A 48767-nucleotide genomic window follows, 5' to 3' on the forward strand; every position below is an offset into this window, starting at 1 on the left:
CTGTGAGTGTCCGGTCTGGGTGGTCTGCACGGTTTCATAAGGGGGTCGTGAGTGGCAAAGAGGGTTCTAACCCTCATTGCCACTCACGACCTCGGTCAGGATCGTACAAATAGATATAAAGCGGACACCGCGCAGTCGACAAGTGTCCCTTGTGGACTCTTAACGGCGCTTGGCGTTAACGAAGAGGGCCCACGCCACCTTTGCCTTACCCGTCCTAGAACGCACCGATCAGTTTTTCGTGCCCCGCCCGTCTGTACGTGTGAGATCGACTCACGGAAAGGCTGACGCCATGCGAAAACTGACCTTCGGCATGAATGTGACCCTGGACGGCTACATCGCCGCGCCCGGCGACGACCTCGGCTGGAGCGGAGGTGAGGGACCGGACTCGTCGCCGGGCGACGAGCTGTTCCAGTGGTGGTCCGACCGCGTGGCGGCGACGGATTTGGCGCTGTACGGGCGCAAGCTGTGGGAGACGATGAGTTCCCACTGGCCGACCGCCGACCGGCAGCCCGGCGCCACGCCGGCGGTGATCGAGTACGCCCGCCGCTGGCAGGACATGCCGAAGGTGGTGTTCTCCTCGACGATCGACAAGGTCGACGGGAATTCCCGCCTGGTCACCGGCGACGCGGTCACCGAGATCACCCGGCTGAAGGCCGAGGACGGCGGCCCGATGGACATCAGCGGCGCGACGCTCGCCGGGGCGGCCATGCGGGCCGGGCTGATCGACGAGTACGTGCTGGTCACCGTGCCGGTCCTGGTGGGCGGCGGCACGCCGTTCTTCACCGCGCTGGACAGCTGGGTCAAGCTGACCTTGGCGGAGACGCGGACATTCCCCGGCGGCGTGGTGCTGACCCGATACGAGACGCGGCGCTGACCGGACCAGTGCTCACAGTGTCGGGGGCAGGTCCAGCCAGGGGAGGCCGGCGGCGTCGAATCCGGTGAGGTCGGCGATCTTCCCGTCGACGACACGCAGGACCGCGATGGCGAACAGCCGATACTCCGGGTCTCCGGGGGTGCGGAGGTACAACGCGGCGGCCGGCATGCGGTTGACCGTCGTGGTCATACCGCGCCAGTCGTCGTGTCCGGGCGCGAAGAGCCCGCCGGAGACCCAGCCGTCCACCGCCTCCTCGGCCGTCATGAGCACGGCGCCCTGCTCGGGCAGCATCGCGAAGCGCACGTTGTCGCGCAGCAGGGAGGTCAGCCCGTCGAGGTCGTTGCGCTCATGGGCTTCGATGTACGCCTTCACCACACGGCGTTCGTCCTTCGACAGCTCGACGGTGGTGGGGCTCCGCCAGTCGAGACGGCGGCCGGGCAGCTGCTCGCGCATCGTCACGCGAGCCCGCTGCAGCGCGCTGGTCACCGAGGCGACGGTCAGCTCGAGGGCGTCGGCGGCCTTCGACGCCGGCCAGCCGAGGACGTCGCGCAGAATGAACACCGCGCGCTGGCGCGGCGGCAGGTGCTGGACGGCGACGATGAACGCCAGCTCGATCGTCTCCCGCGCCACCGCCGATTCCTGCGGGTCCTCGGGGAGCATCCGGTCGGGGTACGGCTGCAGGTACAGCATCTCGGCGCCGGAGTCCGAAAGCCCGGACGGCACCGGTCTGCGCTTCTCCAGGAAATCGAGGCAGACGTTCGTCGCGATCCGGTACAGCCAGGTCCGCAGCGCGGCGTCGCCCCTGAACGACTCCCGCTTGTTCCACGCGCGCAGGTACGTCTCCTGCGTCATGTCCTGGGCGTCGGCGTAGTTCGCGAGCATCCGGTAGCAATGCACCTGCAGCTCACGACGGTGGCGCTCGGCGATGAGCGCGAACTCGTCGGTCATGGGCGTCGATCCTGCCAGCAGGCACGTGCCGAATCTTTACGCCGAGCTGTGGACAGGAGCCCCGCGGGCATGTTGGGCTGAAACCCGGCCGAACACGACGTGGTCGGCCATTTTCTGCCCTGCGACGTCGAGGAGCGGCGCCCTGAGCCTGTCGGAGTACCTCCGGGAGAACTGGATCGACGTCGTGAACGACGCGATCCTGCATGTGGATCTGACCCTGGCGGCGATGGCGCTGGCCGTGCTGGTCGGCATGACGATCGGCCTGCTCACCTACCGGCGGCGATGGCTCGGCGCGATGGCGACCTCGACGACGGCGGCGTTCCTGACCGTCCCGTCGATCGCGCTGCTGGGCGTCCTGATCGGCCCGTTCGGCCTGGGGCTGACGAATGTCCTGTGCGCACTGGTGCTCTACGCGCTCCTGCCGATCACGCGCAACACGATCGTCGGGCTGCGCGGCGTCGATCCGGCCGTGGTCGACGCGGCGCGCGGGATGGGGTTCGGCCGTGCGAGGCTGCTGTTCCGCGTGCGCCTGCCGCTCGCCTGGCCGGTGATCCTTTCCGGCGTCCGGGTTTCGACGCAGATCACGATCGGTATCGCGGCCATCGGCGCGTATGTCAAGGGTCCAGGCCTCGGCAACGAGATCTTCGACGGACTCGGCCGGTTCGGCTCGGTCAACTCGCTGAACCAGGTGCTCACCGGAACGCTCGGGATCATGGTGCTGGCGCTGCTGTTCGACCTGGCCTTCGTGGTGGTCGGCAAGCTGACCACCAGGCGACGTCCCCTTCCCCACCGAGCGGCGATGTCGGAGGGCACAGCCGGCATGGGTGGCGAGACGATCGAACTGCGGGACGTCAGCAAGCACTACCCCGGAAGAGCGGTTCCGGCGGTCGAAAGCCTGACGATGCGCATCCCCGCGGGCGAAATCGTCGTGCTGACCGGTCCTTCGGGGTGCGGCAAGACGACGACCATGCGGATGATCAACCGGCTCGTCGAGCCCACGGCGGGCGTCGTGACGATCGGCGGCACTGACGTGTCGGAGCTCGACCTCGACGAACACCGGCGCAACACCGGCTACGTCATCCAGCAGATCGGGCTCTTCCCGCATCTGCGAGTGGACGCCAACATCGGCGTGGTGCCGCGGCTGCTCGGCTGGACCCGGCGACGCGTCGCCGACCGCGTGCGCGAGCTGCTCGACGTCGTCGGCCTGACCCGCGAGCACGGAATCCGGTACCCGCGTGAGCTTTCCGGTGGTCAGCAACAGCGCGTCGGTGTGGCGCGGGCGATGGCCGCGGATCCGCCGGTCATGCTGATGGACGAGCCGTTCGGCTCCACCGACCCGATCACGCGCGCCCGGCTGCAGGACGAATTCCTTCGCCTGCAACGGGAAGTGCGGAAAACGATCGTGTTCGTCACGCACGACTTCGACGAGGCGCTGAAGGTCGGCGACCGGATCGCCGTACTGCGGCCGCGGTCGGTGATCGCCCAGTACGACACGCCCCAGGCGATCCTCTCCGCGCCGGCGGACGACTACGTCGCGAGTTTCGTCGGTTCGAAGCGGAACCTGAAGCGGCTCGCATTGATCCGGGTGGGTGACCTGAGCCTCCAGCCGTCGACCGGGCCCGACGGCCTGCCTCCGGTCCGGCCCGACGCCACCCTGCGGGACGTGCTGGACGTGATGGTGCGGACCGGCAGCACCGCGGTCCTGGTCACCGACGACGGCAGGCAGCCGCAGGTGTGCGACGTGCCCAGCCTCGTCGCAGCGCTCCGGCCCATCGACGAGGCACCCGCGCCCGCGATCCCGGACGACGCACCCGAGCCGGCTCCGGACACCACGGTGCCCGCGCGGCCTCGTCGCCGGCGGCTCGGATTGTTGGTGCGCCCGGTCCTGCTGACCCTGGTCTTGCTGACGCTCTACCTGATCGTGCGCGCGCACCCGATCGACTCGATCGAACAGCGTTTTCTCAACGCCGGCGAGATCTTCACCGAACTGGGCGCGCACCTGCGGCTCACCGTGATCTCGACGGCGTGCACCATCGCCATCGCCCTCCCGCTCGGCATCCTGCTCACCCGCGCCGGCGCCCGCTGGGCCCGGCCCATCGGCCTGGGGCTGGGCAACCTCGGCCAGGCGATTCCGTCGATCGGGCTCGTCGTGCTGCTGGCGCTCTGGATCGGCACGGGTACCGCGACGGCGGTGACGGCACTCGTCGTCTACGCGACTTTGCCGGTGCTGCGCAACACGATCGTCGGGCTCGACAACGTCGACCCGACCCTCGTCGACGCCGCGCGCGGGATGGGCATGGGCAAGACGGCCGTCCTGTGGCGGATAGAACTGCCGCTGGCCGTCCCGGTGATCCTCGCCGGGATCCGGACCGCGCTGGTGCTCACCGTCGCGAGCGCGACGCTGGCGACGTTCATCGACGGCGGCGGTCTCGGCGGCGGGCTTGTCGCCGGGATCGGTCTGAACCGCCCGATCCTGAGCCTGACCTTCGGCATCATCGTCGCCGCGCTGGCGCTCTTCATCGACTGGCTGGGGCTGGTGGCCGAGGAGGTCCTGCACCCGCGCGGAATGTAGCTCGACCCACTTCAAGGAGGACCGACCCATGCGGATGCTCCAGCGCACGACCGCCGCCGTGCTCGCGCTCGTCGCGGCAGCGGCGCTCGCGACCGGCTGCACGATCGGCAAGGACGAGACCGGCGCCGACGTGGGCGCCGGATCCATCAAGAAGATCGACGCGCTGACCGGCGCCAAGATCCGGGTCAGCTCCAAGGAATTCGACGAACAGCTGCTGCTCGGCCAGATCGCCGTCGTCGCACTGCAGGCGGCCGGGGCGAGCCCGGAGGACAAGACCAACATCACCGGCTCGAGCAACGTCCGCCGGGCGCTCACCAGCGGCGCGGTCGACCTGTACTGGGAATACACCGGCACCGCCTGGATCAGCTACCTCAACCAGACCAAGCCGATCAGTGATCCGCAGGCGCAGTACGACGCGGTCAAACAGGCCGACAACGCCAACGGTGTCACCTGGTGGGCACGCTCTCCGGCCAACGACACCTACGCCCTCGCCGGAAACCAGGCGACACTGGCCCGAACCGGCGTCAAGACCCTGTCCGACTACGCGGCCCTGGTGAAGCGGGATCCGGCCGCGGCCTCGACCTGTATGGGCCCGGAGTTCAAGAGCCGGGACGACGGCTTCCCCGGCCTGGCGAAGACCTACGGATTCACCCTGCCCGACCCGCAGGTGCACCTGCTCAACGACGCAGTCGTGTACCCGAGCATCGGCAAGGGGGAGCCCTGCGGCTTCGGCTCGGTCGCCTCCACCGACGGGCGGGTGGCCGCGCAGAACCTCACCGTGCTCGACGACGACAAGCACTTCTTCCCGACCTACAACCCCGCGATCACGATCGCCACCCCACTCGCCCAGAAATACCCGCACCTGGAACAGGTCTTCACACCGATCGCCGCGAAGCTCGACACCGCGACGCTCACGGACCTGAACAAGAAGGTCAGCGTCGACGGCCAGAAGCCCGCCACGGTCGCCCGCGACTGGCTCAAGGCGGCGGGCTTCATCAGCTGAAGGCCGGTCTGTGTCAGATGACGCAGACCAGCGGTGCTGTGGGTCGGCATTCTGCACAGGCCCGGAATTCCCGGGTGCGGATCGACCAAAGGGGGAGTTCCTTGTTCTCCAAGCAGTATTCCGCCGCGGCGGCAGGCATGGCCGCGGCAGGACTTGTTCTCGCGGGCGCGCCCGCCGCCACGGCCGCGCCGGCGTCCGTCGTGCGGAGCTTCTACGTCGAGTACGGAGCCAGCTACGCCTCAGGCACCGCCACTTTCACCAACCGGACGGTGCTCCTCGAAGGAACCCTGCACGCCGTCGGATGTGGCCGATCCGTCTACGGCTATTCCTACGCGGGGCCCAACTATCTCGGCACCGCGAGTTCGACTCCGCGCTGTGACGGAAACTGGCCGATCGATATCCCGGTCCCCGCGAACAAGCCGGGCGGTGCCGACAGGGTTCTGATCCAGCTGGACGCTCCGGACGGCGCCAACTCCGAGTGGTTCTACCGCTGACCGGATTTCCCGCGGTAGTCAGCGCGATCGTGTGGGTGGTCTTCCCGCGCGATCGCGCTTCTTTTGAGCGCGTTTCGGTGGCGTGTCCGGCGCGCCGGATCCGGTCGGTCCAGGTCGCCGTGGCTCCGAACGCGTTTCGGCGAAGCCCACCTCGCGGATGGCGTCGGGCAAAGCCGGGTCGCCGGCGGTCAGCAGCCGGACCGGGTCGCCGAGCGCGACCGTGAACGGCGGCACGAAGTACTCGGGCAGGTGGGGAGACCACGGCATCGCGCATCTGTTCGGCGATCCTGCCGCGGTAGCCCAGGGAGACTGGTCCTCCGTGCGCTACTACTGGGACGCCACCTGACTTCGCCGCCGAAACGGCCCTCGAAGCCACTGAGGGTTGTTGCGACGGTGATGGGACCCCACTTGGCGGAGTGGGACAGGTGCTCTCGCCACTCCAATTCTCAAGGAGAGCCGAAACGAAAAACCGCCCTACCTCGGCAAACGTGCCAGGCGGGCGGTTCTTCTGATTGTGGAGCTAAGGGGACTCGAACCCCTGACCCCCTCACTGCCAGTGAGGTGCGCTACCAGCTGCGCCATAGCCCCGGAGCGGATTTGTTCTCCGCATCTCGTGTGTCCATACATTACACCGTCCGCGAGGGTCGTTCACGCGGGGGTCACTCTATGCGGCCATCGGCCTCATGAACGACCGTGACCTGCATGTTTGAGGCTTATTTTTAGCCGTGTATTGACTCTGGGTGTGACCGCCGTTACGTTTTCGACCATTGTGACGCCGAGGTCCCCGCCCGCTACGCCGCGTCTCCACCGGGCTCCGCCTCAGCTCGCCCTGCCCGTATGACGCGGAGGAGATCCTGATGAGGGCCAGAGCAGCCCTGGTAGCCCTATTTTCCCTGGTCGGAGCGCTGTTGGTGGTGGCTCCGGCGGCGCAGGCGGCCATCGTTCCCGATACCTGGTACACGGTGACGACGACCGGCGGGAAATGCGTGGACGCGCGCGCCGCCGGATCGGCGAACGGGACGGTCGTCCAGCAGTACGCCTGCAACCAGACCTTTTCCCAGCAGTGGCAGTTCCAGCCCACTTCGGACGGCTACTACCGGGTCAACACACGCAACAACCCGGCCCAGGTGTGGGACGTGGCCGACGTGTCGACGGCCGACGGTGGGCTGATCCACCTGTGGGCCTACGGCGGCGGGAACAACCAGCAGTGGCAGCCGGTCGAGGAAGCGGATGGGGCGTATCACTTCGTGAGCCGCAACAGTGGCAGGTGCCTGGACATCCCCGGCCTCTCGACCCAGGACAGCACCCAGCTCCAGCAGCACGCCTGCAACGGAACCGGCGCCCAGTCCTTCCGGCTCACCCCGGTCTCCGCCGCCGCGAACCCCGACCTCGGGCCGAACGTGCTCGTCTTCGATCCCGGTATGTCGCAGTCGGCGGTCCAGTCCCAGGTGAACAGCGTGTTCTCGCAGCAGGAGACCAGCCAGTTCGGCTCGAACCGGAAAGCGCTGCTGTTCAAGCCCGGCTCGTACAACGTCGACGTGAACGTCGGGTTCTATACGCAGGTGCTGGGGCTCGGCCTGTCTCCCGACAATGTGACGATCAACGGCGCGGTGCACGCGGAGGCAGACTGGTTCCAGGGCAACGCGACACAGAACTTCTGGCGTGGCGCGGAAAACCTGTCCGTGAATCCCAGTGGAGGCACCGACCGGTGGGCCGTTTCGCAGGCCGCGCCGTATCGCCGCATGCATGTCCGCGGCGACCTCCAGCTCGACGACGGCGGTTGGTCGAGCGGCGGATGGATGTCCGACGTGAAGGTCGACGGTCAGGTCCGGTCCGGCTCGCAGCAGCAGTGGATCTCGCGCAACTCGCAGTTCGGGAGCTGGAGCGGCTCCAACTGGAACATGGTGTTCGCCGGCGTCGGCGGCGCGCCGTCGACCAGTTTCCCGAATCCGCCGTACACCACGGTGAACACGACACCGGTGGTGCGGGAGAAGCCGTTCCTCTACGTCGACGCCGCAGGGGCGTACCAAGTCTTCGTACCTTCCAAGCGCACCAACGCCTCCGGGATCACCTGGGGTGCAGGGCAGCCGGGGTCCTCGCTGCCGATCAGCCGGTTCTTCATCGCGAAGCCCGGCACGACGGCGTCGCAGATCAACGCGGCTCTCGCCGAGGGCAAGGACCTCCTGATCACCCCGGGCGTCTACCACCTCAACGAGACGCTCCGCGTCACCCGGCCGGACACCGTCGTGCTCGGGCTCGGCCTGGCGACGCTGATCCCGGACAACGGCATCACCGCGATGACGGTGGCCGACGTCGATGGCGTCAAAGTGGCGGGTGTCCTGATCGACGCGGGCACCACGAACTCGAACACGCTGATGGAGGTCGGCCCGGCGAACTCCGCGCAGGACCACGCGGCCAACCCGACTTCGCTGCACGACGTGTTCTTCCGCATCGGCGGGGCGGGCGTCGGCAAGGCCACGAACAGCCTGGTGGTCAACAGCGACGACGTCATCGGCGACCACCTGTGGATCTGGCGCGCCGACCACGGCAGCGGGGTCGGGTGGAATACCAACACCGCTGACACGGGCCTGATCGTCAACGGCGACGACGTGACGATGTACGGCCTGTTCGTCGAGCATTACCAGAAATACCAGACGATCTGGAACGGCGAGCGCGGGCGGACGTACTTCTACCAGAACGAAATGCCTTACGACCCACCGAATCAGGCCGCCTGGATGAACGGATCGACGCGGGGTTACGCGGCCTACAAGGTGGCGGACTCGGTGACGAACCACGAGGCTTACGGGCTCGGAAGTTACTGCTACTTCAACGTGAATCCGAGTGTGGTGGCGGATCGCGCGATCGAAGTCCCGAACGGCGCGAACGTCCGGTTCCGCAGCATGGTCGCCGTCTCCCTCGGCGGGAACGGGACCATCGGCCGGGTGATCAACGATCGCGGCGGACCGGCGAACTCGGGATCGACCGTGGCCAACCTGGTCGCCTATCCCTGATGACCCCGGTGCGCGCCGGGATGGCGGTCGCGGCGCGCACCGGCCCGCTCACCCCAACGGGTGGCGTGCCGCGCGCTCCCGCATCGGCGCTCCGATACTCGGGGCATGCCTCTCGTCGGTCTCACCGTCGTCGAACCCCGCCTGGCCTGGCCGCTGGCCGCACTTCGCGGGGTTTTCGCCATCCTGTTCGGCATTCTCGCGTTGGTCTGGCCGGGAACGACCGTCCTCGCCCTCGCGATCCTCTACGGCATTTACGCCATCTTCGACGGCATCGGCGGCATCATGCAGGCCTTCCGGCCGGGCGACGCCGCTCATCGCGCCGCCTACGGTGTCCTCGGCGCGTTCGGGATCATCGCCGGTGTCCTCGTCCTGATCTGGCCGGGGATCACGGTGCTGGTGCTGGCGCTGCTGGTCGGCTTCTGGGCGATCTTCACCGGCATCGTCGAGATCGTCGCGGCGATCCGGCTGCGCAAGCAGATCGAGGGCGAGGCGTTCCTCATCGCGGCGGGCGCGCTCTCCCTGATCGCGGGCATCGTGATCGTGATCAACCCGATCGCCGGCGCGTACGGGATCGCGCTGCTGGTCGGGATCTACGCGCTGCTGTACGGCGTGATGCTGCTCGTTCTGGCCTTCCGGCTGCGGAAGCTCACCCAAGCCTGAACGCCTGCCGCGAATGGACCTGGGCTCCCGCGCGGCGGAGATCGGCACACCGTCCTCGACCAGCAGCGACCGGCGGATCCGCGCGTCGGAGTGCTCGGCGGCCATGAACGCCGTCACCGTGTCTCCGGTCTCGTACCCGTCGAGCAGGACGCGGAGGAAGACATCGAGGTCGGGAGAGTCGTCGACGTCGGCATCCGGCGGCGCGAGTCCGGTGAGCGGGAGGATCGCGATCGGGCGGACACCGGCGGGCACGAGACCGGTGCCGCGGTGGAGGCCCGGCGGCAGGACGAGCGTCGGCGGGTCGCCGTCCCAGCACGACGCCCCGGCCAGCCGGACGGCCTGCGGCAGGTTCTCCTCGGTGATCCCGGAGACCGTGCGCAGGAACCGCAACTCCGGCGCCGTGGCCAGGACCGCCGGCAGCCCGTCTTCACGCCAAGCCTCGAAGCGGCCGGGGAGCCCCGCCGCGGCGGCCGCCTCGCACGCGACGGCGGCACGGGCGTGAATCACTTCTTCGGCTTCGGTCAGCACAGCCCCAACGTAATAGGCTGATCCGGTGAGCCAGCCGATCCTGTTGACCGTCGACGACGATCCCGCCGTGTCCCGTTCGGTCGCCCGTGACCTGCGCAGAAGGTACGGAAAGGACTACCGGATCATCCGGGCCGATTCCGGCGCCGACGCCCTCGACGCGTTGCGCGAGATCAAGCTGCGCGGCGACGCCGTGGCCGCGATCCTCGCCGACTACCGGATGCCGCAGATGGACGGCATCGTCTTCCTCGAGAAGGCGATGGACCTGTTCCCGCACGCGCGCCGCGCGCTGCTGACCGCCTATGCCGACACCGACGCCGCGATCCAGGCGATCAACGTCGTCGACGTCGACCATTACCTCCTCAAGCCGTGGGATCCGCCGGAGGAGAAGCTGTACCCGGTCGTCGACGCGCTGGTGGAGACCTGGCGCGCGGTGGGGGAGCGGCCGGTCGACGAGATCAAGCTGATCGGCCACCGGTACTCCTCGCCGTCGTTCCACCTGCGCGACTTCCTGGCGCGCAACGCCGTGCCGTACCGCTGGTACTCCGTCGACGACGACGAGGGCCGCCGGATCCTCGACGCGGCGGACGCGGCGCCGCAGGACATCCCGGTGCTGGTCACCCCGGACGGCACGGTGCTGCGCCAGCCGTCGGGGCCCGAACTCGCCGACGCGGTCGGCCTCTCCACCCGCCCCGCCCAGGAGTTCTACGACCTGATCGTGATCGGGGGCGGGCCCGCCGGGCTCGGGGCGGCCGTGTACGGCGCGTCGGAGGGGCTGCGTACCGTCATCGTCGAGCGCAAGGCGACCGGCGGGCAGGCGGGCACCAGCTCCCGCATCGAGAACTATCTCGGCTTCCCGGACGGCGTGTCCGGCGCGCAGCTCACCGACCGCGCGCGGCGGCAGGCGCTCAAGTTCGGCGCCGAGGTGCTCACCGCCCGCGACGTCGTCGGCCTGGAGGCCCGCGGTTCCGCGCGAGTGGTCCTGTTCGGCGACGGGACCGAGATCTCCGCGCATTCCGTGGTGCTGGCCAGCGGCGTCACCTACCGGGCGCTGGAGGCCCCCGGCGTCGCCGAGCTCGCCGGCCGCGGCGTGTACTACGGCTCCGCCGCGACCGAAGCGCCCGAGTGCAAGGGCGAGCACGTCTACATCGTCGGCGGCGCGAACTCGGCGGGCCAGGCGGCGGTGTTCTTCTCCAAGCACGCCGCCGACGTCACCATCCTCGTGCGCGGCCAGTCGCTCGAAGCGTCGATGTCGCACTACCTGATCGAGCAGATCGCCGGGATCGGGAACATCCACGTCCGCACCCGGACCACGGTGGTCGAGGCGCACGGCGACGATCACCTCGAACGGCTGACGCTGTGCGAGAACGGCGGCGCGACCGAGACCGTGCCCACCGGGCACCTCTTCATCTTCATCGGCGCGGCACCGCGTACCGACTGGCTCGGCACCGAAATCCAGCGTGACGACCACGGTTTCGTGCGGACCGGGCCCGATCTGCTCACCGACGGCGGTCCGCCGCCGGGCTGGCCGCTGGACCGCGACCCGCACTATCTGGAGTCGTCCATCCCCGGCGTTTTCGTGGCGGGCGACGTCCGGGCCGCGTCGGTGAAACGCGTCGCGTCGGCCGTCGGCGAAGGCGCCATGGCGGTCACCCTGGTCCACCGGTACTTGGAGGAGCAATGAGCGTTCTGCCCAGGGAGGAACTGCGCGGGCTCTTCCTCTTCGAGCACCTCAGCGAGGACCAGCTCGACTGGATCGACGAGCACGCCGTGCTGGAGCACTACACCGGCGGCACCACGGTCATGCGCGAGGGTGAACCGGCCACCTGCTTCTATCTCCTGCTGTCGGGCGCGCTGCGGATGACGCGGCTCGTCGGCGGCACCGAGGTCGAGACGATCCGGTCCGATCAGCGCGGCGCCTACTGCGGCGCGACGCAGTTCTTCGTGCACCAGGAGACCGAACACACCTACGGCGCTTCGGTGCACGCGGTCAGCGACCTCACCTTCCTGACCCTGCCCGCGGCCGAGTTCGCCACCCAGTTCCGCCGCTGGTTCCCGATGGCGACGCATCTGCTGGAGGGCATGTACCTCGGCTGGCGCAACAGCGACACCGTCATCGGTTCGCGGCGCCGGCTGCTGGCGCTCGGCGAGCTTTCCGCCGGGTTGACCCACGAGCTCAACAATCCGGCCGCCGCCGCGGTCCGCGCGACGGCGTCGCTGCGTGAGCGGGTCGCCGGGATGCGGCACAAACTGGCGATGCTGGCGAAGAAGAACGTCGACCCGGCACTGCTGGAGCAACTGCTGGACATCCAGGAGCAGCTGGTCAAACAGGTCGCCTCGGCGCCGAAGCTGACCGCGATGCAGCAGGCCGACCGCGAGGACGAGATCGGCGACTGGTTCGACGGCCACGACATCGACCAGGGCTGGGATCTCGCCGACATCTACGTTCGCGCCGGGCTGACCGTGCCCGACCTCGATCGCCTGCTGGACTCGGTAGGCGAGACCTTCCTCGACGGTGCCGTCCGCTGGCTGGCGTACGCGCTCGAGACCGAGATGCTGATGGGCGAGATCGAGGATTCGACGACCCGGATCTCGGTACTGGTCGGCAAGGCCAAGCAGTACTCGCAGATGGACCGCGCCCCGCACCAGTGGATCGACGTCCACGAAGGACTCGACTCGACCCTCGTCATGCTGGCGGGCAAGATCGCGCAGGGGATCCGCGTCGTGAAGGAGTACGACCACACGATCCCGAGGATCCCGGCGTACGCGGGCGAGCTGAACCAGGTGTGGACGAACATCATCGACAACGCGCTCGGCGCAATGGGAGCCGAGGGCACGCTGACCCTTCGGACGTCCAGGGTGGACGATCACGTGCACGTCGAGATCGGCGACACCGGGCCCGGTATCCCGGCGGAGGTGCGGCAGCGGATCTTCGAGCCGTTCTTCACCACGAAACCGGTCGGGCAGGGGACCGGCCTCGGCCTGGACATCTCCTGGCGCATCGTCGTCGAACGGCATCAGGGCGACCTCCGGGTCGATTCGGCGCCCGGCGATACGCGATTCACCGTGTGCCTGCCGGTCTCGGAGCAGTCCGTGATCTGATTTTCCTTCTGTCCCAACGTTTCGCCAGAAACCGACGACGTCTTACGTTCATCGATCGTTCACTTCGAAATGGCTCGCCCGCGCGTCAAAAGAGTCGAACGGGCTGAAGGATCGAGCCTGTGAACGAGGGGGTGGGCCGGTGAAACGCCGTCTGTCGATCGGCCTGGCAGTGGTACTGCTGCTGGCCGTGGTCGCCGTGATCGTCTGGGGCCGCGGCGGTGACGAGAACACCGCGGACGGTACGGACCTGACCACGGTGCGCGGGGTCATCGGTTCGGAGAAGCTGGCCTTCTTCTCCGACAAGCGGGTGGCGGACGCGTTCGCCGAGCACGGTTTGAAGGTCGAGGTCGACACCGCCGGCTCGCGGCAGATCGCGAGCATGGATCTCGGGAAGTACGAGTTCGCGTTCCCGTCCTCGTCGCCCGCCGCGCAGCGGATCCAGCGCGATCACCAGGTGACCGGCGTGCACACGCCGTTCCAGTCGCCGATGGCGGTCGCGACCTTCGAGCCGATCGTGAACCTCCTGAGCGCCAACGGGATCGTGCGCAAGGGCGCCGGTGAGTATCAGGTGCTCGACATCGCGAAGTACCTCGAACTCGCCCAGAAAGGCACGCGCTGGGACCAGCTCCCCGGCAACACCGCCTTCCCGGCGCGCAAGAACGTGCTGGTCACGACCACGGACCCGCGCGAATCGAATTCGGCGGCGATGTACCTGTCGATCGTTTCCTTCGTCGCCAACGGGAACAACGTGGTCAACACGCCGGAGGCCGAGGCGAAGGTGCTGCCCGGCGTGTCGAAGCTGTTCATCGACCAGGGCTACACGCAGAACAGCACGGAAGGCCCGTTCGAGGACTATCTCGCCGCGGGCATGGGCAAGACGCCGATGGCGCTGATCTACGAGTCGCAGTTCGTCGACAGGCTGGTCCGCGCCGACGGCTCGATCCGGCCGGACATGCGCCTGCTCTACACGGCGCCGACAGTGTATTCGAAGCACACGCTGGTCCCGCTGAAGCCGAACGGCGACCAGGTGGGCAGGCTGCTCGCGACCGACCCGGAGCTGGGGAAACTCGCCGCCACCTTCGGTTTCCGCACCGGCGACCCGCGCTTGTTCGCCGACGTCGTCGCCGCGGCCAAGGCGCCGGTACCCGCGGATCTGGTGGACGCCGTCGAGCCGCCTTCCTTCGAAACGCTGGAGCGTCTGCTCGACGCCGTGAAGAAGCAGTACTGATGGACGATTTCACGCTCACTCCACCCGAACCGGTGGAGGCGATCCCGGCCGAGCGCGCCGCCGGCCTGGTCGCTCTCGGGCCGGAGGTCCACGCCGAGATCGAGAAGCGCGCGGAAGGTTTCGCCCGGCGCCTCGAAGCGCTCGACGTCCGATCGCCGGATTTCACACGCGTGCTGGACGAACTGCTGGCGGTCGGCGAGTCCGACATGCGCGCGGCGTCGACCGTCGCGGGCGCGTTGCTGGACCGGTCGACCCGCGCGCTGGCGGAAATCGGGTCGCCCCAACACCAGGCGACGGTGAGCCTGGCCGGGTTGCGGCGAGCCGTTGCGGAGATCGACCCGGCGAAACTGCCGATCACCGGCCGCAAGCTGATGGGGCTGATCCCGGTCGCGGGCAGTGCGAAGAAGGCGCTGGACCGCTACCGCGCGGCCAACGAGCCGGTGAACTCGCTCGTCCTGGACCTGCGCGCGCGGCAGGACGTCCTGCGGCGTGACAACGCCGCGCTCAAGGGCGAGCGAGAACGTCTATGGACGACACTCGGCAAATTGTCGGAAGCGGCCGCGTTCGCCGAAGCCGTCGACACGGCCGTCGATCGCCAGGCCGGGATCTTCGACTTCACCGATCCCGCGCGGGCCAAGGCTCTGCGGGCCGACGCGCTGCATCCGATCCGGCAGCGGCACCAGGACCTGCTGACCCAGCTCGCCGTCAGTGCTCAGGGTTACTTGGCGCTGGATCTGGTGCGGCGCAACAACGACGAGCTGATCCGCGGCATCGAGCGGGCGGTGTCGACCACGGTCGCGGCACTGCGGGTCGCGCTGGTGGTGAGCGCGGCGCTCGCCGGGCAGCGTGACGTCCTCGACGAGGTTCGGGCCGTGCAGGCCACCACCGACGGGCTGATCAGGGCCAACGCCGAGATGCTGGAACTGCGCAGCGCCGAGATCCAGCGCGCGGGGAGTGATCCGGCGGTGGCGGTGGCGACGATCCGCGAGTCGTTCGAGCGGATCTACCGGAGTATCGACGCGATCGACGATTTCAAGGCGGGAGCCGTCTCGACGATGGCGGCGACCGTGGAGGCGCTGTCGGGGGAGATCCGGCGGGCCGAAGACCATCTGCGCCGGTCTCACGAGACGGCGGCGGCCGAGGGGGCATCGTGAAACGCTGGACTGTGGTCGCGCTGGCGGCGATCTGCGCGCTGTCAGTGGTTTCCTGCGATTCGAGTGAGGGTGAGACGCGGAGCCTGGGGGAGGCCGAACCGGGCACCCTGCGGGTACTCGCGGGCAGCGAACTGGCCGACTTGCAGCCGCTGCTGGAACAGGAGGCGGCGGCGACCGGCGTCAAGGTGAAGTTCCAGTTCACGGGCACGCTGGAGGGCACCGAGTCGCTCGCGAACGGCAAAGTGGACGGCCGGTACGACGCCGTCTGGTTCTCGTCGAACCGGTACCCGGCGGCGGTTCCGGAGGCCGCGAAACGGCTGGGCGAACAGGTGAAGATCATGAGTTCGCCGGTGGTGCTCGGGCTGTCCGCGTCGGCGGCGCAGCGGCTCGGCTGGACCGGACGGCCGGTGGGCTGGGGTGAGATCGCCGAGCAGGCCGGGAAGAAGGCCTTCACCTACGGCATGACCGATCCGTCCGCGTCGAACTCCGGTTTCTCGGCGCTCGTCGGGGTCGCTTCGGCGCTCGCGGGGGCGGGCAACGCCATCGACGCGCAGCAGATCGCCTCTGTCACCCCGAAACTGACCGAATTCTTCAGCGCGCAGGCGATGTCCGCGGGCTCGTCGGGCTGGCTTTCCGAGGCCTACCAACGACGGGCGAGCGGCCAGGATCCCGGCAAGAAGGTCGACGGCCTGATCAACTACGAGTCCGTTCTGCTGTCGATGAACGCGAGCGGGAAACTTCCCGAACCGCTGACGCTGGTGTATCCCTCCGACGGCGTCGTCACCGCGGATTACCCGCTGACGTTGTTGCAGAGCGCGAATCCCGACGCGCGGGACGCGCATCGGAAGCTGGCCGAGCGGCTGCGGACGCCGGACACGCAACGCAAGATCATGGAGACCACGCAGCGCCGCCCCGTCGTGCCCGGCGTCCAGCTAGGACAGCAATTCGCGCGGAAGGACCTCGTCGAGCTGCCGTTCCCGGCGACGCAGCAAGCGGTCGACGCGTTGCTGGGCGCCTACTTCGACAAGATCCGGCGTCCGTCGCGCACGCTGTACGTGCTCGACACCTCCGGTTCCATGGCGGGTGACCGGATCGAGTCGCTGCGCACCGCGCTCATCGGGCTGACCGGTGCCGACGGTTCGCTGACCGGACGGTACCGCCGGTTCCGCAGCCGCGAAGAGGTCACGATGCTGCCGTTCGACACCGTGCCCGGCAGCCCGGAGACGTTCACCGTCCCGGAAGGCGATCCACAACCCGCGTTGGACAAGATCAAACGCTTCGCCGAGGGCCTCGACGCGAACGGCGGCACGGCGATCTACGACAGCCTTCGACGCGCGTACGACATCATGGGCCCCTTGGTCGCGCGCGATCCCGACCGGTTCACCTCGATCGTGCTGATGACCGACGGGCAGAACGCGAGCGGCTCGACGTTCTCGGACTTCCAGCTGCGGTTCCCGTCGCTGCCGGAGGCGATGCGGCAGATCCCGGTGTTCACCGTGATCTTCGGCGAAGGTGACTCCGCCGAACTCGGCGAGGTCGCGAAACGCACCGGTGGCAACGTGTTCGACGCGCGAGGCGACGTACTGCCCAAGGTGTTCCAGGAAATCCGCGGGTACCAGTGAGCGGGTACCTCGGCTCCACGAAGAACCTCGCCGGCTGCGTCGGCGGGCTGATCGGCCTGGCGCTGTACCTGACCGGTGTCGTCGGCGGCTTGTGGCCGCTGGTCGTCGCGGGGTTGTACGCGGTGTTCGCCCTGCTCGCGCCGCCCGAGCGGGTCCGGCTGGTCTCGGCGGACGCCGTCGCCGAGGCGGGGCAGCTTCGGGCGGACCTCGACTCGTTGGTGGACAAGGTGACCGCACGGGCACAGCGGATGCCGGAGTCCTCTGTGGACGGTGTACGGCGGATCGCCGAGGTGCTCGATGACCTGCTTTCGAGGCCGGAGCGGTGGGCGGCGAACCCTGACGTCCAGCACGCCGTCACCCGGCTGGCGCGAACGGATCTGCCGCTTTCCGTGGAGACCTATCTGAATCTGCCGTGGTGGTTCGCCGCCAAACGGCGGGCGGGCGGCGAGCCGAGCGCGGCCGACGAACTCCTCGCGCAACTGGAGCTGCTGGAGACCGAAGCGCACCGCATAGCGGAACGCTTCTATGCCGGCGACGTCCATCAGCAGACCGACCACACGCGATATCTGCGCGAGCGCGGCGAATCGGTCTAGCAATCCCGTTCAGTGGTAAGCGAAAACCAGTCTGCCGGTCGTTCTGCATGGGCAAACCGCTTTTCCCGTGGTGGACTCGGGAAGCCGATCCGATCATGGTCGGTATTCCGTCTTCCCCAGGGAGTTCAGACGTGCACAAGTACAGACTCGGGGCGGCCTTGCTGGCCGCTGTGGTGATGTGTCTCGCCGGCGGTGTCCCGGCGAACGCCGGAGAGCGTGACGAACACTGCGTCGCCGACACGGCGACCGGAGCGTTCCAGTGCTTCGACAGCGTCGGAGAGTCCCTCGCCGCGGCGTCGGCGGGCAAGGTCGGCGCGTCCGCGACGGTCATCAGCGTGCTCTACGAACACGCGAACTTCGGTGGCGCGAGCGTCGCCGTCACCGGATCGCCGTGCGTCGAGGGGACCAACCAGACCATCGGCTTCCTCGGTGACTGGAACGACAAGATCTCCTCGTTCCAGACCTTCAACAACTGCTACATCACGATGTACGAGCACGCCGACTACCAGGGCGGCTCCCAGGAGTGGTACGCCAACGACAGCGCCAACTACGGGTCGAACATGAACGACCGCGGCAGCTCGGTGGTGTACTCGCGTGGGCCGTCCCGCGCCGAACTGCTCAAGGACTGCGGCCGCGCCACCAAGACCTGCAACGCCCACGTCGATCAGCGCGGTCAGGACTTCTACGGCAGCTGGGGTCGCGTGGACACGGTGTTCAACTGCAGTGCCAACAAGATCACCCAGGTGATCGGCAAGCGGGACACCCGCAGCGGGAAGAACACGGTGTCGAACGAGCTCAGTGTGAGCGCGGGCTTCGAGTTCCTCGTCCAGTGGACGGTCGCCTACAAGCGCACGTGGGGCCAGGAATGGGGCTGGGAGACCAGCGAGAGCGTCGAGACCCGCATCGAGGTCAACCCGGGTTACTGGGCGGGCCTGGACCGCTCACCGGTGATGAAGGTGGCCAGCGGCTCGTACGACATGTGGTACGACAGTCGCCGATGGGGTCACCACCAGTGGTACGTCTGGAACTTCAGCGGTGAGGGCCCGGCGCCCGGTGTCGTGGGCCAGACCCGGACCGTCGGCAAGAAGATGACTTCGGACGAGAAGAAGAGGGTGTGCGGGAAGTCGGCCGGTCTCGTGCGGTCGTCCGCCGTGCCGGAGGCGGAAAGTGTTTCGGCGGCTGCCGCCAAGCCTGCCGCGCCCGCGGTGCGCGTCGCGCAGGGACCGCTGCACAGCTAGCCCGGTGGTACGGCTCGGCGGCCGCGAGCGATCAGCGGCCGCCGAGTCGCGGCAGGGTCAGCGTGGTCACCGCGGTCGTCACCCAGCCCAGCAAGTCGCCGAGCGGGATGGTGGACAGCTTCTCCGGCCATTCCTCCGCCAGCGCGTGCAGGACCAAATGACCTTCGTGCGCCTCGACCGCCGTGAGCCGGATCCCTTGCGGGAGTTCGGGTAATGGCAGCACGATCGGTTTGAGCCGGGACGGCGGGCCGAACCGGCGGCGTCCGATGTGGACGGACATCGGCCGGAGGACCACCGCTTCGTCCTCCACAGTGGACTCCAGGGCGAGATGTCCCCAGCGGGGCCGCTTTTCCCAGCGGATGTGGAAATGCCCGTCTTCGCCGGGCGTCACGATGATGCCAGGCCGGACTTCGGCCACGCGCTCTTGGAGGACTTCCGGCGACACCCGGATCGCCATCTTCACCTGTTCGGGGATGGCTGCCGGGGACGGGAGTGAGCGGAGACGGACGTTCGACGCCAGCACGGTGATGCGTTCCAGCGGGGTCTCCGGCCAGTCGACGTCCTCGACGACGATGCGGACGTCGCCGACCCGGCCGGTGGCGGCCAGGCTGAGGCTGTCGGCCTGGTAGTCGAGCCCGGTCAGGGTGAGACCGACGTCATGCCCGTCCACCTTGGCCGTCAGCCGCCGCCCGACCAGCTGTTCGGTCACGGTCTTCAGGATCGCGGCCGGGGTCACGGGCACGTTCGGCAACAGCGCCCGCCCGGCGGCGGCCAGGCCGAACAGCTCGGGAAGCGGGTTCAGGTCGAACCATCTGCCGTCGCTCATCCGTCCAGTGTCGCCGAACGGGACGCCGATCGCCGCCGCAGGGGGTGTCAGCGGGCCGCGAAACGGGCGATCACACCCGTCAGGATCACCCAGAACGCCGCGGCCAGACCGTAGTCGAGGATGACCGCGAGATTCGGGTCACTCACCGGGAAGAGGCCCGGCCAGAACAACGCCAGCGGCCTCGCCAGCGCCTGGATGAAGATGAAGAAACCGTTGCCCGCGTTGGCTCCCGCGAGCACCATCACCATGTACAGCAGCTCGATGAAAGCGAACAGCGCGCCGATGCCGGTGATGACGCGCACGGCGGTGTCGCTCCTACTGGTGGTTCGCCATCTGGACATGCCGGAAAAGTTCCCGGATCCGGCGGTGACAAACGCTTCAGTGCCCAGGTTGCGCCGATCGGCCGTATCTCGCCTACTGCCTGGAGACGGTCCGTGACTCAGCGCTGGCTTGAGGTCACCCTCGTCGATCTCGACCCGGCGATCATGGCCTTGCACTACCTGCCGGCGGACCGATTGACCGCGTTGTGTGGTGACGTCCATGGTCGATGACGGCGAAGGCGGCCTTCAAACCCCGGTGAAGGGCGCTGAGTCGTCCAGAGGTGCGCCGCGCCACTGCCAGTCGGCGCGGGAGGGGCGTCCGGGGAGGCCCGCCCGGTCCGTCGCCCACAGCAACGCGGTCCAGGGATCGACGCCGGTGACGTCCACCTCGGGGAACATCCGCGCGAGCACTCGGGAACAGACGTCGCGTGGCGGGTCGAGGGTGACGTCGAGGCCCCGGGCCATGTCCTCGCCGTGGACCAGGACCTCGACACAGCCCATTCCGGCGAAACCCTCGATGTCGGCGCGACCGCTCGGGTGGTAGGCGCGGACGTCCGGGTCCGTCGTACGGAGCGTGGCGCCCAGGATGCCGCCGGCGACCGTGACGAACTCCAGCATCTCCGACGGCGTCGCGGCCCGGTCGGCGACGGATTCGAAGCAGACGAAACGCGGCGTCGACGGCCGGGCGATCAGCAGTCCCGCATAGGAGATCAGGCAGTCGCCGAGATGCTCGGCCGTGCGCCAGGCACTGAGTTCGCCGGTGCCCGGCGCCGCCGACCAGTCACGGCCCGACGCCTGACGCAGTCCGCCGACCACGCTCGTGATCGCGGCGTCGAGGTCGTCGGGGGTGACTGTCATCGTGCCTCAACTCAAGGGCGTCGGAAACGCGACCGGACCGCGGTGACCGTTCTTCCCGACCGCGCGGACACCGAAGAACACGTTGTCCTTCGACAGATCCACTCTAGCCTCGGTCGTGTCTCCGACCTTGATCACGTGCGTCCAGTCGGACGCCGTCGTCTCCCGCCATACGACCTCGTAACCGGCGAGATCCGGGTCTGTTCCGCGGCGCCACACCAGATCGGTGTCGTTCGTCAGCCGGTTCGTCCGGATTCGGACGTCTTCGGGAGTACCGGGTGCGGTCGCCAGCGACCACATCGTCGCGGCGTTCACCCGCGCGACCCTGGCGGTGAACGGGAAGTCGCAGAACTCGGGCAGATCGCCGAATTGCTTGCCGTTCTCCACCCGGACGTCCTGGTGCTGATGCGCGTAGTCCTCATTCGGTTCGGTGAACCGCGCGGCCGGGAATCCTTGCTCCAGGAACGGGATGTGGTCGCCGCCCCGCAGGTAGCGGTCGCGCCGGTGGATCACCCGGACGGTCATTCCGGTCGCGTCGTTCTCCGCGACCGAGCGTACGAACCGTGCCAGCTGACGGGACGGCGAGTCGTTCTCGCCACCGACCGCGCGCCGGATGTCGGCTTGCGCGGGGGTTTCCGACGTCGGCACACCTTCGGCGAACAACCGGATCGTGCGCGGGTCCCTCGTGCCGTCGTCCGCCCGGCTCGAGCCGACGATGTCGTTGGTGAACATCGCCTGCACGTTCGCGCCCGCCGATTTGTACAGCGTGGCCAGATGCCGCGCGCCGAACAGGCCCTGTTCCTCGCCCGCGACCGCCGCGAACACGATGGTCGCGGCCGGACGGCGGGTGGCCAGCACCCGGGCCAGCTCCATCGCGACGGCGACACCGGAGGCGTCGTCGTCGGCGCCCGGCGCGTCCTTGGTCGCGTCGAGCGGATCCGAACACCGCGAGTCGTAGTGGCCCGACACGACGTAGACCCGCTCAGGAGTGGTGGAGCCGCGCAAGGTGGCGACGACATTGGTGATCGTGGTGGCGACCGGGATCCTGGGCGGAGCGGGCTGTTGCAGGTACGACTGAAGCTCGACCTTCATCCGGCCGCCCGACCGTTCCGCGGATTTCGTCATTTCGGCGAAGATCCAGTCGCGGGCGGCGCCGATGCCGCGGACGGGGTCGGTCTGCGAGGACAACGTGTGCCGGGTTCCGAAGGCGGTGAGTCTGCGGACGGTGGCCTCGATGCGGTGTTCGTCTATCTCTCGGAGGATCGCCCGAAGTTCGGCGTCGGGTCGTTGTGGGTCGAGGCGTTCGCCGGGTTTTCCGGCGTCGGCCGGGACCTCGGCGGCAGCGGTTGATGACAGGGCGGCCGGTGACAGGGCGGTCGGTGACAGAGCGGTTGATGAGAGAGCGGCTGCCGACAGTGCCGCCGATGTGGACAGGAAAACTCGTCTGGACCTTTCCTCAGCCATTCTCCGTTCCTACGCGTGTTGTGTTCGGGCGTCTACCCGCGAAAAGGATGAGCGCGGTGGACGGTGTGTGGGGGAAGATCGCCGGGTGATTTTCGGCAGAAGGAAGCCCGCGACCGAGGCTCTTCAGGAAACTCTGGAGAGCCGGGGTCACCGTGTCGGCGTGCTCGTCGAGGCGCTCGTGCGAGTCGACAAGTCCGGCGATGCCGCGGAAATCGCGGCGGCCTTCGAGGCGATCACTGCGACACCTGCGCTCATCGCGACTCTCGACGGGTACTGGCGGCACGATCGGGCTCTGGATGACGTCGCCCGGTCACTCAGGGCTCGCAGGGCAGGACTGCTGACAACCGCGATCGCGGCTTCGCACCGCGACGGCCGGGTCCGGGAACTGGCGGTCACGAGACTGCTGGCGAGACCGTGCCCGGAGATACTTCCGTTCCTGTTGCTGCGCATGACGGACTGGGCCGCACCGGTCAGGGACGTTGCCCGTGCGGGTGTCGTCCGGCTGCTGCACGACGATCCGGCGACGTATTTGCGGCCTGCCGCCGAAACGATGCTTCACCTCGGACGCCGTCGCCGTGGCGGCTTCGGCATGCGACAGCTGTACGCGGCTGCTTACGACGTCCCCGTGGCGGTGATCGAGCAGCTGATGTGCTCGGCGAACCTCGCGGTGCCGAGATTCGCGTTCGAGGTCAGAACCCGGCGTGGCGATCTCAAAGTCGACGAGCTGACTCGGCTCGCCCTGACGAATTCCGACAAGAACATCCGCGCCCGAGCCGGCGAGGCTGTCGCCCGCGAGGCCGTGTGGACCGGTCGCGTGGACGTCTTGCGCGAGCTGGCCACCTGCCGTCACGGTGAGGTGCGGATCAGTGCGCTGACCGGACTCGCGCGCCTCGGCCACTGGGAGGAAATCGCCGGTCTGCTGGACGACCGTTCCACGCTGATCCGTGCGCTCGCAAGGGATGCTGCTCGGCGTACGGGCGTCGACGCTGTCGGTTGGTATCGCTCCGCTGTTTCCGGAGCGAACCCTTCCCTGGGAGCCATCGCGGGACTTGCCGAATCGGGGCGGGCGGAGGACGGACGGCTGCTTTATCCGTTGCTGAGGCACTCTGCGGCCAGGGTGCGGGCACAAGCCATTGGGGCACTTCGGATTCTGGACGCCGTTCCGGTCGATTCAGTGAGGTCGATGCTCGAGGATCCTTCGCGGCGGGTGGTCAGGGCGGCCTTGAAGGCACTGTAGGGAGCCTCCTCCTTAGCGTCGGTGTGGAGCGTCTGCGGTCATTCGTTTCCACGTTCGGTCTGAGGTTCGTCGTCCTCGGGACCTGTGCGTGGTTCGTGGAACGGCTCTGGTGCTGTCTCGTAGGTATGGCCGCTCGGCGTGGTGATGATCATGCCGCCGTCGCCGGTGGGCACGGCCGACCACCCGGGTTCCTCCCGAAGCAGGTTGTGGTTCTTGCAGTGGATGTGACAGTTGTGATGATTGGTCTTTCCGTTGCGAGCCCGCGCGACGATGTGGTCGATCTCGGAGACCTCGGCCGGCACGTGACAGCCTGGTTGCGTGCACTCGCGATCCCTCGCCTTGATCAACCGGGCCAAGGACGCCGGCGACCGGTACTTGTCGCCGCCCGCCTCGAGCAATTGGCCCGTGGCGGAGTCGGTGATCAGCCGCGACCAGGTGGACTCGGGGTCGGAGGCGATTTCGCGGACCAGCCAGTCGGGGATGGGCCCGTACCCGGCGAGTGTCGCGGGATCATCGCGCGCGCCGACGAGTGTCAAGAAATCGACATAGACATGGATGTGGGCGCGCGGCTTACCGTGTCCGTCCTCGGCCAGCAGGCGTTCGGCGAAGACATCGGCGCGATGCTGGTCGAGGGTCCGGGTTTTGTCCTTGTTCCGCCGGGCTCGCGCGGCTCGGCTCATCGAGGCGTAGATGGAACTGGCGACCTCCGTGGGAAGATGGCCGGAAAGCGTGGACATGGTCTCGTCGTCGTGGTCCAACGAGATATGCCGTAACGCGCGTTTCTTGGCGGCTCTTTCGCGATAGCCGTCGGGGTCGAATTTCTGCACGGCGTGTCTCACCGAGCCCCGGATCGCGCCGGGATCACGATCGGCGAGACGTTTGCGCATCCAGGCGTCGACCTCCGCAGCGACTTCGTCCGACACTTCCCGTGTCAGCTGCATGACCTTGGAAGCCTTGTACAGGTCGATATCGCCGGCCTCCAACGCCGCCAGCGTGTTCGGCAGGCGGGCGACGAGGGCGCGGGAAGTCTCGACGAGCAGGTACGCGTGATTGCGGGTGACCGAGAAGCGCAAAGCGACCTCCTCGGTCACGGATCTTCGTGATCCACCGCGGATGGCGAAGTCGGCTAACGCTCGGACCTGACGCGCCTGTGTCCGACGAAGCGAAAGCTCTTCGTCGAACGCGGCGTCAAGAAAGCGAGCGGCTTTCGGGTTATACGGGAGAGTTGTGGTCATGCCGATAATCATAGTCGAACGCACGTTCGAAATCGAGCTGGATCGTGATCGGATTTACGCGGAGAGTGAACGGGCCAGTCACGACTGTTTGTTCATGCTGAGGTGCGATCGTCGGCGTGGCTGATTGAAGGGGTGAGTGAGGGCTCCTGCGGAAAGCCCCGATCGAGCCGATCCACGCCTGGATCGCAGTCGCATCATGGCGTTCGCGTTCGCGGAATCAGCTCTCCGGAAGATTCCGGAGATACGTGGCGATCAACGACTCCATCACTGCGACGGGGAGTGCCGGGTTGGCGGCCGCGTGCCGGGCCAAGTCAGGGTCGTTCACGAGTTCGATGAGAATGTCGGCCGGCAGGTTCGGGTGTTCCGCGGCCCACCGTCGCGCGGTGTCGTCTCGGAGGCACAGCAGCAGGGTCTCGGCACGGGTGTTCGGATGTTCGGCGACCGCCCGGTACACCCGCCGGGCGGTGGCGTTGCACGCCATGTGGTGCAGCAGTTCGGAATCGCAATGGGGGTTCGTCGCCAACCTGCGGAACAGGCTCGGGCCGTGCCGGGCGGCGAGTGCCCGTATCCGGTTCGCGGGCAGGGCGGGATGTGAGGCGATCCCTTTGGCGACATGGATGTCGTCGTCCGCCACGAGCAGTTCGAAGACATCCGCGGGCAGCGCGGTGCGCTGAGCGACCAGCATCCGGGCTCGTGGAGACGGAGACGCCGCGAGAAGACGCAGCTCCTCATCGGTCGCCGCCATGACGCGGGGCAACAGGACCGGTCCGATCCTGGTCGACTCGACCAGGTGCATGAGCACTTCCAGCGGAACCGACGGGTTGTGCGCCACGCCTCGCCGCACGTCCGCGGACTCGTCGTTCGCCAGCGCGCGCAGGATCGGCTCCGCCACCACGGGGTTGGCGGCCAAACCCGCGCGGACACCGAGGAGGCGATCGGCCGCCAGCCGTTGCTGGGCCTCGAAAGGCAGATCCGGCCGGTCCGCGATCGTGCATCGAATCGCCATGTCGTCGTGGGTCAATAGGGCGGTCACCTCGTCCAGCGAGGTGGTCGGATCGGCTGCCTTCTCGACGTCACTGTCGACATGCCAGGTGGTGTCGCGCGGTGGTACCGCGGGCCGGGCGGGCAGGCGGGCGCGCAGGCGATCGGGCAAAGCCGGGTTCGCCGTCAGACCGGTCACGATGTCTCGGTTTCGTTCGTCCACTCCACACTCCGGTCCGGCAGGTCCGCCTGACGCGGAACAGGCCAGACTACGGCCGTTGTCAGGCGGCGCAAATGGGTTTTGTCCGCCGCGGTTCAGATGAACCAGCGAGCGCGGACGACTCCGTCGAGGTCCGGTCTCACGGCCACGACCAGTGGTTCGTGGCCGTCGGTGGTGTGCGGCAGGAGGATGGCCGCGCGTGCGCCCGCGAACGCTTCGGCCAGGCCCGCTCGGTCTTCGCTGTCGGCGTGGAAGCCGTGGATGCGACCGTCGGCGTGCTCCAGGACGGCCCAGCCGATGAAGTCCGGCGCCATCGTGCCCAGCACTGCCGGAACATCGGTGGCCAGGTCCGGCCACACGTTCAGCAGCGCGCGCGGACGCAAGGCCAGCACGGCGTCGGCGGTGAGCCGATGCCAACGGGAGTGGTTGCCGACGACCTGCTCCTCCAACAGGACCGCGCCGCGCTGTGCCACAAGTGCCGCCACTTCGGCCCAGAACGCCGCGTCCTCCGGTCGCGATACGTACGGCCCGTCGTCCGGCTCGTAGGGCGAGCCATCCAGCGGTTCGACGAACAAACCGCTCGCGGCCGTCAACGCGACCGCGTGTCCGCACGGCTGGTCGCTTCCGATGTACAGGTATTGGTCGTAGCCGACGTGGACGAAGAACCGGTCGTCGGCCTCGAGCCGGCACCACGCGCCGTTGTCGCGCACCAGTTCACGTCCGACGTCAAGGGTGACCTGTGCGCCGTCGTGGTAGCCGGTGAGGTCGGAGGGGAACAGACCGTGCAGCCCGTGGCCGTCGATGGGCGGCTCTGCTCCGAAGTGGACGAATCCACTGACCTCGGGGTCGCGGATGGTCAGCAGGGTCACGCCGATGTCCTCGGCGAAGGCCGTCACGGCGGCGAGGTAGGCAGCCTCCACCGGTCCGTGGTCGCTCGTCACGTCCTCGGATCCGCGGTACGTGCCCCGGTCGTCGCGATCGGCAGGGTCGTACTTGGTGATCCGGTGGACGTACGAGGTGCTCATGATCGGCTGGGCCGTCCTTCGGAAGCGTGGATGATCGATGCGGTCACGTTAGACGTGCCGCCACCAACGTATTGACCTCGCGGTGGGGCGTTGGCCGCGCGATGATGCCGTGATGCGGACAGGTGCGACGTTTCGGCTCTCCGGTGATCACGGTGGAAGCGCGGCGCTGGTGACTCGGTTACTCGACTTGGAACCATCGTGCGCGTTCGAGGTCGGGGATCCGGTAGGGCGCCGTTCGGGAGCCGTCCGTCGGGTATCGCTGTGGCTGCTGTCGCCGGACTTACCGCCGGGCAGTGAGCTTTCCGATCATCTTCACTGGCTTCTCGACAAGCTCGAGCCCAAAGCCGACACGGTGTGGCGGTTGACCGGTCAGGGGTATGTGGCCGACTGGTTTTGTTTGGCGGCGTCGCGGGTGACCGAGCACGCGATCGTGCTCGACCGGCCGCTCCTTCGGAGGATTTTGGCGCTGCCGGGTGACCTGCTCCTGGACGTCATGGGCGACGACGACTGACATCGACCTGCGAGCGCGGATTCTCGATCGGCTACTTTGCGGTGGTGGATATCCAGGTGCGGCAGGGTGCGCTGACCGAGGTGCCGACGGACACGGTGACGGGAATGGACCGGCGTGTGTTCGGGGAGTTCGTCGGGCCGCAGGGTGAGTTGGCGTCGTACGCGTTCGGTTGGACGACCGGGTCGGACCCGCATGTCGCTCGCTTGTCGGTCGGGATCGGCGCGGGCAATCCTGGCGGCGGAACCTTCCACGCGGTCATCTTCGAACACGAGGACGGCCATGCGTTCTCGCTGACGGACGACCCGTTCGAGCGGGTGCCGCAGGGCGGGCCGGACCTGACCGCGGACGAGGCACGTGCCCATGAGGACTTGCCGTTCATCTGGTGGGTCGCCGACCAGGTCATGCAACGCGATCGGCGGGCTTGGTGGATGAAGCACTGGCTTCTGCGCACCACCTGTGTCCAGACCCTTGAGGTCTTCGAGCGCGGCGAGCCGATTCTGCTTGTCCGGCACGACGCCGAGGACGGCATGTGGCAGCTGATCGGTGCTTCCGACGCGGACGGCGCAGCCGGCAAGATCGGGCACCTGCACCACGCCGTCGACGAAGACCAGACCCTGATCGACACCCTCGACCTGCCGCCTGGAGGCAGCGCGACACGAACAGGCGTCGGAAGTCCCTGGAGCCGTCACTTCCAGAGTTGTGACTGATCCGGGCATATCCGTGATCGATACCCTGCACAGGTGTCGACAGATGAGAGCGCACCGCAGGTATTCCCCAATCGGTTCGCCGACGCCGTCGGATCCCGACGGGGTGGATCCGACCGGGATCACTGCCGGTGTGTCGGCCATTCGAAGGCGACCCGACCGGTGACCGTCTCCTTCCACGAGGACATACAAGACCACGAGGCAGAAGGCTGGCAGCACCTACTGGCGCTGATCGACGAGGCGGCCGCGGACGGCCGGACCGAGTTCGTCCCGTTCAGGGAGATGAGCGCTGCGGAACGGCGGCAGATCATCACGTTGCCGCCCACGATCGCGAAGCTGACCGCGGTCACGCACCTGGTCCTCTACGGCACGAATCTGGTGCGCCTGCCACCCGAGATCGGAGCGATGACCAACCTCGAGGTGTTCGAGCCCTACACATCGCACCGGCTGCATTGGTACCCGTACGAACTCACCAGATGCAGGGGAGTCATCGACAGCACGGTGAGCACTCGCGTCCTTTACGGCAACTTCAAGTTCCGGCCACCGTTTCCGGCACTGCGATCAACGTCCCGCGCCGACCAGGTGGACTTCGCCGAGCTCGATCCTGGCGTGTGGGGAACCACGGCCGTCCGGACTTGCAGCGTCTGCGACACGCCGGTCGACCAGGAACTGCACCAGGTGTGGATCTCCCGCCGGGTCGGCACCGATGTGCTGCCGCTGCTGGTGAACGCGTGCTCCGCGAACTGTGTGGCGTCGCTTCCGAAGCCGGAACAAGGTTACGTCCCAACGCCGCATACCGGCGGCCCGGACATCGTCCAGCCTGTTGGCCGCTAGCGGAATGACGGCGGACGACTTGTCAGCGCTGTGGCGGCGGCAGTGGCCCGGGTGCTCGACGAACACGAAATCGTCGCCGATGTGATGATCACCAGTCTGTCCTTCGATCGGATACACGCTCCCTACGACGGAGGTGCCGACGTCCTGCTGTCCACGACCACCGAACGCGACACCATGAAGCGTCGATACGCCGACTGGCTGTCCGTTCATCCGCACGGCTACTGACCGGTCGTGCTCCGGTGCTGTCGCCGAACGCGAGAAGCCCATGGTGAATGGCGCGAAAAGGGCGTAGAACCGTCTCGTGGCGAATACGCATGACCCACTCCGCGGCTCCCGCGAGCCGGAGCCGCGAGATCTGCCGCGGCTCCCCGGCGTGAGCCATGCGTTCCTGACGCTCTCCACCGGTCTGCGGATGCACGTCGCCGAGGCGGGCCGACCAGATGCCCCGACAGTCCTGCTCTTGCACGGTTTCCCGCAGCACTGGTGGGAGTGGCGCAAGGTCATCCTTCCGCTCGCGCGGCACTACCGGGTGATCGCGCCGGACCTGCGTGGCGCGGGCTGGACGGACGCACCGGCTCACGGATACTCCGCGAAGGAAATACTCGCCGACGTGCTCGCGCTGCTGGACCAGCTCGGTCTGCGCCGGGTCGGTCTCGTCGCGCATGACTTCAGTGCATTCGTCGGGTTCAGGCTCTGCTTCGATCACCCGGAACGGATCGCGGCTTTCCTTTGCCTCGGCCCGCATCCGTACCTCCGTTTCAAGCCGCACATGCTGGCCGGTATCCCGCAGTTGTGGTTCCAGCCGGTTGTCGCCACTCCTCGCCTGGGGCCGTGGGCCTTGGCGACCGACCGGCTTGCCCGCCACCTGCTGCGCGGGGGTTTCACCACGGCCGAGTCGATCACCGACGAAGATCTGGCGATCTTCACCGCGCGCCTGCACGAACCGGGGCATCCCGAGGCAGGCTCGGCGCTGTATCGAAAACTGATCCTCCCCGAGATGGGTCGTTTCTCCTCGGGCGCCTACCGCAAGCGGCGGCTCACGGTGCCTACCGTGGCGCTCGTGGGCGGCGCCGACGCAGGGGTCCGGCCAGGGATGCTCGACGTCCACGGCGACCCGGCGGGCGACCTGGCCGGTCATGTCGTCGACGGTGCGGGTCATTACCTCGCGGACGATCGGCCCGATGTCGTCACGACTCACGCACTGGAACTGTTCGCGCGCGTCCTCTGACAACCGGTTCCAGCTGGATGGGAAGAAGAAACCCGCCGACGGCGAAGTGGTGGTGAAAGCTGACCGTCGACGGGAAGGACCCACATGTCAGAGGCGGACATATGACGGCGGGAACGGGCGAGCAGGTGACCGACGCCGACCTGGCCGCCCGGTTGCCGCGGGACCCGGAACTGTTCACCGAAGTGCACGATCGCTACTTCGCGGCCATCTACCGGTATGTGGCCGGTCGTCTGGACGCGCAGACCGCGGAGGACATCGCCGCGGAGACGTTCCTCGTCGCGTTCGACCGGCGCGGCACGTTCGACGCCGAACGCGGCGAGGTGCGGGTCTGGCTGTTCGGTATCGCCACGAATCTGGTGGCCAGGCACCGCCGCCGGGAGGCTCGCCACTATCGGGCGCTGGCACGGGCGAGCGTCGCACCGGTGGTCGAGGGGCACGAGAGCAGGGTGGTCGCGTCGGTGGCCGCCCGGCGGCTGCTGCCTCAACTCGCGAACGCGCTGTCCCGGCTGTCCGCCGGGGAACGCGACGTGCTGCTCCTCGTGGCGCTCGGCCAGCTCGGGTACGAGGAAGTGGCCGCGGCGCTCGGTATCTCCTCCGGCACGGTCGGTTCCCGGCTCAGCCGTGCACGCAAGAAGCTCAACTCCATCCTCACCCCGGAGGCACTCGATGAATGACCTGCAGACACTGCGCGCCGCGCTGGCCATCGACGAGCCGTCTCAGGACGTGGTCGACCGCAGCAGGCACCGGCTCCAGAACCGGATCCGCGGCGGCAGGGTCTCCCGGCGGCGGACCGGCTGGCTGGTCGCGGGGGCCGGACTCACGGCGGCCGCCGCCGCAGCCGTGGCGATCGCGGCCATGCCCGCCGCACCGGTCGACGGTCCGCCGTCGCGAACGGTCAGCGGGCAGGAGGTCCTGCTCGTGGCCGCCACCGCCGCCGAGCGTTCCCCCGAGGGATCAGGCACCTACTGGCACGTGAAGGTGGCCGAGGTGGGCGGCGCCGCGGGGTATGAGTACTGGACCAAGCCGGACGGTCAGATGTGGACGAAGGGACCGAAGACAGGCGGCAAGGTCATGCCGATGAAAACGCATTCGGCCACCCCGTTCTCGCTGGTCGGCGTCGATCTGACCCTCGGTCAGTTGCGTGCCCTGCCGCGGGACCCGGAAGCGTTGAAGGCCTGGATCGCCGGGGCCATCGAGCGTGGCGACGCCAGGACGAGCGCGGGCACGTTCACCCCGAGCGACCGGGAACAGGCCGGCTTGCAGTCGTTGATCTCACTGGTGTCCACCCTGCCGGCCACACCGGAGGTCCGGGCCACGGCCTTCCGCGCGATCGCTGGCTATCCAGGTGTCGAGAACCTCGGCACGGTACCGGGCGGGCTTGGCCTGGTGCTGCCCAACGGCGAGCGGCTCGTCGTCGATCCGGCGACCGGACGGGTGAACCGGACGTCGGTCTTCGTCACCATCGACGGGGCGGTGTACAAGGTGGCCGGACCCGCCGGCGCCAGGATCAACGCCGAGTGGACCGACACCCTGCCCGAGTAGCTGAAGTGGCGGCGCGGCCTAGGCCACACCGAGAGTGCGGGTGAGGTCCTCGGTCGCCTGTCCGATATCCCGGACGACGAAGCACAGGTGGTAGAAGGCGTTCACCCGTCCTGTCTGCCTTCGGCCGCGGGGAGCAGCTCCCGCAGCATCGCCAGCAGTTCCCGGCGGTCCCCGGCCCCGAGTTTCCCCCGGATCCGTGCCATGTGGTGTTCCACGGTCTTCCCCGAGATGAACAGTTCGCTCCCGGCCTGCTTGTACGTCAGCCCGTCGACGACGAGGCGGGCGACCTCAAGTTCCCGTTCGCTCAAGGCGTTCAGCCCGGTGGCCGCGACGGGTTCCGGTGCCCGGCCTTGGAACTGCCGGGCCGCTTCGAGCAGCTGGACCATCGCCTTCCGGTCCGAAGTCCGGATCGCCGCTTGCCCGGCCAGCCGGGAGGCGTCCCAGCAGAGCCCGAGTTCGTGCAGTTCCGACGCGGACGCGGTGATCGCTTCGGGGTCGAAGCTTCCGGTCAAGACCGCGAGCCAGCCGGTCGCGGCGGCGGCGAGGGCCGCCGGATAGCGGCCGCAGGGCGCGAAGTCGTTCAACGCGGCCAGATGTTCGCCCGCCGACGCGTGGTCTTCGACGGTGATGGCGGCGTGCAGTTCGTGCCAGCGCAAAGTGGCTGTCCACAGTGGAGGGTTGCCGAGCGCGTCGAGTACGGCGTGTGCCCGTTCCAGCTGTCCGGCCAGTTTGGCGCTCGCGCCGCCCCGTGCGGCCGCGATCGCGAGTTCTCCCAGTGGTAGCAACGAATACAGGTCCGGCTGTTGCCGCATCGAAGCCTGATACGCCCGGTCCCACGAGCGTTGCAGGCCGGGGAGATCGCTCGCCCGCCGCGCCAGCCCCAGCTGCAGGGTGGCGGCGAAGAGTTCGTCGCGCGCTTCGAGGCCGTCCGGCGGCATCAAGGCCTCGGCGGCCGTCTTGAGGTCGCCCGCGGTCATCGCGACCCAGCCGAGCAGCAGCCGGTGCCGCTTCGCGAGCAGGTCGCCGCCGATCCGGCCGTTCGCCGCGCGGGTCAACACCGACTCGGCCAGCGCGAGTTCGCCGGAATGCAGGCCCACCAACGCCGCGAGGGCCGCCGGGCTGTCCGGGAGTGGCGCCGGCGCGCCCGCCGATTCCAGCATCGAAGCCGCGCCCAGCAGGGCGGACAGGGTTTCGGCGCCGCAACCCGACACCGAGCCGGTGATCGCCCGCGCCATCCGCGAGGCGGCACCGGCGAACAGGGTCGGGACTTCGGGAGTCTCCAGCACGCCTCGGGCGGCCTCGAGATTTCCCGTGCCCAGCAACGCGATCGCGGCGAACGCCTTCGACCCGGCCCGCCCGGACCATTGGTACAGCTCCGCGCTGTGCGCCAGTTCGCCGCGATGCGCCAGCACGGTCGCGGCCACCTCGGCACCCGCGGCCCTCGCGTCGGTATCCGAGGTGCTGCCGAGCATGCCGTCGCCGAGCCGGAGCGCGGTGTCGAGATCCCCGGCCAGCGCCGCGGCGTGCGCCCAGCCGACGGTGAGCGCCGCGCCGCGCCCACCGGCCTCGGACGCCGCCTCGTAGAACCGCGCCGCGAGTTTCGTGTCGTCGGGCATCGCCTCACGTGCCGCCGCTTCGAAGGCGGCCGCCGCGCTCGCGCCCGAACTTCCCGTTCCCAGCAAGGATCTGGCGAGGTCCAGCACCGGAAGCCCGTCCCGCAACTGGAGTTCCACCAGCCGCTGCAGCACGGTCAGCCGTCGCCCCGGCGAACTCCAGGTGCGGATGGCTTCGGCCGCGATCGGCAGCAGGATGTCGTCCTCGCCGAGGAGACCGGTCGCCCTGGCATCGTCGAAAACCTCGGGCAGCCCTTCCCGATCACGGTTCAGGAGCGCGGCGAGGAGATCGAGATTCCGGCCCGCGCCCGCCTCCGCCGCGATCAGGTAGCGGTGCACGTCTTCGTCCAGCTGCTCCAGTTCGCCGCGGAAGTCCGCGAGCCGTCCGGTGACCGCGCGCACCACGAGTCCCGGCACACCACCGGTTCTGGTGTGGACCTCCGCCGCGGTGGCCGCGTCGCCGCCGGAGTGCTCGACGAGCCGCCGGACGTCGTCGACGCCGAAAGCGCCCAAGGCCACCGACCTGCCGAAGGAATCGGCGAGCGCGCGCAGCGCTTTCGTGCGCGCCGCAGTCCGGAAGGCCAGGACGACGGGCGCCGTCGTTTCCTCCGCCCGCGCCCTGATCTTGGCGATCTCGTCGTCGTCGAGCTGGTCGGCGTCGTCGACCAGCAGCGCCTCGACGCCGGCGTCCCCGTAGTGACGTCCGAGCTGGCCGAGCAGATGGGTCTTGCCGTGTCCACCGGGGGCGACGACGGTGACCCGCACCGGGAGTTCCGGGGCGGCGGTCACCTCGTCGAGCAGACGCCGGGCACCCGGATGGATGATGCCGGGCTTGTCGAGCAGTGCGTTCAACAGCGACCTTCGGGGGAGGAAGTCGCGCCGGGGGTGGCCGGCGCGCACGAGCTCGAAGTGGTGGGAGGGGCTTCGGGACCCTTGTCCGCGGTGGCTTCTCGGGTGGTCAGGGTGAGCAGCAGGGTGGTCGCGGCCAGCACCACGACCGCGGCTCCGGCGACGAGGGGCTTGCGCCGGCTGAGCAGTTTCGCCGCCCCGGTGCGTTCTGGCAAGGGGAACGGGGTGATGTCGACCGGCGGCCGTTCGGGTCGCTCGGCGAGCTCTTCGGGCGTGTCCACCCGGGGGAGCAGCGTGGTTTCGACGGTCGCGACGGCGTGCGATCCCGCGCCGCCGGGTTGAGGAAGGTCACGTCGCGCGGCGATGTTGGCCGCCCCGGTCGCCACCGTCAGCAGCGGGTCGCTCGACGCGAAGACCGGGCACGGCGTCCGGCCGGGGACCGGCGGTGCCTCGCCGCAGAGCACGATGCCCGCCAGCGCCTGGGGCGGGACTCCGGCGCCGTGCGCGAGTTCGAAGACCTTGCCGACGGCTTCGGCGGGGTCGACGCCTTCCAGCGTTTTGACCGGCTGCCAGCCGTTGACGCCGGCGGCGGCGATCGTGACGACCGCGCCGTCCGGGCCGAATTCGCAGACACCGGCGGTGACATCGCCGTGAGGGGCGAGGTACGCGTGCAGTGCGGCGACGGGGGCCGCCACGAGTGCGGCACGGGGGAAGCCGGCCTCGGCCAGTGCCCGGCGCAGCAGGTCCCGGCGGAACGAACCCCAGCCGGCGGGGTGCGTGAGCACGATGTGGTGCGGTTTCTCACCGAAGCGTTCGGCCGCTTGATCCACCGCCGCGTCGACCAGGACCGCGCTGAGGGATTCGGCCGGGAACCGCTCGCCGCCGACGATCACGGGGATGTCGTCGCCGACCCGTTCGTGGAATCCGGTGAGCAGGCGGGCGGGCGCGGACCGGCCCGCCTCGACCGCGGCGTCCCCGGTGAGCAGGTAGCCGTCGTCGTCGAGGAACACCGCCGACGCCGCCGCCGGGCCGCGCGCGCCGAGCCACGACGGCTCGGGCACGCTCCAGCCGTCGCCGGAGTCCACGCAGGTGGCGGCGGTGGTGCGGGTCGAGGCGATATCGATGCCGAGGACGTAGGGCAACGAGCATCCTCCTTCGCTTGACCAGCCCCTAAGGACCAAATAGGGCCACTCACCTGAACGGCTTGACCCATCCGGGTGAGGGTTGGCATTAAACCCAACCGGATGCGTCTCGGTTAAGCCCCTAACGCCCTAACGATGTCATACCGATCCCCTATTGGCTGAGTGAGCGACGACCAGGAGTGATCCCCGATGTGCCCAGTGGCACCGGCTCACTAACTTCGGTGACCCGCGCTCAGCCGTGCCCTCCGGCCGCTGGGCCGCCCCACCGACCTAGACCCCCAGGAGAGTCCTTTCATGGGTTCCGTCCAGACCCTGCACGACTTCACGCTGAACCTGCTGAACGACACCGCGGCCCGCGCGGCGTTCGCCAACGACCCGCAGCAGGTGCTGGCCGACGCCGGCCTCGGTGACATCAACGCCGCCGACGTGCACGAGGTCGTCCCGCTGGTGCTCGACTTCGTCCCGGTCGGCACCGCGACCGACCTCACCGGAACCACCGCGGCCACCGCCGACAACCTTGCGGGCTTCGGCGGCGTCACCAACGCCGTCAACGGCACCGACGGCGAGTGCGCCGACGGCGTCCAGGGCGCGATCGACCAGCTCACCGCGCTGACCGCCGGCCTGCCGGTCGCCGTCCCCGGTGCCGGCGCCCTGCCGGGCCTGCCCGAGGCCGGTCTCCCGGGTGTCCCGGCCGTTCCGGGCCTGCCGGAGCTCGGCGACCTGCCCGCCGTCCCGGCCGTGCCCGCCGTGGGCGACCTGCCGGTCGACGTCCCGGGCCTGCCCGGCGTCCCGGCCGTCTCCGACGTGACCGACGTGTCGAACGCCGCCGCCGGCGTGACCGCCCTCGCGCAGAACACCGTCGGCAGCTTCGGCCTGACCGACGACCTTTCGCGTGGTCTCGACGCCGCTTCCGTCGGCCAGGCCGGCGACTTCGCCACCGGTGCCGTCGACACCGCGACCGACCTCGCCCACGGCGTCCCGGCCGTGGACACCGCCGGTCTCCCGGCCGTCGACTCGGTTCCGGCCGTCGGCGACCTGACCAGCGACCTGCCGCGTGCCGACGGTGTCGCGGGCGACGCCCCGAACTTCCTCTCCGAGGTCGGCGACCTGACCAGCGTCATCGGGCAGACGGGCGTCGCGGACGTCACCACCAAGGTGCACGAGATCGCGAACAACTACGGCAACGGTGACGTCGCCAACAACATCGCCCACAACAACGGCGACGTGGCGGGCAACGTGGCCAACGAGGTCGCCAACGTCGCGAACCACGCGGGCGTCACCGAGGTCCACGACACGGTTTCCGAGGTCGGCAACAACATCGGCCACAACATCGGCAACATCGGCGACGTCAACATCGGCGCCGGCGACATCGGTTCGGGCAACGACATCCACATCGGCTGACCTGAACCTCTTTCATATCTGTGCCAGGGCCCCGCGACCGCACCAGGTCGCGGGGCCCGCACGCCGGTGTTGGCCTATGCCACATTGATTCCGCGCTTGGTTAAGGGAACACTGCATCCCCGTGACAGCCCCCGCCTGGCTCGACGTGCTCAACGAGACCTTGGACGCCTGTGCCGCCCACGGTCGCGCCGACCTGGCCGAACGCCTCCGGCGCAGACGTGACCAGCAGGCGCCGGGCACCCGGATCGCGGTGGTCGGTTTTCCCAAGCAGGGCAAGGGTTACCTGCTCAACGCGCTGCTGAACGCGCCGGTCTGCGCGGTCGGGGACGCGAGTACGCCCGCCGTTCCCACGGAGATCGGGTACGCCGCCGATCCCGCCGCCGTCCTGGTCGGGCACGGCAGGGAGAACGTGCCGGTCGGCGACCTCGCGAAGGAACTCGAGGTCCGGCCGCCCGGTTCGCTGCGCCGGGTGGAAGTCGGCCTGCCGCGCGAACTTCTCGGTACGGGGCTGGTGCTGGTGGACACCCCGGCGATCGGGGATCCCCGGTCCCCGCGCACGGCGGCCACCCTCGACGTCCTCGCCGACGCGCACGCGGTGATCCTCGTCTCCGACGCCACGCAGGAACTCCAGCCCGCCGAACTCGCGCTGGCGAGGCATATCCGGACCTGGTGCCCGGCGTTGGTGCTGGCGCTGACCAAGATCGACGTGAGCCCGGACTGGCGGGAACTCGCCGCCCGCAATCGCGCCGCGCTGTCGGAGACCGGTGTCGTCGCCGACGTCTTCCCCGTGTCCGCGACCGTGCGGCAAGCCGCCGCGAAGGCCGGTGACGCCGGCCTCAACGGACGGTCCGGTTTCCCGGAACTCCTGAACTGGGTGGGAGAACAGGCCGCGCGCCCGATCGAGCGCACCCGCGCGCTCGCCGCCGCGGTGAGCGTGCGCGCGGCGGCGGTCGAACTGGTCGAGACGCTGCAGACCCGGCTGAACGCCGTCTCGCAGGACAACGGCATCGACCAGGTCACCCTGCTGCACCAGGCACAACGGCGCACCGAGGAGCTGCGGCGGCAGAACGTCCGCTGGCAGAACATGTTGTCGGACGAGATCACCGATCTGATCTCCGACGCCGAATACGACCTGCGTGAGCGGACCCGGGTGATCGTGCGGCATGTCGACCGCACCTTCGACGAAGGCGACCCGGTGCAGATCTGGCCGGATTTCCAGACCTGGCTGGAAGAGAGCCTCGCCGAGGCCGTCGAGACGAACTACAACTGGGTGTCCGACCGGTCGGAGTGGATCGCGCAAGCGGTCGCCTCGACCTTCGGGCCGCATTACGGCCAGGCCCCGGATCTGCCGCTGACCGGGTCCGGAGTGGACTCGATCCCCGAGGTCGGCACGCCCAAGATCGAGCGGTTCAAGATCGGGCAGAAACTCTTCACCGGTTTGCGCGGTTCCTACGGCGGCGTGCTGATGTTCGGCCTGGTCACCAGTCTCGCCGGGCTGCCGCTGATCAACCCGGTGTCGCTCGGCGCCGGTGTCGCGTTCGCCACCAAGAGCGTGCGCGACGAAGGCGGGATGCGGTTGCAGCGCCGCCAAGCGCTGGCGAAGGCCGCGGCGCAGCGCCATGTCGACGACGTCTTCATCCGGTTCAGCAAGGAGATCAAGGACGAGGTCCGTCAGGTGCAGCGGCGCCTGCGCGACCATTTCGCCGCGGTGTCCGACCAGCTTTCGGAAGAGCTGACGCGCCAACGGGAACTGATCATCGCCGGCTCCGCCGACCGGGACCGGCGTACCCAGCGGGTCAAGAAGGAGATCGACCGGCTGGCCGCCCTGCACCGGAAGGCGGGAGCTTTGGGCGCGACCGCCCGTGATATCCGGGAGCTTTCGGCGTGACCGCCCTCGACGTCCGGGAGCTGCTGAACGACGCGGCGGCGCACTACCGCGACCGCCCGCACGCGGTGGCGATGCTGCGGGAATGCCTGGAGCGACTGGAAGAACCGCTGCGCGTCGGGTTCATCGGCACGCCGGGGACCGGAAAGTCCACTTTGGTCTCCGCGCTGGCGGAATGGCCGACGCGGGCCTTGCGGGAGATCGATCTGTTCGACACTCCGGCGCCCGCCGAGCACGTCGACGCGACGGTGCGCCTGGTGCGCCATCTCGAACCCGACGAGCTCGCCGGCACCCGGCCGGTGGGTGGTTCGGCGTTCGCGCGGCAGACGGCGGTGAACTCCGTACTCGTGCTCGGCAGGGCGGACGAGGTCGGCGCGGGCCGGATCGATGCCTTGCTCACCGCGAAACAGCTAGCGAGGCGGGCTTGGCGCGAGGACCCGGATTGCGCGGGGTTCCAAGGAGTCATCGCGGTCGCCGGGCAACTGGGCTACGCGGGACGCGCGCTGCGGGACGACGAATTCGAGGTGCTGCGCGCGCTGGCGTCGGTCTCCCGGCCGGAACTGGAGCGGTATCTCCTGTCCGTGGATTCCTTTGTGGACGATCCGTTTCCGGTGCGGGTCCCGGCGGAATCGCGCAAACACCTGGTGTCGCGGTTCGGGCTCTACGGCGTCCGGCTGGCGATCACCCTGATCCGCACCGGCTGCGAGAGCAGGCTGAAACTCTCGGCGGAGCTCGTGCACCGCAGCGGCCTCGGCGATCTGAGGGACGCGCTCGCGGGGTCCTTCGTCGCGAGGGCCGAAGCGTTGAAGGCGCGTACGGCGGTGTTGCGGATCGAGGGCCTGCTCGCGGCCGAGCCGCGTCCGCACGGTGATCGGCTGGCCGCGCGCGTGGAACGCTTCGCCGCGGCCGCGCACGACTTCCGGGAACTGCGGCTCATCGCGGGTATCCGCGGCGGCCGCACGGCGTTGTCCGGGGACGCCGCCGAGGAGGCCGTCCGGCTGCTCGGCGCGCAGGGGCTCGCGCCCACGGAGCGGCTCGGTCTCGAACCCGACGCGGACCCGGCCGAGATCCACGCGGGGGCCGAAAGCGCGCTCGTCCGCTGGCGGCACGAGGCGGAACGAGCCGACGCCGCGCACGCCGAACGCGCCGCGGCCCGGGTGATCGTGCGTTCGGTCGAAGGCCTGCTCAACCTGTTCGTGGCTTGACGCCTGCCGGTCGGCGAGTCACCATAGAGCACTCTATGGTGACTCTGACCAGGCGAAAGGGGTCCGGCATGCCCGACGACGCGCGTCCGGATGTGCGGCTTCTCGGTGAACTTTTCGCGCATTGGGCGAAGACGATCCCCGATCAGGAGGCCCTCTCGTTCGCAGGGCGGCGGCTCACCTGGGCCGAGCTCGACGAGCGGGCGAGGCGCGTCACCGGCGCGCTCGCGGCCGCCGGGCTCGGCAGAGGGGACAGGGTCGCCTTCGTCGACAAGAACACGCCCGCCTGCCTGGAGGTGACCTTCGGCGCGTCCTCGCTCGGGGCGGCGAACGCGGTCGTCAACTGGCGCCTCGCCCCGGAGGAACTGGCGTACGTTCTCGGCGACAGTGGCGCGCGGATCGTCTTCGCCGGTCCGGAATCACTGGCCGCCGTCGAGGCGCTGCGCGATCGGCTGCCGTCCGTCGAGCGCGTGATCGTCGTCGGGGGAGAAGACGACCAGTACGAGGACTTCCTGGCCGAGGCGACGCCCGCCGAACTGTCGTCCGACGTCAACGAGCACGACGGCGCGCTGATCATCTACACCAGCGGTACCACGGGTTTCCCCAAGGGCGCCGTCCTGACGCACCGGAACCTGTTGGCGCACAGCCGCAACGCCGGCGCCCGGTTCCCGATGGGCGACGGCGACCGCAACCTGGTCGCGATGCCGCTGTTCCACGTCGGCGGGAGTTGCTACGCGATCATCGGTTTCCATTACGGGCAGCCGACGACGATGACCCGCGAACCCGACGGCAAGTCGCTGCTGGGCGCGCTGGCCGAAGGCGTCACGCACGCGTTCCTGGTGCCCGCCGTGGTCGCCGGGATCATGCAGGCGGGGGAGCGGGCCGTCGCCGCGTTCACGCGGTTGAAGTACCTGGGCTATGGCGCTTCGCCGATGCCGCTCCCGTTGCTGCGCAAGGCGCTCGCGGCCTGGCCGGACACTCGGTTCGTGCAGGTCTACGGCATGACCGAACTGTCGGGAGTGGTGACGACGCTCGATCCGGAGGCACATCGCGACACCGCCCGTCCGGAGCGGCTGGCGTCGGCGGGCACGGTGCTGCCCGCGGTGGGGATGCGGGTCGTCGATCCGGCGACCCTCGAAGACGCCGAACCGGGAACCCCTGGCGAGCTGTGGTTCCGCACCGATCAGGCGATGGCGGGTTATCTGGGCAAACCCGAGGCGACCGCCGAGACGATCGTCGACGGCTGGGTCCGCAGCGGAGACGTCGGCAGGGTCGACGACGGCGGTTTCGTCTTCATCGAAGACCGCGTGAAGGACATGATCATCACCGGTGGCGAGAACGTCTACTCGCCCGAGGTGGAGCGGGTCATCGCGGAGCATCCCGCGGTCGGCGAGGTCGCCGTGATCGGGGTCCCCGACGATCGCTGGGGAGAACAGATCAAGGCCGTGGTCGCGCCCGCCCCGGGAGAGCGGGTCGACGTCGAAGAACTCGTCGAGTACTGCCGGGAACGCCTGGCGCACTACAAATGCCCGCGTACGGTCGAGATCGTGGAAGCGTTGCCGCGCAACGCGACCGGCAAGATCCTCAAACGCACCCTGCGGCGCCCGTATTGGGAGGGGCGGGAGCGCGCGGTCTGATGCCGTCGACTGTCAGCCGCGAGAAGTACTTCGACGCGGCGTTGGAGATCCTCGCCGAGTCCGGGTTCGCCGGGCTCAACATCGGCGCGCTCGGCAGACGCCTCGGTGTCACGAGCGGCTCCTTCTACCACCATTTCGGCGGCTGGCCCGGATTCGTCGGCGCGCTGCTCGAATTCTGGGCACAGCGGCAGGTGCGGATCCTGCGGGAACTGGACTTCGGTTCCGGCGGCCCCGAGGCGGACTTCGCCGCGCTGATGAGCCTGACGCGCGGGCTCCCGCATCGTGCCGAGGCGGCCATCCGCGCCTGGGCGGCGAACGACGAAACCGTTCGCGTGGCGCAGAAACGGGTCGACGACGCCCGGGTCAAGACGGTCGGGAGGGTGGTGGCCGAGCTGATCCCCGACCGGCGTCGCGCGGAGGTGGTGACCTCGCTCGGACTGGCGATGCTGGTGGGCTACCAGCAGGTGGCCTCGGCGGGCGGATTCACCGATCTCGGCGAGATCCTCGACGAATACACCCGGCTGGTGCTGGCGGGCTAGCGGGGGCTGAAGGGGACTTTCACCGCGTGTGACGCGGTGAAAGCGTCCTTCGTCGCGTGAGATGAGGGGGCTCCTAGGCGTTGCCCAGGACCCGGGTCACGGTGATCTCGATGACCACCCGTTCCGGGTTCGGCTTGGGCTGCCGGTAGCGCGCGGCGTAGCGGTTCTCGGCGTCGCGCACGGCCTCCGGCTCTTCGCGCAGCACCGCGCGTCCCTCCAAAGTGGACCACCGGGGTCCGTCGATCTGACAGGCGGCGACCGGAATGCCCTTTTCGCCCGCTTCTTTGACCAGGCGGGCCTTCTTCGACGAGCGGAACGTGATCACCCTGGCGATCCCGGCCTCGAAGTCCACCGTGACCCCGACCGCGACGACGTGCGGGGTCCCGTCCGGGCGGACGGTGGTCAGGGTGGCGAGATGCCGTTCGGTCCAGAAGTCCCGGAAGGATTCGCCGCGTTCGCTCAGGTCGATCTTCATGGGCTCAACGCTAGGGCACCGTTCACGTAAGCGTCATTTGAGGTAATAGTAAGGAAACTTTCTTAACTCTCTTGTTTTTGGCTCATCCGGATGTCACTCTCGGAACGCGCCGCCGCCACCAACGACGTTTCCGGAGGAGCCATGAGAAAGACCGTTCGGACAGTGCTGGCCGCGGCCGCGCTGACCGCCGGGCTGGTCGCCACGACCGCCCCCGCCACCGCGGCGAGCACTCAGGGGACCCCTTACCTGCCCGGAGTCCTGCGCCCCTCGGTGAGCCAGTCGGCGCAGGACGCGGCGCTGGCCAAGTACTACGACTTCTGGAAGAAGAACTTCCTGACCACCAAGTGCGGCACGGGCACCTACGCGGTCAAGGCGCCGGACGCCGACCACGCCTTCGTGGCCGAGGGCCAGGGCTACGGCATGACCATCGCGGCCATGATGGGCGCCAAGGACCCGCAGGCGCGCACGGTCTTCGACGGCATCCTCAAGTTCGTGAAGGCGCACCCGTCCGTGATCGACAAGGACCTGCACGCCGCCGAGCAGGATCCGAACTGCAAGAGCGTCAACGGCGGCGACTCGGCGACCGACGGTGATCTCGAGATCGCCTACGGCCTGCTCATCGCCGACAAGGTCTGGGGCAGTGGGGGTTCGGTCAACTACAAGGCCGAGGCGCTGCGGATCATCAAGGCGATCAAGCGCAGCGAGGTCAACCCGGACACCAAGTTCATGCGGCTGGCGGACTGGGCCGACAGCGGTAAGTACATCAACGGCTCGCGCTCCTCGGACTGGATGCCGGGGCACCTTCGCGCGTTCGAGAAGGCCACTGGGGATTCGTTCTGGGGGCAGGTGCGTGCCCGGCAGGAGAAGGCCGTCACGCAGCTGCAGGACAAGTACGCGCCGAAGACCGGCCTGATCCCGGACTTCGTCGTCGGCACCAACGCCACGCCGAAGCCCGCGCCGTCGGACTACATGGAGGACCACCCGCAGCACTTCAGCTGGAACGCCTGCCGTGACCCGTGGCGCCTCGGCGTCGACGGCGTCACCGTGTCGGGCAGCCCGGCGCAGGGGCAGGTGCGGAAGATGAACACCTGGATCCAGCAGGCCACCGGTGGCGACCCCGCCAAGATCAACCAGGGTTACACGCTGTCGGGCTCCAAGATCTCGGGCGAGTCGGGTGAGCACCCCTGCTTCACCGCGTCGTTCGCCATCGCGGCGATGAACGATCCGGGCAGCCAGGCGTGGCTGGACAAGCTGTGGACCCGCGTCACGACCTGGTCGCCGAGTGCCACCGACTACTACGGCACCGGCATCACCGTGCAGGTCCTGATCATCCTCTCGGGGAACTACATCGCGGTCTGATCCCACTCGCGTGAAGGCCCCCTTCCCTCGGCTCAGTCGAGGGAAGGGGGCCTTCAGGCGCGAAACGGACATCCACCGGACAGGATTTCAACTGTGAGTTGACCACTTCAACAGCCAGTTGTAGCGTCGGCGACCACCCAAGGCACCGTGGAGGTCCGTCATGCCGTCGACGCCGCTCACCCTGAACCGAACCTGGCGCTTGGCCGTGCTCACCGGCCTGGCCGCGCTCGTCACCGCCGCCTGCGGAGGCGGGCCCGACGGCGCCGGCGGCCAGGAACCCGCGGCCCAGGGCGCGCCCGCCGCGATCCCGGACACGACCGCGCTGATCGAGTCCGTCCAGAAGGACGCCGCCGTCGCCGGCACCCTGCCCGCGAAGTACACGCAGGCCGGGATGCTGCACCTGGCCTCGAATCTGCAGTCCGCGCCCAACAACTTCTACGCCGCCGACGGCAAGACCCCGATCGGCTACGAGGTCGACCTCGCCAAGGCCATCGGCAAGAAGCTGGGCGTCACCGTGCACCACCAGGACATGGCGTTCGGTTCGCTGATCACGAGCCTCCAGTCCGGCCGCGTCGATCTCACGATGGCCGCGATGAACGACACGAAGGCCCGGCAGGCGCAGATCGATTTCGTCGACTACTTCTCGTCCGGTATCACGATCATGGTCCGCAAGGGCAATCCCGATCAGATCGCCGGCCCGGACACGTTGTGCGGCAAGAACGTCGCGGTGGTGCAGGGGACGAGCCACCAGAAGTTCGCCGAAGAGCAGAACGGCAAATGCACGCAGGCCGGTAAGCCCGCGCTGACCGTGACCGCGACCGATTCCGACACCCAGAACCAGAACCAGCTCCGCACCGGCCGGGTCGCCGCCATCCTGAACGACCTGCCCAGCGCGGTCTACATCTCGCGGACCGCGGGAGAGGGCAAGTTCTTCGAGGTCGTCCCCGGTGAGCCGATCAACGGCGGGCCGTACGGGATCGGCGTCAACAAGGAGAACAAGCCGCTCGCCGAGTCGATCCAGAAGGCGCTGCAGTCCCTGATCGCCGACGGCGGCTACGGCAAGATCCTCCAGGCATGGGGCGTCGAGCAGGGCGCGCTCAAGGAGGCGAAGCTCAATGGCGGAAGTTGAGCCGCTGCCGATCGTCCGGCTGAAACACTGGGGCCGGTGGGTCAGCGCCGTCGTCATCCTCGCGCTGCTGATCCTGCTCGGGATCGCGCTCGGGAACGCGCAGATCCAGTGGGATTCCGTGCCGGAGTTCCTGTGGTACCGCGTGATGGCGGTCGGCCTGCTCAACACCGTGCTGCTCGCGGTGATCGCGCAGGGATCGGCGATCGTCATCGGGATCGTGATCGCCCTGCTGCGCCGCTCGGCGAATCCGGTGGCGCGCTGGTTCGCGGCGGGCTACATCTGGCTGTTCCGCGGGCTTCCGGTGCTCTTGCAGATCCTGATCTGGTACAACCTGGCGCTGGTCTTCGAGTTCATCTCGATCCCGCTGCCCTTCGGCGGCCACCTGCTGCACGAACAGACCAACGTGCTGATCACCGCGTTCACCGCCGCGCTGCTCGGCTTGGCGCTCAACGAAAGCGCGTACATGGCGGAGATCGTCCGCGCCGGGCTGAACAGTGTCGACAGTGGACAGACCGAGGCGGCGAAGTCGATCGGGATGTCGCCGGGCGCGACACTGCGCCGCGTGGTGCTGCCGCAGGCGATGCGGGTGATCATCCCGCCGACCGGCAACGACTTCATCAACATGCTCAAGGGAACGTCGATGGCGTCGGTGATCGGCGTGACCGAACTGATCCACGCCGCCAACAACATCTCGTCCAACAACCTGCTGGTGATGGAGACACTGCTGGCCGCCGCCGTCTGGTACATGGTCGTGGTGACCGTCGCCGGCGTCGGGCAGCACTATCTCGAGCGCGCCTTCGATTCCGAAGACCGGTCACGGAGCCCGTTCTCCCGTGCCGCCAAGGCGTTGCGCACCGCGCCACTGGTGAGGAGTGAACGTGTCTGAGCCACTGCTCAAAGCCGTCGGCGTCCGCAAGAGCTACGGGCACACCGAGGTGCTCGGCGGGATCGACCTGGAAGTCCACAAAGGACAGGTGGTCTGCCTGCTCGGCCCGTCCGGCGCGGGGAAGAGCACCTTCCTGCGCTGCGTCAACCATCTGGAGACGATCGACGCCGGGCAGGTCTGGGTCGACGGCGAACCGATCGGATTCCGGCTGCGCAACGGAAAACTGTACGAGCTCAAGGAACGCGAGGTCGCCCGGCAGCGGCGTGACATCGGCATGGTGTTCCAGCGGTTCAACCTGTTCGGCCACCGGACGGCGCTGCAGAACGTCGTCGAGGGGCCGGTGCGGGTGCTCGGCGTCCCGATGGAGGAAGCCAGGGCGCAGGCGCTCGATCTGCTCGACAGGGTCGGCCTCGCGCACCGCGCCGACGCGTACCCGGCGCAACTGTCGGGCGGGCAGCAGCAGCGGGTCGCGATCGCCCGGTCGCTCGCGATGAAACCGAAGCTGATGCTGTTCGACGAGCCGACGTCGGCGCTCGATCCGGAGCTCGTGGGCGAGGTGCTGGCGGTGATGGGTACGTTGGCCGCGGAGGGGATGACGATGGTCGTGGTGACGCACGAGATGGGGTTCGCGGCCGAGGCCGCGGACGAGGTGGTGTTCATGGCCGACGGCATGGTCGTCGAGACCGGCCCGCCGGGGGAGATCCTGAGCGCTCCGAAGCACGAGCGGACCCGGCAGTTCCTGGCCAGGGTCCTCGCATGACGCGGATCTCGCCGCGGTACCTGCTGCAGTTCGACGAACCGGCCGGGTACCTCGACTTCGCGCGGTTCGGCCCGCCGTCGCACGCCGTGCTCGACACGACGGCGAGCCTGCTCGACGCCTCGACCAAGGCCGGTCCGTCCACTGTGGATGACCTGATGCGGCAGGAGACCAGGGCCAAGGCCGCCGCCGCACGGCTGTCCGGCAGCGACACCGACCACACGGTCCTGTTGCCGCACACCAGTCTCGGGTTGTTCCAGGCGGCGTTCAACGCGCCCGGCGGTGAGGCGCTGGTGTCTTCGGCGGAGTTCCCGGCCAACACCTACCCGTGGGCGCGCGCGGAACAGGCGGGGCGGCTGACCGTGCGGCGGCTGCCGCTGGGCAACGTCACCGCGGACGCGGTCAAGGCGGCGCTGACACCGGAAACATCGCTGGTGAGCGTGAGCGCGGTCGACTTCCGCACCGGGTACCGCGCCGATCTGGCGGCCATCCGGGAAGTGGCAGGGGACAGGCTGCTCGTGGTCGACGGGATCCAGGGTTTCGGGGTGACCGAGGCGCCGTGGGAGGTCGCGGACGTGCTCGTCGTCGGCGGGCAGAAGTGGCTGCGGGCGGGCTGGGGAACCGGCTTCGCCGTGCTGTCCGACCGCGCGCTGGAGCGGATGGAACCGATCCTCTCCGGCTGGACCGGCGCCCGCGATCCGGGCCTGTTCGACGACGAGATCCATCCGGCCGACGACACCGCGGCGGCGTGGTCGATCTCGAACCTGAGCCCGATCACCTCCGGTGCGTTCGCCGCCGCGCTGGAACTGGTCGAGGAAGCGGGCGTCGGAGCCATCGCGTGCCGGATCGCCGAACGCGTCGGCGAACTCGAAGAGGTCGTGAAATCCGTTGGCGGAGAAGTGGTTTCGGCCGTCGACCGGCGGGCCGGGATCCTCGCCTTCACCGTGGCGGGACACGCTGCCGAACAGGTCGGTGCCGCGCTGGCGAACGCCGGGATCGCCGCGACCGTGCGGCCGGAACACGTCCGGCTGTCGCCGCACGCGTCCACTCCGGCGAGCGCGGCGGAACAGGTGCGTTCGGCGTTGGACCGGCTGAAGAAGCCGGCCACGGTGGTCCCCGGCGTTCCCGCGGCCGGAGTGGCGTCGGGGGATCTGCTCACCGCGCTCGTCCCGGCGGTGCACGCGCTCGCGGCGATGCTGGGGCCGGGCAACGAAGTCCTGCTGCACGATCTGAGCAGGCTGCCGGACTCGATCGTCGCCATCGCGGGTGACCTCACCGGCCGGACGGTCGGCGGGCCGATGACGGATCTGCTGCTGGGGCTCGTCCGCCGGGGCACCACGCAGGATCTGACGAACTACGAGACCCACGGCCCCGACGGGCGCGCGATCCGCTCGTCGACGCTGTTCCTGCGGGACGCCGACGGGGTCGCGATCGGGTGCCTGTGCGTCAACCGGCTGTCCGACGGTGCGCCGAAGGCCAACGGGCACGAACCCGAGACGTTCCCGCCCGACGTCGACAGCCTGCAGCGGTTCCTGGTCGGGCGCGCGGTGGCGAAGGCCGGGATTCCGGTGGACCTGATGAAGAAACGGCACAAGGCGGCCGTGGTCCGGGAACTGGACGAGGCGGGGTTCTTCCTCATCAAGGACTCGGTGGACCACCTCGCCGGGGAACTCGACGTCACGCGGTACACGATCTACAACTACCTGAACGAGATCCGAGGTCAGGTCTCGTGAGTGGTAAGGGCGGTTATTGAGGGGTAAGTCAAACGTGGCGTGGTCGGTGCGGGTGGGGGGGGGGGGGGGGGGGGGGGGGGGTGAACCGCGCCGCCCCCCCCCCCCCCCCCGCGCCCCGCCGCCCCGGCGCGGAATAACACACAAATGACGCCGC

The 48767-nt window shown here is 68.7% G+C and carries 45 protein-coding genes and 1 tRNA gene; 34 read left to right on the forward strand and 12 right to left on the reverse strand.

The genetic code is table 11. From position 1 onward, the window contains the following. Positions 1-289: 289 nt before the first annotated feature. Complete coding sequence (locus ACIRGA_RS33200) at positions 290-874, forward strand: dihydrofolate reductase family protein (RefSeq protein WP_400948717.1); 585 nt, start codon at positions 290-292, stop codon at positions 872-874. 12 nt (positions 875-886) lie between these two features. Here the strand turns inward: ACIRGA_RS33200 and ACIRGA_RS33205 are convergent, their stop codons facing one another. Beyond that, complete coding sequence (locus tag ACIRGA_RS33205) at positions 887-1822, reverse strand: RNA polymerase subunit sigma-70 (protein WP_400948722.1); 936 nt, start codon at positions 1820-1822, stop codon at positions 887-889. Between ACIRGA_RS33205 and ACIRGA_RS33210 the strand changes: the two genes are divergently transcribed. From ACIRGA_RS33210 to ACIRGA_RS33225, 4 genes are all read left to right on the forward strand, one after another. Next, positions 1800-4394, forward strand: coding sequence for an ABC transporter permease subunit (locus ACIRGA_RS33210; RefSeq protein ID WP_400948725.1), 2595 nt, complete (start codon positions 1800-1802; stop codon positions 4392-4394). The two genes, ACIRGA_RS33205 and ACIRGA_RS33210, sit on opposite strands and share 23 nt — an antisense overlap. A 28-nt stretch (positions 4395-4422) precedes the next feature. Further along, entirely contained in the window at positions 4423-5397 is a 975-nt protein-coding gene (locus ACIRGA_RS33215; protein WP_400948729.1) for a glycine betaine ABC transporter substrate-binding protein, read from the forward strand. Positions 5398-5498: 101 nt separating this feature from the next. Continuing rightward, on the forward strand, positions 5499-5891 hold the full coding sequence (locus tag ACIRGA_RS33220) for a hypothetical protein (protein WP_400948732.1): 393 nt from the start codon (positions 5499-5501) through the stop codon (positions 5889-5891). Between the two features lie 82 nt (positions 5892-5973). After that, positions 5974-6237 carry a hypothetical protein gene (locus ACIRGA_RS33225; RefSeq protein ID WP_400948736.1) on the forward strand — a complete coding sequence of 88 codons (264 nt, stop codon included), beginning with the start codon at positions 5974-5976 and terminating at the stop codon, positions 6235-6237. A 169-nt stretch (positions 6238-6406) separates the two neighbouring features. Here ACIRGA_RS33225 and ACIRGA_RS33230 read toward each other — a convergent pair. Then, positions 6407-6479: transfer RNA gene (locus ACIRGA_RS33230), tRNA-Ala, on the reverse strand. A gap of 269 nt (positions 6480-6748) precedes the next feature. Between ACIRGA_RS33230 and ACIRGA_RS33235 the strand changes: the two genes are divergently transcribed. From ACIRGA_RS33235 to ACIRGA_RS33280, 10 genes are all read left to right on the forward strand, one after another. Then, entirely contained in the window at positions 6749-8902 is a 2154-nt protein-coding gene (locus tag ACIRGA_RS33235) for an RICIN domain-containing protein (RefSeq protein ID WP_400948739.1), read from the forward strand. A gap of 105 nt (positions 8903-9007) precedes the next feature. Further along, entirely contained in the window at positions 9008-9562 is a 555-nt protein-coding gene (locus tag ACIRGA_RS33240; protein ID WP_400948741.1) for an HdeD family acid-resistance protein, read from the forward strand. 90 nt (positions 9563-9652) lie between these two features. Further along, complete coding sequence (locus ACIRGA_RS33245; RefSeq protein ID WP_400948743.1) at positions 9653-10111, forward strand: hypothetical protein; 459 nt, start codon at positions 9653-9655, stop codon at positions 10109-10111. 4 nt (positions 10112-10115) lie between these two features. Next, positions 10116-11771 (forward strand): FAD-dependent oxidoreductase, encoded by a 1656-nt coding sequence (locus ACIRGA_RS33250; protein ID WP_400948745.1) that lies wholly within the window; start codon positions 10116-10118, stop codon positions 11769-11771. After that, positions 11768-13189 carry an ATP-binding protein gene (locus ACIRGA_RS33255; protein ID WP_400948748.1) on the forward strand — a complete coding sequence of 474 codons (1422 nt, stop codon included), beginning with the start codon at positions 11768-11770 and terminating at the stop codon, positions 13187-13189. The genes ACIRGA_RS33250 and ACIRGA_RS33255 overlap by 4 nt, the downstream gene beginning before the upstream one ends. A gap of 139 nt (positions 13190-13328) precedes the next feature. Next, entirely contained in the window at positions 13329-14417 is a 1089-nt protein-coding gene (locus ACIRGA_RS33260) for a hypothetical protein (RefSeq protein WP_400948751.1), read from the forward strand. Beyond that, positions 14417-15571 (forward strand): toxic anion resistance protein, encoded by a 1155-nt coding sequence (locus ACIRGA_RS33265; RefSeq protein WP_400948753.1) that lies wholly within the window; start codon positions 14417-14419, stop codon positions 15569-15571. The genes ACIRGA_RS33260 and ACIRGA_RS33265 overlap by 1 nt, the downstream gene beginning before the upstream one ends. Then, on the forward strand, positions 15568-17193 hold the full coding sequence (locus tag ACIRGA_RS33270) for a hypothetical protein (protein WP_400948756.1): 1626 nt from the start codon (positions 15568-15570) through the stop codon (positions 17191-17193). The genes ACIRGA_RS33265 and ACIRGA_RS33270 overlap by 4 nt, the downstream gene beginning before the upstream one ends. Next, positions 17190-17786: a hypothetical protein gene (locus ACIRGA_RS33275; RefSeq protein WP_400948758.1), complete on the forward strand. Its 597-nt coding sequence runs from the start codon at positions 17190-17192 to the stop codon at positions 17784-17786. The genes ACIRGA_RS33270 and ACIRGA_RS33275 overlap by 4 nt, the downstream gene beginning before the upstream one ends. 131 nt (positions 17787-17917) lie before the next feature. Beyond that, entirely contained in the window at positions 17918-19024 is a 1107-nt protein-coding gene (locus tag ACIRGA_RS33280; RefSeq protein ID WP_400948761.1) for a peptidase inhibitor family I36 protein, read from the forward strand. A gap of 31 nt (positions 19025-19055) precedes the next feature. Here ACIRGA_RS33280 and ACIRGA_RS33285 read toward each other — a convergent pair whose 3' ends face one another. The 4 genes from ACIRGA_RS33285 to ACIRGA_RS33300 all read right to left on the reverse strand — a co-directional run bounded on the left by ACIRGA_RS33285 (position 19056) and on the right by ACIRGA_RS33300 (position 22213). After that, entirely contained in the window at positions 19056-19850 is a 795-nt protein-coding gene (locus tag ACIRGA_RS33285; RefSeq protein WP_400948765.1) for an LmeA family phospholipid-binding protein, read from the reverse strand. 47 nt (positions 19851-19897) lie between these two features. Further along, a complete protein-coding gene (locus ACIRGA_RS33290) occupies positions 19898-20152 on the reverse strand; it encodes a hypothetical protein (RefSeq protein ID WP_400948848.1) in 255 nt (84 codons plus the stop codon). Between the two features lie 264 nt (positions 20153-20416). Continuing rightward, positions 20417-21028, reverse strand: coding sequence for a hypothetical protein (locus tag ACIRGA_RS33295; RefSeq protein WP_400948768.1), 612 nt, complete (start codon positions 21026-21028; stop codon positions 20417-20419). 6 nt (positions 21029-21034) lie between these two features. After that, complete coding sequence (locus ACIRGA_RS33300; protein WP_400948771.1) at positions 21035-22213, reverse strand: M20/M25/M40 family metallo-hydrolase; 1179 nt, start codon at positions 22211-22213, stop codon at positions 21035-21037. 3 nt (positions 22214-22216) lie between these two features. On the opposite strand from ACIRGA_RS33300, the gene ACIRGA_RS33305 reads away from it, so the two are divergent. After that, a complete protein-coding gene (locus ACIRGA_RS33305; RefSeq protein WP_400948774.1) occupies positions 22217-22375 on the forward strand; it encodes a hypothetical protein in 159 nt (52 codons plus the stop codon). Positions 22376-22649: 274 nt separating this feature from the next. Next, positions 22650-23726 carry a hypothetical protein gene (locus tag ACIRGA_RS33310; RefSeq protein WP_400948778.1) on the forward strand — a complete coding sequence of 359 codons (1077 nt, stop codon included), beginning with the start codon at positions 22650-22652 and terminating at the stop codon, positions 23724-23726. A gap of 38 nt (positions 23727-23764) precedes the next feature. Here the strand turns inward: ACIRGA_RS33310 and ACIRGA_RS33315 are convergent, their stop codons facing one another. The 3 genes from ACIRGA_RS33315 to ACIRGA_RS33325 form a co-directional block, all read right to left on the reverse strand. Further along, positions 23765-24817: a DUF222 domain-containing protein gene (locus ACIRGA_RS33315; protein WP_400948781.1), complete on the reverse strand. Its 1053-nt coding sequence runs from the start codon at positions 24815-24817 to the stop codon at positions 23765-23767. A 361-nt stretch (positions 24818-25178) separates the two neighbouring features. Continuing rightward, entirely contained in the window at positions 25179-26141 is a 963-nt protein-coding gene (locus tag ACIRGA_RS33320; RefSeq protein ID WP_400948785.1) for a hypothetical protein, read from the reverse strand. Between the two features lie 116 nt (positions 26142-26257). Then, positions 26258-27187, reverse strand: coding sequence for an RNA-binding protein (locus tag ACIRGA_RS33325; RefSeq protein WP_400948788.1), 930 nt, complete (start codon positions 27185-27187; stop codon positions 26258-26260). 112 nt (positions 27188-27299) lie between these two features. On the opposite strand from ACIRGA_RS33325, the gene ACIRGA_RS33330 reads away from it, so the two are divergent. The 7 genes from ACIRGA_RS33330 to ACIRGA_RS33360 all read left to right on the forward strand — a co-directional run bounded on the left by ACIRGA_RS33330 (position 27300) and on the right by ACIRGA_RS33360 (position 32006). Then, on the forward strand, positions 27300-27698 hold the full coding sequence (locus tag ACIRGA_RS33330; protein WP_400948851.1) for a DUF4279 domain-containing protein: 399 nt from the start codon (positions 27300-27302) through the stop codon (positions 27696-27698). Positions 27699-27742: 44 nt separating this feature from the next. Further along, positions 27743-28405 carry a hypothetical protein gene (locus ACIRGA_RS33335; RefSeq protein ID WP_400948791.1) on the forward strand — a complete coding sequence of 221 codons (663 nt, stop codon included), beginning with the start codon at positions 27743-27745 and terminating at the stop codon, positions 28403-28405. 159 nt (positions 28406-28564) lie between these two features. Further along, entirely contained in the window at positions 28565-29236 is a 672-nt protein-coding gene (locus ACIRGA_RS33340; protein WP_400948794.1) for a leucine-rich repeat domain-containing protein, read from the forward strand. A 30-nt stretch (positions 29237-29266) separates the two neighbouring features. Beyond that, positions 29267-29461 carry a hypothetical protein gene (locus ACIRGA_RS33345; RefSeq protein WP_400948797.1) on the forward strand — a complete coding sequence of 65 codons (195 nt, stop codon included), beginning with the start codon at positions 29267-29269 and terminating at the stop codon, positions 29459-29461. 76 nt (positions 29462-29537) lie between these two features. Beyond that, positions 29538-30464: an alpha/beta fold hydrolase gene (locus tag ACIRGA_RS33350; protein ID WP_400948801.1), complete on the forward strand. Its 927-nt coding sequence runs from the start codon at positions 29538-29540 to the stop codon at positions 30462-30464. Between the two features lie 101 nt (positions 30465-30565). Beyond that, positions 30566-31138: an RNA polymerase sigma factor gene (locus tag ACIRGA_RS33355; RefSeq protein ID WP_400948804.1), complete on the forward strand. Its 573-nt coding sequence runs from the start codon at positions 30566-30568 to the stop codon at positions 31136-31138. Next, the gene (locus tag ACIRGA_RS33360; RefSeq protein WP_400948807.1) at positions 31131-32006 is read left to right on the forward strand and encodes a CU044_5270 family protein; all 876 of its coding nucleotides are present in this window, start codon (positions 31131-31133) and stop codon (positions 32004-32006) included. The genes ACIRGA_RS33355 and ACIRGA_RS33360 overlap by 8 nt, the downstream gene beginning before the upstream one ends. A 101-nt stretch (positions 32007-32107) precedes the next feature. On the opposite strand, the gene ACIRGA_RS33365 is transcribed toward ACIRGA_RS33360, so the two are convergent. Further along, complete coding sequence (locus ACIRGA_RS33365) at positions 32108-34471, reverse strand: LuxR C-terminal-related transcriptional regulator (protein ID WP_400948811.1); 2364 nt, start codon at positions 34469-34471, stop codon at positions 32108-32110. Next, entirely contained in the window at positions 34468-35610 is a 1143-nt protein-coding gene (locus ACIRGA_RS33370; RefSeq protein WP_400948814.1) for a molecular chaperone DnaK, read from the reverse strand. The genes ACIRGA_RS33365 and ACIRGA_RS33370 overlap by 4 nt, the downstream gene beginning before the upstream one ends. Before the next feature lie 294 nt (positions 35611-35904). Between ACIRGA_RS33370 and ACIRGA_RS33375 the strand changes: the two genes are divergently transcribed. The 5 genes from ACIRGA_RS33375 to ACIRGA_RS33395 all read left to right on the forward strand — a co-directional run bounded on the left by ACIRGA_RS33375 (position 35905) and on the right by ACIRGA_RS33395 (position 42274). After that, positions 35905-37011: an IniB N-terminal domain-containing protein gene (locus tag ACIRGA_RS33375; protein ID WP_400948816.1), complete on the forward strand. Its 1107-nt coding sequence runs from the start codon at positions 35905-35907 to the stop codon at positions 37009-37011. A 121-nt stretch (positions 37012-37132) separates the two neighbouring features. After that, positions 37133-38899: a dynamin family protein gene (locus tag ACIRGA_RS33380; protein ID WP_400948818.1), complete on the forward strand. Its 1767-nt coding sequence runs from the start codon at positions 37133-37135 to the stop codon at positions 38897-38899. Further along, positions 38896-40101 carry a GTPase gene (locus tag ACIRGA_RS33385; protein WP_400948820.1) on the forward strand — a complete coding sequence of 402 codons (1206 nt, stop codon included), beginning with the start codon at positions 38896-38898 and terminating at the stop codon, positions 40099-40101. The genes ACIRGA_RS33380 and ACIRGA_RS33385 overlap by 4 nt, the downstream gene beginning before the upstream one ends. Before the next feature lie 68 nt (positions 40102-40169). Beyond that, positions 40170-41735, forward strand: a complete 1566-nt coding sequence (locus tag ACIRGA_RS33390) for a long-chain-fatty-acid--CoA ligase (protein ID WP_400948824.1) — start codon at positions 40170-40172, stop codon at positions 41733-41735. Continuing rightward, entirely contained in the window at positions 41735-42274 is a 540-nt protein-coding gene (locus ACIRGA_RS33395) for a TetR/AcrR family transcriptional regulator (RefSeq protein ID WP_400948826.1), read from the forward strand. The genes ACIRGA_RS33390 and ACIRGA_RS33395 overlap by 1 nt, the downstream gene beginning before the upstream one ends. A 73-nt stretch (positions 42275-42347) precedes the next feature. Here the strand turns inward: ACIRGA_RS33395 and ACIRGA_RS33400 are convergent, their stop codons facing one another. After that, positions 42348-42749, reverse strand: a complete 402-nt coding sequence (locus ACIRGA_RS33400) for a PPOX class F420-dependent oxidoreductase (protein WP_400948830.1) — start codon at positions 42747-42749, stop codon at positions 42348-42350. Between the two features lie 141 nt (positions 42750-42890). Between ACIRGA_RS33400 and ACIRGA_RS33405 the strand changes: the two genes are divergently transcribed. The 5 genes from ACIRGA_RS33405 (at position 42891) to ACIRGA_RS33425 (ending at position 48613) form a co-directional block, all read left to right on the forward strand. After that, positions 42891-44108 carry a glycosyl hydrolase family 8 gene (locus ACIRGA_RS33405; protein ID WP_400948832.1) on the forward strand — a complete coding sequence of 406 codons (1218 nt, stop codon included), beginning with the start codon at positions 42891-42893 and terminating at the stop codon, positions 44106-44108. A 160-nt stretch (positions 44109-44268) separates the two neighbouring features. After that, a complete protein-coding gene (locus tag ACIRGA_RS33410) occupies positions 44269-45237 on the forward strand; it encodes an ABC transporter substrate-binding protein (protein ID WP_400948836.1) in 969 nt (322 codons plus the stop codon). After that, on the forward strand, positions 45224-46123 hold the full coding sequence (locus ACIRGA_RS33415; RefSeq protein ID WP_400948839.1) for an amino acid ABC transporter permease: 900 nt from the start codon (positions 45224-45226) through the stop codon (positions 46121-46123). The genes ACIRGA_RS33410 and ACIRGA_RS33415 overlap by 14 nt, the downstream gene beginning before the upstream one ends. Next, complete coding sequence (locus ACIRGA_RS33420) at positions 46116-46883, forward strand: amino acid ABC transporter ATP-binding protein (protein ID WP_400948842.1); 768 nt, start codon at positions 46116-46118, stop codon at positions 46881-46883. Before ACIRGA_RS33415 ends, ACIRGA_RS33420 begins: the two co-directional genes overlap by 8 nt. Further along, positions 46880-48613 (forward strand): aminotransferase class V-fold PLP-dependent enzyme, encoded by a 1734-nt coding sequence (locus ACIRGA_RS33425; protein ID WP_400948845.1) that lies wholly within the window; start codon positions 46880-46882, stop codon positions 48611-48613. Before ACIRGA_RS33420 ends, ACIRGA_RS33425 begins: the two co-directional genes overlap by 4 nt. The last annotated feature ends 154 nt before the right edge of the window (positions 48614-48767 follow it).

The sequence above is a fragment of the Amycolatopsis sp. NPDC102389 genome (assembly GCF_044765885.1).
Taxonomy (GTDB): Bacteria; Actinomycetota; Actinomycetes; order Mycobacteriales; family Pseudonocardiaceae; genus Amycolatopsis.

Excerpts from the sequence above, each read along its gene's own strand:
- ACIRGA_RS33200 (WP_400948717.1), top strand. The coding sequence starts at position 290 with ATGCGAAAACTGACCTTCGGCATGAATGTGACCCTGGACGGCTACATC.
- ACIRGA_RS33210 (WP_400948725.1), top strand. The coding sequence starts at position 1,800 with ATGAGCGCGAACTCGTCGGTCATGGGCGTCGATCCTGCCAGCAGGCAC.
- ACIRGA_RS33205 (WP_400948722.1), bottom strand. The coding sequence starts at position 1,822 with ATGACCGACGAGTTCGCGCTCATCGCCGAGCGCCACCGTCGTGAGCTG.
- ACIRGA_RS33215 (WP_400948729.1), top strand. The coding sequence starts at position 4,423 with ATGCGGATGCTCCAGCGCACGACCGCCGCCGTGCTCGCGCTCGTCGCG.
- ACIRGA_RS33235 (WP_400948739.1), top strand. The coding sequence starts at position 6,749 with ATGAGGGCCAGAGCAGCCCTGGTAGCCCTATTTTCCCTGGTCGGAGCG.
- ACIRGA_RS33240 (WP_400948741.1), top strand. The coding sequence starts at position 9,008 with ATGCCTCTCGTCGGTCTCACCGTCGTCGAACCCCGCCTGGCCTGGCCG.
- ACIRGA_RS33255 (WP_400948748.1), top strand. The coding sequence starts at position 11,768 with ATGAGCGTTCTGCCCAGGGAGGAACTGCGCGGGCTCTTCCTCTTCGAG.
- ACIRGA_RS33265 (WP_400948753.1), top strand. The coding sequence starts at position 14,417 with ATGGACGATTTCACGCTCACTCCACCCGAACCGGTGGAGGCGATCCCG.
- ACIRGA_RS33285 (WP_400948765.1), bottom strand. The coding sequence starts at position 19,850 with ATGAGCGACGGCAGATGGTTCGACCTGAACCCGCTTCCCGAGCTGTTC.
- ACIRGA_RS33295 (WP_400948768.1), bottom strand. The coding sequence starts at position 21,028 with ATGACAGTCACCCCCGACGACCTCGACGCCGCGATCACGAGCGTGGTC.
- ACIRGA_RS33325 (WP_400948788.1), bottom strand. The coding sequence starts at position 27,187 with ATGAGCACCTCGTACGTCCACCGGATCACCAAGTACGACCCTGCCGAT.
- ACIRGA_RS33330 (WP_400948851.1), top strand. The coding sequence starts at position 27,300 with ATGCGGACAGGTGCGACGTTTCGGCTCTCCGGTGATCACGGTGGAAGC.
- ACIRGA_RS33355 (WP_400948804.1), top strand. The coding sequence starts at position 30,566 with ATGACGGCGGGAACGGGCGAGCAGGTGACCGACGCCGACCTGGCCGCC.
- ACIRGA_RS33360 (WP_400948807.1), top strand. The coding sequence starts at position 31,131 with ATGAATGACCTGCAGACACTGCGCGCCGCGCTGGCCATCGACGAGCCG.
- ACIRGA_RS33375 (WP_400948816.1), top strand. The coding sequence starts at position 35,905 with ATGGGTTCCGTCCAGACCCTGCACGACTTCACGCTGAACCTGCTGAAC.
- ACIRGA_RS33390 (WP_400948824.1), top strand. The coding sequence starts at position 40,170 with ATGCCCGACGACGCGCGTCCGGATGTGCGGCTTCTCGGTGAACTTTTC.
- ACIRGA_RS33395 (WP_400948826.1), top strand. The coding sequence starts at position 41,735 with ATGCCGTCGACTGTCAGCCGCGAGAAGTACTTCGACGCGGCGTTGGAG.
- ACIRGA_RS33400 (WP_400948830.1), bottom strand. The coding sequence starts at position 42,749 with ATGAAGATCGACCTGAGCGAACGCGGCGAATCCTTCCGGGACTTCTGG.
- ACIRGA_RS33405 (WP_400948832.1), top strand. The coding sequence starts at position 42,891 with ATGAGAAAGACCGTTCGGACAGTGCTGGCCGCGGCCGCGCTGACCGCC.
- ACIRGA_RS33410 (WP_400948836.1), top strand. The coding sequence starts at position 44,269 with ATGCCGTCGACGCCGCTCACCCTGAACCGAACCTGGCGCTTGGCCGTG.
- ACIRGA_RS33415 (WP_400948839.1), top strand. The coding sequence starts at position 45,224 with ATGGCGGAAGTTGAGCCGCTGCCGATCGTCCGGCTGAAACACTGGGGC.
- ACIRGA_RS33425 (WP_400948845.1), top strand. The coding sequence starts at position 46,880 with ATGACGCGGATCTCGCCGCGGTACCTGCTGCAGTTCGACGAACCGGCC.